This is a genomic window from Candidatus Clostridium helianthi (genome assembly GCF_045310795.1).
Taxonomy (GTDB): Bacteria; Bacillota; Clostridia; order Clostridiales; family Clostridiaceae; genus Clostridium; species Clostridium helianthi.
This window is the reverse complement of record NZ_JBJIAB010000046.1, coordinates 1-41,513: the sequence shown is the minus strand read 5'-3', so window position 1 is coordinate 41,513 and position 41,513 is coordinate 1. Positions and strand designations below refer to the sequence as shown.

Genomic DNA, 41,513 nt, shown 5'->3' with positions numbered 1-41,513 from the left:
AGCATTGAACCATGTCCTGCTGATAATACAAATCTATCTCTGTTATCCCATTCAGGGTTCTTTCCATTATGATTCATATTTGCCCATAATGTATAAGCCATTGTAGCTGATCCAAGTGGTAACCCTGGATGTCCTGATTTTGATTTTTCAATAGCATCTGCTGATAATACTCTTATTGCATTAATAGATAATTTATCTAATTCTCTACTCATCTTTATCCTCATTTCATAGACATATTTTTTTATAAGTTCTTAGTTGTGCTAATTAAGTCCCATGCTGCGCTTCGAATTCATTTCAAAACGGACTATTTTCCAAACGCTGCTGCCCAGTCTGCTTTGAATCTTTCTAATCCTTGATCTGTTAATGGGTGTTTTAACATTTGCATTACTAAGCTATAAGGCACTGTTGATATATCTGCGCCTGCTTTTGCTGCTTCTATTACATGAATTGGATTTCTTACGCTTGCTGCTATTATTTCTGTTTCTATTCCATGTACTGCAAATATTTCTGCTATATCTCTAACTAAATCCATACCTATCATTGAGATGTCATCTACTCTTCCAAGGAATGGGCTTACATATGTTGCTCCTGCATTTGCTGCAAGTAATGCTTGTGTTGCTGAGAATATTAATGTTACATTTGTTTTAATTCCTTCACTAGCTAATACTTTAGTTGCCTTTAAGCCTTCAGCTGTCATTGGAATCTTTACTATCATATTCTTATGAATTGCTGCAATTTCTCTTCCTTCTTTTATCATTCCTTCAGCATCTTCACTTACAACTTCTCCACTTATTGGACCATCAACTATTTCTGTTATTTCTTTAATAACTTCATTGAAGTCTCTTCCTTCTTTTGCTATTAATGATGGATTTGTTGTTACACCACATATTACTCCCATTTCATTTGCTTCTTTAATGTGTTCCACATTTGCTGTGTCTAAAAAAAATCTCATTTCCCTAACATCTCCTCTTTATATATTTTGTTTGTTATTTAGCAACAAACTATTATTTGCATATTTACCTTCCATTTAATATTTATGTTTCATAATATTAAATTTAGACATTTTCTTTTTTAACTTCAATTTTATACGTTACTTTTTAATTCATACTTATTAAGGAGAATTCACAAAGGAGTTCCAATTGCTGACTAAAAATTCTCCTTAAAAATATGTTGGTTTATACTATGATATCTTATTGTCCATAATATGCATTCGCACCATGTTTTCTAAGATAATGTTTATCTAAAAGGTGCTGTTTGACACCCTTTACATCTTTGTTTAAAGTCATTGTCTTATATGCCATTTCAGCAACTTTATCTAATACTACTGCATTGTAAACTGCTGAATTAGCATCTTTTCCCCAAGCGAAAGGACCATGGTTTTTAACTACAATAGCTGGAACTTCTAATGGATTTTTATCTCCAATAGTTTCAACTATTACATTTCCTGTTTCCTTTTCATATTCTCCACTAATTTCTTCATCTGTTAGATCGCGAGTACAAGGAATATCCCCATAAAAATAATCTGCATGTGTTGTCCCAAAAGCTGGTATACACATTCCTGCCTGAGCAAAAGTTGTTGCCCAATCTGAATGAGTATGAACAACGCCTCCAACACTCGGATAAGTCTTATACATAACTAAGTGAGTTGGAGTATCTGTTGATGGTTTATACTTTCCTTCTACAACATTTCCTTCTAAGTCCACAACTACCATATCTTCTGGTTTCATAGTATCATAATCAACACCACTTGGTTTTATAACTACTAATCCAGTTTCTCTATCGATTTCACTAACATTTCCCCAAGTGTAGATTACAAGACCTTTTCTTTGAAGTTCCATATTAGCTTCATAAACTTTTTCCTTTAATTTCTCTAACATTTAAACACCCCTATCTGCTTGTTGTATGTATGTACGTACAAGCGTACATAAAAAATAATATCTAATATATATATCATTAAAGTTTATCTTTGCTCCAGTAACTCAAAATCAAGTCATCTAAAGCAAAGATAAATTTTAAACTCTAGAACAAGAATCTCTAACAATAAGTTCAGCATTGTATGTGTATTGAGGCTTGTCTATTCTTCCCTCAATCATATCTATAATGCATTTGGCTGCTCTTATTCCCATTTCTTCTTTCGGATGCTTTATTGTTGTAAGTTTAACACCTGATGAAACTGCTAAACTAGAATCATCAAAACTTACTATTGATAAATCTTTTGGTATTTCTATATTTTCTTTTCTACAATTATCTATTACCTTCAAAGCAACCTTATCATTATAGCAAACAATTGCGGTTGGTTTTTCTTCAAGATTTAAAATCTTCTTTATAAACTGGTCTATATACATCTCTTGATTATCAGTTATATATTCTCCTACTATACTTTTGTTAAAACTCAAGTCATATTCGTTTAGGGCCTTTATGTAACCCCTTCTTCTTTTTTCACCTTGTAAATCATCCGCTTTAAATAATGCAGCTATATTTCTATGACCAAGTTCTAATAAATAATTAGTAAGCTTGTACCCTCCCTGTTCATCATCTACTACAATATATGCAGAATTTTCTTCATCACAATTAGCATTTATTGCAATATATTTTATATTGTTCTTTTCTAACTTTTTAATGCTATCATGATGCAGGTTATTTATTGTACTTTGTGCTGGTTCAACTATTAGTCCTGATATATCTTGGTTTATGATATCCTCAAAACATCTTCTTTCATTCTCAATGTCGTTGTTACTATTAAACAATAATAAATTATATCCCTTGCGTCTTAATTCTTCCTCTATACCTGATATAATTTTAGGAAAAATATAATCTGATATATATGTTGTAAGAACAGCAACATTTTTTTTAACTTCATTAGTCTTTTTGTTAGAGTAAAAGCTTCCTTTTCCTCTTTCTTTATATATCCAGCCTTCTTGTACTAAATAAGTAAGAGCTTGTCTTACTGTATGCCTACTTACATTGAATAAGTTGGCTATTTCATTTTCAGAAGGTAATTGGTCTCCTGCTGAAACCTTGTTTTCTTCTATTAGGCTGATATAGTAATTTTCAATTAATTCGTGCTTTGTTTCAGCTTCTTTCATCTTTATTCAACTACTTTCATCAAATAACTATGCAATAACTTTTTAAAATATAAATCGATTTCTTTGAAATTATATTCTAAAAAGTTGTACGCACTTGATGATTTGATTATATCTCTATTCCCTATATATATCAATAGTTTTTTCTAAAATTTATTTAAACACCAAGGTTAACCATACATCATCTACTTAAATAATTTTTATCGTAATCTCAAATATAAATTTCACTGCAAGGCTGTCTTTACCTAATTTAAACCATAATAATGTTTATCTGGAAAGTTAATATTTTTTATTTTTTTCATTTTACATCTTGTATGTACAACATTATTGTATTATAATAAGCTTGTACATACATCAAAAACTTGTTTGTACTCATGAAAAGGTATACTAAATTTAGATAAGCATTTTTATTTATCCAATAGCTAGCCCCCGTAGTCCTCCATCTTCTTAAGTGAGAGATAACGGCCGCAAGCTCCTGGACTAGGTGCCCCTTGAGGGTATAAATTCAACTAAATTAAAGGTGGGGCTAAAACTCCACTCGAAAAGTTTTAATTTATATATTAGGAGGAATGTTAAATGTTAAAAGTAAAAAATTATGAATTTTGGTTTGTTACAGGAAGTCAACCTCTATATGGTCCTGAAGTAATAGATCAAGTATCTGATAATTCAAAGATAATAGTAGAGGGATTAAATAAAAAAGATTTACCTTATAAAATAGTTTTTAAGACAGTTGCTACTGATTCTCCTTCAATTAGAAAAGTATGCAATGATGCTAATAACGATGAAAACTGTGCTGGTATAATTACTTGGATGCATACATTCTCACCAGCTAAAATGTGGATTCATGGTTTAACCGAACTAAGAAAACCATTACTTCATCTCCATACTCAATTTAATAAAGAAATTCCTTGGGGAACAATTGATATGGACTTCATGAACTTAAACCAAGCAGCTCATGGAGATAGAGAATTTGGATATATTGGAGCTAGACTTGACATAGCTCGTAAAATAGTAGTTGGTCATTGGACAGATGCTTCTGTTTCTGCTGATATAGCTAAATGGATGGCCCCTGCTGTTGCATTTACTGAAGGACGCAGCATTAAGGTTGCTCGTTTCGGAGACAACATGAGAGATGTTGCCGTTACTGATGGCGATAGAATTGAAGCTCAAATTAAATTTGGTTGGACAGTTGATTACTATGGAGTTGGTGACCTAGTTGAATCAATGGATAAAGTTACAGAAGATCAAATCGATGAGCTTATGGCTGAATACTCTAAATTATATGATATAGATCCTAAAGCTTCTATAGACTCTATTCGTGAACAAGCTAAAATTGAAATTGGTTTAAGAACTTTCTTAGATGCAAGAGGATATACAGCTTTCACAACTAACTTCCAAGCACTTCATGGGATGAAACAACTTCCAGGTCTTGCTGTTCAACATCTAATGGCTGAAGGTTATGGCTTTGGTGCCGAAGGAGATTGGAAGACTGCTGCACTTCTTAGAGCTATGAAAATCATGGCTGGTGGAAAAGGTACAGGCTTAATGGAAGATTACACTTATAACATGGATTCAGAAAATGGATTGATTCTTGGTGCACATATGCTTGAAATATGTCCAACACTTGCTGCAACTAAACCAGTTATTGAAGTGCACCCACTTGGAATTGGAGACAAAGAAGATCCAGCTCGTTTAGTATTTAAAGGTGCTTCTGGTCCAGCTGTTGCTGCTTCATTAATTGATATGGGTAACAGATTCCGTTTAATTGTTAATAGTGTTGATTGTGTTGAAGTAACTGAAGATATGCCTAACTTACCAGTAGCAAGCGTTCTTTGGAAACCACAACCATCATTAAAAGAAGGTGCTAAAGCATGGATTATGGCTGGTGGTGCTCACCATACTAGCTTCTCATTCTATGTTGACGAAGAACAATTATTAGATTGGGCTGATATGGTTGGAGTTGAATGTGTAGTAATTAATAATGACACTAAACTTTCAACATTCAAAAACGAACTAAAATTTTCTAGTGCCGCTTGGAAATTCTAATTAATAGTGCTATAAATCTTATTTATATAAAAGTGGTAAATATTGATTGATGATTTTAGAATATATTTCGTTAACCTTCCAGAAAGAAATAATAGACTCTCTACAATCCTAATATTTACCACTCCCCTTATTTGATAAAATATAAATAGGTAAAATCCGATATTCGGATTTTACCTATTTTCATTTTGATCTAATATTATTCCGTCTCAATTATTGGATGTCTAAGCTCAACAATTGTCCCCTCTCCAAGAATACTTCTGTAGACTAACCCATACTCACTTCCATGTATAAGCTTTATTCTTTCATTTACATTGAAAATTCCATAGCCAATCTGATTCTTATTTCCATCGTTATTATTAAGCATATTATTTATTTTATTTAATGTTTCTTCATCCATACCTTTTCCATTATCAGCTACAGTAAAACATAATAAATTATTTTCAATTTTTCCTGTAATTAAAATCTTCCCATTGCCACGCTTTTCTTTTATTCCATGATAAATTGCATTTTCAACAAGGGGCTGTAATATTAATTTTATTAACTTATAATCAAGTATTTCTTTATCAAATTGAATTTCGTAGTCAAGCTTGTCTTCATATCTTATTTTCTGAATAATTAAATAGCTCTGTACATGGCTTAATTCTTCTTTGACACTTATTATTTCTTTTCCTTTACTTAAGCTTATTCTAAGCAAGTTAGTAAAGGCTTCTATTATCTCCACTATATCTTCTTCATTATGTTCTTCTGCCATCCACCTTATCGTATCTAAAGTGTTATACATAAAATGCGGCTTGATTTGAGCCTGTAAAACATTCATTTCAGCCAGCCTTTTATTTTTTTCTTCAATTTGTACTAATTTTATAAGATTATTTATTTCTTTTACCATGGTATTAAAAGAGCCGCCAAGTTCCCCTATTTCATCATTATACTTAGCATTGAATGACACTGTTAGTTCTCCTTCTTGAGCCTTTCTCATTAACCTTTTTAATTTTTGAATTGGATTTACAATAGATCTTGTAAAAATTATAACTAAAATTTCAGCTATTATTAATGCCAAAATAGCTACTACAAAAGAATAATATCTTATATATTTAATAACTCGTAAGCTCTCACTTTCAGGAAATACCCCAATTGTTTCCCATCCCGTATATTTTGAATCAATCTTTGTCAATTGATAATTTTCTCCGTTAATATTTTTTATTATTATATCGTTGTTAATATTCTCTATCCATTCATTTTTAATTCTATATACTATATCATTAACAGGAGTATAAACAATCTCTTTGTTCATATCCATAATATAAATAAAGCCCGCGGTTCCTGGTCTTGAATTCTCAATAATGTTCTTGATGGCATCTAATTTTATATCAATAAGTATTACACCTTTTATTTGGTTAGTAGATGAATCCACAACAGCCTTCGACATGGAGAAGACTTCATCAGCAGAATAGCGAAAAATATTATCAATGTTCCTACCTATTGGTTTAGTAAATAGGTGTATAGTTTCAGGCTTATTATAAGCCTTTGTATACCATTCTTCATTATATAAAGGATCTCTTGATACCCTGTTCATTACATCACTTATATAACCACCATTAGTGTTTACTACCATTATTCCAGCTATTTCCGGATTGAATTTAACAAAGTTATAAATAGATTTATACGCTTCGTCTTCAATATCAGTATCTTCAGATTTATTATCATTAAGGAATTTTATTATTCTAGGGTCGATTGACATATAATTTATAATGTTTTCAGTATTATTAACATAAGATTCAATATTGCTATTTATTTGTTTTATTATTTGGTTAGTGTTTTCATTTTGTGAAAAGTTAATTGAATCCTTATATAATAAATTTCCCAAAGTAGTAATAGTAATAGTAACAATGAGGATTACTCCAAAAAAATAAAATATAAGTTTATCCCCTATGCTCTTATTCATAAAATATGTTTTTAAACTATTCACCCTATACCTCCAAAACATTTGTATAAATCATATCTATCATCCACAAATTAGCACATCTATATTTAAAATTTTATTATTAACTATACTTATAATTAACAAGCCTATATATTAAATTATAGCTCAAACTACCAATACTTGGCATACCTATTTATTTAGATGTGATATATTCGTGCAAAAATAAAATGAGCATTTGTGTTTTCTTATCTTAAAAGATTATACAAATGCTCATTTTATTATATTAATTCCATATTATATTATTTAGTTTCATTAAGAAGATGAAGCATTTTTTCGCTTTTCATCTCTAATTACAATAATTCTCTGCAATACAATAAATATGAACAATAACATTCCAACCGCTATCTTAGTCCACCATGAATTTAGTGTTCCATCAAACATTATAAGACTTTGAATAATTCCTGTAGTTAGCACACCAAATAATGGTCCAATTATATTTCCATATCCACCTGTTAATAATATACCTCCGATTACACATGCTGCTATGGCATCCATTTCCATTCCATTACAATGAAGCCCATAACCTGAAAGAGTATATATTGTAAACAATAAACCACCTAAAGATGAACAGAAACCCGAAAATGTATATACAAGTATTTTTGTTCTTTCCACTGGTAATCCCATTAATTTAGCTGAATTTTCATTTCCACCAATTGCATAAACGGTTCTTCCGAACCTTGTAAACTTCATCATATAAAATGCAGCAGCTACAACTATCAGGCTAACGATAACATTAATTGATATAAAAGCATCTGGTAATATTGATATTCTATATGATGAAATTTCTGTAAAAACTGGATTATCAATTATAATTGTATCAATGCTTATAATATAACTTGCTCCTCTTGCAAAGAACATTCCTGCAAGTGTAACTATCCAAGGATGTAGTTTAAACTTTTGAATCAAGATACCCTGAACTGTTCCAAAAATAATTCCAACAATAAGAACTATTAGCATTACTAAAAAAGGATTTACTCCTTTTTGCAATAAACTTGCTGTAATCATACTTACAAAGGCTATCATTGATCCAACTGAAAGATCTATTCCACCAGTTAATATTGCAACTGCTTCCCCAATTGCCACCACTATTAAATATGCATTATCAATGAACAAGTTAGTAAATACTTGTGCTGACAAAAAACTTTTATATAATACTGATCCTATTAGAAACAATCCTATAAATAATGCGATTGTAGCATAAATCGCAATATAATCTTTGTTTATTTTGAATGTGTTCCTCTTTCCTATTAGCTTATTCATGCTTTAATCACCTCTTTTTCTTTTAGATTGATTTTTGTATTTTTCTTTATCTTAAGAATTTTTCTAAATTCAGGAGATTGAATTATGCATACAACTATAACTACTATTGCTTTAACAACTAATGTAATTTCAGGTGCAACACCTAAGCTATAAATTGTTGTAGTTAATGTTTGTATGAACAATGCCCCTACAACTGTCCCTGAAAGATAAAACCGTCCTCCTGCCATAGACGTCCCACCTATAACTGTCGCAAGGATTGCATCCAATTCTAACCACAAACCAACATTATTAGCATCAGCACTTTTTATATTAGCGCATAAGATTATTCCTGCTATTCCTGCTAACATTCCACATATAACATAAAGTGAAAATACAACTTTCCTAGATTGAATTCCTGCGAATTTACATGAATTATTATTAACTCCTATAGACTCAATAAATAATCCTAGAGCAGTTCTCCTTATTAAAAAATACATAATTAACGCTACGGCAATAGCTATAAATATTGCTATAGGAAGTAACATATAGCCTATCCCTATAAATATAAAATCCTTATTAGTGAAAGTTAATATTTGTCCTCCTGTTATAAGCTGAGCAACTCCTCTACCAACTATATATAAAATTAATGTTCCAACCATTGGTTGTACTCCTATATACGAAACTAAAAATCCATTCCATATTCCGCATACAAGTCCACTAATTATTCCTATTGCTACTGCTAATGGAACTGAACCTCCATCAACTATGACAGTTGCAGAAAGAGCTGCACTTATTGCAATTATTGATCCTACTGAAATATCAATTCCTTGAGTTGCAATTACGAGAGTCATTCCTAAAGATATCAATATTAATGGGGCTGCACGATTTAGTATATCTATAGTATTTCCAAATAAATGCCCGTCTTTCATGCTTATGCTTAAGAAGCTTGGTGTCATTATAAAATTAAACAAAAGTAATATAATTAAACTTGTTAATGGCCAAAATATTTTAGCATTATAAATTTTAAGGAAAAAAGTTTGTTTCTTATTATTTTCCATATTATCTAGCACCTCCTGCTATAGTTTTCATGATATTAGATTCCTCTATTTCATTTCCAACTAGTTCTCCGATAATATTTCTATCTCTAAGGACAATAACTCTGTCACAACATTTAACTACTTCTGGTAGCTCTGACGAAATAAACAAAATTGTCACTCCTTGTTTAGCTAATGCTAATATTAATTCTGTTATTTCACCTTTTGCTCCTATATCAATTCCCCTTGTTGGTTCATCTAAAATTAATAATTGCGGTTCTGTTGCGAGCCATCTGGCTAATATTACCTTTTGTTGGTTACCACCACTTAAGTTACTTATTTTTTGCTCCATACTTGGGGTTTTGATTCTAAGTAAATCTATATACTTTTGTGAAATTTCTTGTTGTTTTTTCATCGGCAAATATTTAAATATTCCTCTATTAGCTTGCAATGCTAATATTATATTTTCTCTTATTGTTAGATCACCAACTATTCCTTCAACTTTTCTGTCCTCTGGGCAAAACCCCAAACCTTCCTCAATTGCTTTTTGAGGATAAATATATGAATAGTTCTTTCCATTTATAGTTATATTTCCACTAGTAGATTTATCTATCCCAAATATTGTTCGTGCACATTCGCTTCTACCAGACCCAAGAAGCCCTGCAAATCCAAGAATTTCACCCTTCTTGATTTCTATATTAAATGGATTTATAGTTCCAGACCTTCCAAAATTATTTGTTGATATTAAATTCTCTCTCTGTTCATCATTAACTACTTTCTTTGTTCTTGTACTTTTTTCTATCTCGCTATAGTCTTTACCAATCATTTTAGAAACTAATTCTATCCTAGAAAGTTTGTCTGCATCATATGTCCCAACTAACTCACCATTTCTAAGCACTGTAAGTTTGTCCGAAACCTCATATGCTTGATCTAAAAAGTGAGTAACAAATATTATTGACATACCTTCTTCTTTAAATTTTTTCATAATTTTAAATAATTGCTTTACTTCCTTATCATCTAAACTTGATGTTGGTTCATCTAAGATTAATATACCTTGAGATATATCTACAGCACGTGCAATTGCTACCATTTGCTGTACTGCAACCGAATAATTATTTAAGGCCTTCTTTACATCTATCTTTAAATTAAGTCTTTCTTCTAATAATTTCTCTGCATTTCTATTCATTTTCTTCCAATCTATACTTCCATTTTTCTTAGGTTCACGTCCAATATATATGTTTTCTGCAACTGATAGATTTGGACATAGATTTACTTCTTGATAAACAGTACTAATTCCATGACTCTGAGCTTCCTGAGTAGATGATATTTTTATTTCTTTTCCCCTCAATATAATTGTTCCTTCATCTATCTTATAAACACCTGTAAGAACCTTTATCAATGTCGATTTCCCAGCACCATTTTCTCCCATTAGCGTATGAATTTCACCTTTTCTTAGTGTAAAATCAACATTTGAAAGTGCTCTAACACCCGGAAAGAACTTGCTAATATTTTTCATCTCTAAAACTATATTAGAATCACTCACTTATATCACTCCTCTTGTTTTAACACAATTACAAACATGTACGTACTACATCTTTTTTAACATAAGAGCATGGATTGAATTCCAGCTCTTATGCATATTATCATTAATATTTTCTGTTTGGTAATTCTGCTCCAGCATCCTTTTGTAAGAATTGACTTTCTTTTGAGTTTATAGTTCTTTCAACTTCTTTACCATCTAATATGTTTTTAGCAACTTCAAGTAATTGAGGTCCAAGTAGCGGATTACATTCAACAGTTGCATTAGCTTTACCATCAACCATTGCTTGGAATATATCTTTAATACCATCAACTGAAACTATAAATATATCTTTTCCTGGTTTCTTTCCATATTCCTCTATAGCTTGAATAGCTCCCATTGCCATATCATCATTATGAGACCATAGTACATTTATTTTATCACCATCTGATTTTAGAAATGCTTCCATAACTTCTTTACCTTTTGCACGAGTAAAATCTCCAGTTTGTGATTTTATTATCTTATAATTAGGACAATCTTTTATTGCATCATTAAACCCTTGTTGTCTTCCAACCATTGCAGTAGATCCCACTGTTCCTTGAAGCTCTGCTATATTAAGTGTTGCGTCTTTACCGAATTGATCTATTAGTATTTGTGCAGCCTTTTTCCCCTCTGCAACCATGTCTGAACCTAAGAAACATTTATAAAGTGAATCATCTGAAACTGTAACTTTTCTATCAACAATTACTACTGGAATTTTTGCATCCTTAGCCTCTTTAAGTACTGTATCCCAGCCAGTTTCAACAACTGGATCTAAAGCAATTAAATCTACCTTTTGTGCAATAAATGATCTTATGGCTTTTATTTGATTTTCTTGTTTTTGTTGTCCATCAGAAAATTTCAAGTCAAAGTTAGGATCTAATGTTGGAATTGATTTTATAGAATCAGTTTCCGCTGTTCTCCAACCACTTTCTGCACCAACCTGTGCAAATCCAATTATTTTTTTACTAGATGAATTCGCCGCTGATGTCTTTGCTGCATCGCCTCCACCGGCTCCAGATCCACCGCAGCCTGAAAGCATGCCAATACACAATACAGCACTCGCCATTAATGCCATCATCTTTTTTAACTTCATAATTAATTCCCCCTATATTCATGATTTCGTTTTCATGAATTAATTATATATTTATACTTACAAATTGTATTTGCATTAATCAGCACTTTTGTATACTTTTACGGAATATGGAAATCCATATATTCAATTGCTTAAAATATCTTTAGTTATTTTATTGCACTTTAGCAATACTTTTTTAGGAATATCAGCTTTCTTGTTCAGTATTTTTATTGCATAATCTACTGCTTCTTTTCCTCCAGTCTTGCATGTAAATGTTCCTTGCAATATGCCATTTCTAACAAGGTCTATACCTCCTTGAGGTCCTTCTAATCCATCAACACCAATTATTTTAATATTTTTTGAATTAGTACTTACCGTAGCGTAATATGCTCCAAGTGCCATATAATCACTATGAGCAAAAATTATATTAACGTCCTTATCATCTTTCAATATTTCCTCTAATTTATCTTCTGTTTCATTCTTCTGCCAATTCCCTACAATGGTTCTATCTATAGCAATATTTTTATAATTACTAATCGCTTCTTTAAATCCATCAGTTATTTCTTTATCTGTACTTGAATCTAATATTCCTTGGACCTCTATAACATTAGCCTTGTTATTACCAGCTAAATTAGCAATTAACTCTCCTGCCTGCACTCCTATAGATCTTGTATCAGCCCCTATATATAAAGTATAATCGTATCCATCAACAGCTCTATCCAATAATATAACCGGTAAAGATTCATACGCTTTTCTTACAGTTGGTGTTAGTTCTTTGGAGTTATTAATTGAAACAATCAGTAAATCTGCGCCAAAGTTCATCAAATCTTCTATATCCTCTTTTTGCTTTTCAACATCTCCACCTGCATCCTTAAAAATTATTTTTATATTGCTATGTTTCTTGGCTTCTTCCTGTATTTCTTTATTCATACTTATTCTCCATGGTTCATATAGGTTTGCTTGAGACATACCGATTATAAATGTATCCTTTTTTTGAGAGTTTGTCCTATATAAATAGATTGCAAAAATCATTAGTCCACATATACAAACTATAATTATAGATAAATAAATAATTTTTCTTTTATTATTCACTCTATTTTCCCCTCTTATATTCCGTTGGTGAAACTCCAACTACTTTTTTAAAAGCTCTACAAAAATAATGTTGATTACTATAACCGACTAGTTCTGCCACATCATAAATTTTAACAGCTGGATCCTCCATGATATACATTGCTTTTTCTATTCTTATTTTAGTAAGGTAATCAATAAAGGATAATCCCGTTTCTTTTTTTAATAATTTACTTAAATATGAGGATGTTACTTCTAATTTATTTGATATATAATTTATACTTAACTCATTTGAATAATAGTTATCTTCTATATACTTGATTGCTAGTAAAACCATAGAACTGCACTTCTTTTTTTCATTAACGCTATTCATTATTTTCATGTATTCATCTTTTATCTTAAATACATCATTAAAAACACTTGCCTGCTCAATTAATACATTGCACTTTAAATATTTATATATCTCCTTCTGTATTTTTTTTGCAATAGAAATCCACCACCCCATATCATTTATCTTACTTACTAATATTATATTTTTCTTATCATCATTAAAAATATACTTTAACTCTAAATCTTTAAATCCATCATTTAAAATATTAGCTATTGCAAACTCTAATAATTCAACACTCCAATTCCTTACACTTACTTCAACATTAAGTTTTTCTACAATCTTTATAACCATAATTCCAATATTTCTTCCAAACTCGATATCAAAAAAACTCATCTCCTTTAAAACTTGTTCATCACTTAATTTATTGTTAAACCATTCACTAAAAAAAGTTTTTTGTAATACTTCCTTATTTTCAGCTAATTGTCTTTTTACCCATTCTAAGTAATTGTTTTCTTTTCCCTTTTCAATAAGTTTATTGGTTGCTTTAATTATTATCTCCTCTATGTTCTTTTTACTCACAGGTTTTAAAATATAATCGAAAACATTATACTGTAATGCTTTTTGAGCATATGAAAAATCATCATATCCACTTATTATAATAACAATTCCATTATTACCAATCTCTTTTAGCTTCTGTAATAGGTCTAAACCGTTTAAGAATGGCATATTTATATCCAATAATATAATATCTGGTCTGTTTTCTTTAATAATTTCTAATGCAATTTCTCCATCCTCTGCTTGCCCTACTATCTCAATACCTAACTCACTCCAATTTAAAATATTCTCAATACCCCTTCTAATTTTAGGCTCGTCATCAGCGATAACTAGTTTCCACATAACTCCTCCATTTATAATATATATTACAATAATAAATTTATATTTAATATTCTCGAGCTAAGGCTGAATTAATATTAAAATATAGAAAATTAATTGCAAGATATATTTTTTATTTTGTTACTATAATAATTTTTATTGTTTTAATACTCCATTAATGTAATTATTAAGCATATATTTATATTATTTTAATATATTTCCAAAATAATTTCTAGAAATAATTGTATGTACAATTTTAATGTAATATAATATACTTGTACATACATGAAACCGATATCTTTAATTATGTAAATGTATACTAAAAAATATGTAGTAATTTATTAAATACGGAGGTGTTATCATGGCAATAGAAAAAAATGTTTTCGGAACAATGCCTGATGGAAAAGATGTTTATATTTATACTTTAACAAACTCTAACAAAATGAAAGTTGAGATTTCTACTTACGGTGGTACAATAGTTTCATCTTTAGTTCCGAATAAGGATGGTAAATTAATTGATGTAATGCTAGGATATGATAATTTAGATGGTTATTTAAAAGGAGATAAATTTTTCGGTGCCTTAATAGGACGTTTTGGAAATAGAATTCAATATGGAAAGTTCATCCTTAATGATCAAGAATACACTTTAGCTCAAAATGATGGGGAAAATCATTTACACGGCGGCTTAAAAGGCTTTGACAAAGTGGTATGGGATTCAAAAATAGTTGAAGATTCTCCTAATACATTAGAGCTTTCTTATTTTAGCCCAGACGGTGAAGAGGGATATCCTGGTAACCTTAATGTTAAAGTTACTTATATCCTTACTGAAGATAATGCTCTAGAGATAAATTATATTGCAACTTCTGATAAAGATACAGTCGTAAATCTTACAAATCATGCTTATTTTAATTTATCTGGTCATTCATCTGGTGACGTTCTTAATCAAAAATTGATGATAAACGCAGATAAGTTTACAGTAAACGATAAATATTCAATTCCTACAGGCGAAATAAAAGAGGTAGCCGGAACTCCTATGGACTTTAGATCATTAACTCCTATCGGCAAAAATATAACTAGTGATTATGAACAAATTGATTTTGGAAAAGGATACGATCATAACTGGGTATTAAATACCGATGGATGTGATAGCTCAAAAGCTGCTCAAGCTGTTGATGAAAATTCTGGAATAGTATTGGATGTTTATACAACCACTCCTGGAATTCAATTTTACAGCGGGAACTTTCTTGATGGTTCAGATGTAGGTAAAAATAAATCTGTTTATAATCGTAGAAATGGATTTTGTTTAGAAACTCAATATTTTCCTAACTCTATAAACTGTAGTAAATTTAAATCTCCAATACTTAGAGCTGGAGAAGTATATAAAGATAAAACCATTTATAAATTCTCTACATTATAAATTTTAAATTTCTTATTATTCATATATAGATAACCTAGCTAAGACCTGAACTTATGCATATAGCTCGCCGAAATGAATAATATACTTTTGTTCCAGTTTCTAGGTAATTCTGATGGGTGATTCTAAGTCTATAAAGTTGCACCCAAAGTGCTAGCCTCAAAGAACAAGCGCTCACAGAGAAAGTTCGAAGAGCGAAATGTGAAATTTCGATTCTCACTTTTTGAACTAGCACATTTGGAACAACTTATAGCCAAAGAATCACATCCATCAAAATTACCAATGAAACATTCCACAAAAGTATATTACCCATTTCTAGTTGGGATATATTTCATAGTATAAATCTAACTTATAATTGGCTTATCTATATAGATATCCAAATTTAAAACTAGATTTGTGTAGTAACTTACCGAAATCATAAATATTTTGTTCCGAAAAGCTATGAAAATATCGCTGAAAGTTCTAAGCAGCAGGTTGTATCCAATTTAGCATGCTCCAACTTTCAGTTTGACAAGCTAAATTGGAACAACCTACAGCTAAGACCCTTTAACAGCTCATTTTCAAATGTTTTCTTCATATTATGACCCTTGTGGTTACAAATATATTTATGATTTCTAGTGAAGATATGAACTTAAAGTTTTAGCAACTTTTTAAATACATTAATCTAATAAGTCGAATTTTTAAAATCTATATATGTTTCAATAATAAACTTACATTTAAAATTCTAATAAGATAAGTTATCAATTAAAATAATAATCTAGAAATTAAATTGCGACATATGTAATTTACTGCTAAAAAAGTGCTTAGCTAAAAAATATCCATAGTGGATAATTATGTTTTATGGTTTAATCGTTAAACAAGAACCCACATAAAATATAACCACTATGGATTATACAAATAATATAAAGAGAACTAAATAAAAAATAAACACTTTATTTTCCATGGTTGTATGCTCATCCAACTTTGTCTTAAATATTGCTTTCTGACCTAAGTCGCCTAATAAATACTATTCTAAATGAAATACGTTACCATACAATCATTGAAATAAATTAATGAAAATCCCTGTCTACAATGGCGACGCTATCTATTTATAAAGTTGATAGTATAAAAAAACATGCTCAGTCCTAAAATTAACATTTCTTATTAAAGTATATTAACCTCAAAAGATATTCATCACGCTGAGTATACTCAATACGATAAAGTTGCTTGAATTTATGCATTACTAAATTTATTTTAAAATACAACTTTTAGAATGTTTTTTGTAATCTATGCAAATACATTTCAATATTTATACATATTTTAAAATTAATGCTTATTATAACTTTATACTTAGACTTATTAAATACCTTACGCTTATATTTTTAATGTCATTTTTGTTAAAGGAGAATTTATATGTATAATAAATTAAAAAAAGTTATTAGTAACTATCCTATTAATACAAAATTTAAAATAACTTTTTCAGCAATTTTAGGACTTACTTCTTTTCTTATGGCAGTCGTGATATGCATAATATTGTTTATTTCATCACAAACAAATTCACTATATAATGGACCGTACAAAGTTTCTGAAACTATTTCTAATATTAGAGTAAACTTGCAAACAATAAAAATGGACATGTTTAGATCAATCACAGAAACAGATACAGGAATAAAGAACTTTTATCTAGAGCAAGCTGATACAGAATCCATAGCTCTTGCAAAAAATATAGAAATTTTAAAAGAAATACATAAGGGAGATCCATCATTATTAAATGAATTTTTATCAAATGTAAAGGATTTAGATGATAAGAGAGAAAAATTAAGTGACTTACTAAAATCAAAAACCAATCAGGCTGTAATGAAAGTCAGCCAAGATGCTTACTCTTCACAAATTAAAGAGTCTGAAGAATGTATACTTAAGCTTTTTAAGTCGTCCCAAGAAGATGCTAATTCTTTTGTTACTAATTCAAATACTTATAGAAATATATCTCTAATTTCTATTACGTTTATTATGATAATATTAATTGTAATATCATTATTATTAATTAGAGTATTGAACGATGTATTACTTGAAGGTATTAATCATATTAAGGATATTGCCAAAAACTTAGCTCGTGGAAATCTTAAAATAAATACTGAATATAATGCAAAAGATGAAATGGGTGAAATGTCTCGCGATTTATCTAATTCCATCGGGATGTTACTTTCTTATATTAATGACATAACAAGCACTTTGGAAAGATTAGCAGATGGAGACTTAAATATACATTTAGATAATTCAATAGAATATATAGGCGATTTTAATCCTATACAAAAGTCAATAAAAAATATTATTGATTCTTTAAATATTATATTTCAGAATATGGATCAATCAATCTCATCAATTTCTAATGGTTCTGATCAATTATCTTCAACCACCCAAATACTCTCTGAAGGTTCTATTAACCAGGCTGGCGCTGTTGAAGAGCTATTTACTAGTTTTAAGAAAATACTGCAAAAGGTTAATAATACTACTAACAATGCAGATAAAGCTAAAAGTTTTTCCATTAATGTAAAACATATTGTAGAAGAAGGAAACGAAAAGATGCAAATATTGATGGAATCTATGAAAGAAATAACTATCTGCTCAAAACAAATTGCTGAGATTATAAAAGCAATAGAAGAAATTGCTTCTCAAACTAATCTTTTAGCATTAAACGCTGCTATTGAAGCAGCTAGAGCCGGTGAAGCTGGAAAAGGTTTTGCTGTAGTTGCAGACGAAGTCAGAAATCTTGCTGAACAATCTGCTGAAGCAGTAAACAATACTTCTAAGATTATAAAGAATTCATTACATGTAGTAGCTAATGGAGAAAAGCTGGCTACAGAGACTGCTGCTGCACTAGATATAATAGTTAAAAATGTCGATGATACTACTAATTTAGTGAAAGAAATAGCTGTAGCCTCTGAAGACCAAACTGAAGCTATAACCGAAATGACTAGTAAGGTTGATCAAATTTCTCAAGTAGTTCAAACTAATTCTGCAACAGCAGAAGAACTAGCAGCATCTACACAAGAGCTAGCTTCTCAATCTCAGATAATAAAAACTGAAATATTAAAATATACACTAAAAAATAAATAACAACTTTTGATCTTTTAAATCTCAATATTTATTTGAAGTCAAAGAATTAGAATGTAAAAATTCTTTGACTTCAATATAAAAAGCTATATTATATCTCTTCCATTGGCATAACGCCATGATAAAACTGCTTTATTTAAACGTTAAAGCGCAATCATATAATTTCTTTTTATTTCTGTTCTTCTAAAACTCTATATATTGCTTTTGCTACCCCTAAATTGTCATTTGTATCAGTTATATATTTTGCTATTTCTTTTATTTCAGGAATAGCATTTCCCATAGCAACTGATTCTTTGAATTCTGTAAACATAGAATAATCGTTAAAACTATCTCCTAGTACCAAAACTTCATCTCTTTCAAATCCCATTTTTTCAGCTACTTTTGCAAGTATAATACCCTTTTGAGCAGTTATATCTGTAATCTCTATATTATCCCTGAATGAAGATGAAACGGCAATTCCTTTCAATTCTCCAATAACTTTTTTCATTTTATTTATAAGCTCTATATCTTTATGGAAAGCTACAAACTTTCTAATTTCTATACCACTGCTTAAAAATTTATCCAAATCAGAAATGTAATTAAGTTGAACAAAATATGGTTGAACTTTGGCAAGTTCCAAGGCTTCTTCTGGAGTGAACTCGGGATTAAAGGATAACGTTCTATATGCCATTTCCTTTAAAGCTTCCTCTTTAGTGTCTGTAGTATATATTCCTTTATTAGTAAATATTCTTGCAGATACTTTTTCTCTTTGAAGTATATTTATAATTTTAGTTGCAGTTTCTAGTTCTATATTTATCTCTTCTAGAATATTTCCATCCTCATCTCTATACTCTGCTCCATTCATAAGTACACATTGACATCTTATATTATTTTCCATCAAAAGAGGTTTAACAGTATCATATTCCCTTCCTGTTGAAATTGCAAATATAATTCCTGCCTTCTCAGCGCTCTTAATAGCAGATACGGTCTCTTTATCTATTTTATGTTTTGTATTCAACAGTGTCCCATCCATATCTGATGCAATAAGTTTTATCATTTGGGATCATCTCCTCGCTATTTTATTAAATTTCTCATACCTTAATATTATAACAAAGTTTATTCAATTGTAAAAATAAGCAACATGATTTCACTTTTATCAATATCTACTTAAAAATAGGTTTTATTGATTCCTAACTTTTATTTGGCATCTTTTCTATTTATCAAACTTATAACAAAAAGCCTACCCTTTATATAATACAAAGTGCAAGCTTTTTTATTCACACAAAATAATTGAAATTATTAACTATATAAATTGCTAATTCATACAAAGAAATATGATCTCTATATTAATTTAAGCTTATTTAAATACTTGATTTATTACAATTTTAAATATATGTTTTATATAATAAATCTACTTTTAAAGCCCCATCAAGCCAAGTATTCAATTAAGATAATAATATAGACACTTATTTGCAACATCTATATAAATTTACTAGTAAAACATATAACATTAAATTATTTAGTTAATACTGGTCAAGCTTATCAATTTCATATTTTTATAGTTAAATTTCTCTACAGAAATATCAAATACTATTCCACTACTTAAAAATATAGTATTATTTAAAACTAAAGCTGGGTCATCTTTTTCCAAGTTCAAAAAACTTGCTTCTTCTTCAGTTAATTTTTCAGAAGTTATTATCCTATCCGCAAATCCTATTTTTAATTTTAAGTCATTTGTAATGTAATCAAATATAGACTTACTACATATTTCTTCATTCAAATAAGGAATAATATCTTTATTATAGTAAGATTCCTCTATTTCAATTGGATCTCCATTTAAATATCTTACTCTTTTAACATAATATATCTTTGTGCCAATATCACATTTCATTCTATCTGATAATTTTTCATCTGCATTAATTAACGAAAATTCAGCAACCTTACTTTCAAACTTTTCCTTAGAATATTGTTTTGATAAACCATTTATATCTCTTATTTGAGCGCAGCCATTTTTTGCAAACTCCCTTAAAAATATCCCACTGCCTTGTACTCTATAAACATAACCTTTACTCACTAATATTTCTATAGCTTTTCTTATAGTATTTTTACTAACATTAAATTTTTTTATCAGTTCCTCTTCTGTAGGAAGTTTTTTACTCAAACTATATTTATCTTCCAACATTTCTTTTTCTAAAATATTAACAACCATTTCATACTTTGTTTGCATCTCTGTAATTCCTCGCTTTATTTTAAATAAGTATTTTTACTAATATCTTCTTCTAATTCGTAAAACGTTAATCCTAATCTATAAAATTTCTAAAAACAATAAAAACTGTTATATCAAATATTAAACCCAATATTTCCTTTTTCATTTTCACTCGAAATATTGGGTTTAATACTTGATAATTCCCTTTAATGAATATCATTATCACATAAATTCACTTTTCTCTTCTTAATAATTTATTTATATATTACATCTTTTACTTCTTAGTATTTAAACTTTATATCTATTGATTCCTCCACCTCGCAGGATAATTTAACTATTCTTATAATTCGTTGGCATGATTTATTATATAATATAAGGCACCCTTTGTAAAGGTTTAAACAACTTGTTTTAAGCGCACAAAATAATAATTCAAATAGTATATAAGTTGAATAATAATCTTATATTAATACTAATTATATACGCTTAGCCGTTAATAATATAGATAAATCTTTAACTCAACTTATATAGAACTGCTAATTATTTTGTATAATCAGCAGTTCCTACTCAACTTATGTACTATGTATATTTATATTAACAATATACTATTCAAAATATTAATTTGAAAAAGTCTGAGTTCCCATATATTTATCATTACCACTAATTACACCTATACCAACCTTAGTGTAAGAAGGATTCATCATATTTGCCTTATGCCCCGGCGAATTCCACCACTGATTGAATAATTCAACTGGTTCATAATTATTATATGCTATGTTTTCTCCCGTTGTAGTATATTCATAATTAATTGCTTTCAGCCAGCTTGTCCAATTATTGCCCTCTGGAGTAGTATGGTCAAAATAATTGTATTGTATCATATGATTGCTTTTATATCTAGCTATTTGAACCAATTCATTATCTATGACTAATGGGTTTAAACCTGCCTCAGTTCTTTTTTCATTCATTAACTCAAAAATTTTATTTTCTGCCATTGCTTGTATACTTATAGAATAGCTTTTTGGTAATTGAGGAAGTCCATTTATATCAACAGTATCATTATCTGCTGAATTATAGGCATTAGCTTGTCCGCTATATCCCGAATTACTAAAAAGTTGGCTTGAGCCATTTGATGATTCTATTAATTTGCCTGATTCATCTAAGTAATAAATCTTCCCCGCAATATTTTGAATACCTGTTTGCATTGCTCCATTGCTATTCATATAATACCACTTATTATTATCCTGGATCCAACCTATTTGCATCTCTCCACTATTGTTAAAATAATACCAGATTCCATTGATATTATTCCAACCTTCTTGCATTACTCCTGAATTATTTAAGTAATACCAGTTTCCTTTGTCATAAGTCCAATCTGTTTTCATTCTTCCGCTTTCATTAAAATAATACCATTCATTTGAAATATTCTTCCATCCTTTAGCTACCTTGTTTCCTTCTTTATAGCTCCATGTTCTATCATCATTCTGAGTCCATTCCGCAGATGCTTTTAACGGTGATAGTGTAGCAATTGTTGCAGCCACAATAACTGCACTTGTCATTTTTGTAAAAAAAGTTTTCTTCATTAGTTTTCCTCTTTTCTTTTGTTATTCTGTTATCTTACATATCGTTAGTATAACTCCTTATAAAATCGTTTTCAGAACCACATATAAAAGTTTTTCCATATAATTATTCTACCATAAATTCGACATTTTTCAACCCATTTTATTCTAAAATATTTTATAATAGCTAAACAGACTATATAATTGTCTTTTTTCCTTCTGATTTATTGTTAATTTATTATAAAATAGTTATATTCATATATATATTTTATTTAAGTACTTATGTCTTTAAAAATTCAAATGCAAATTTATTGTTGCATTATATATAATAAGAAACTTACGTTAACACAATTTTTTAATTAAGTTAATTTTCATGTAAATATAACAATTAATCATTTTAACACCTGATTAATAAACTCATATATTGAAAATAGATAATATTTTAGGGGAGTTATAATGTATAAAAAAGGTGATTTCCATATCCACTCAACTTTCTCAGATGGAAAGTGTACCCCAAGGGAAATTGTCATTCTTTCTAAAAAAAGAGAAGTGGATATTATTTCTATAACAGATCATAATAGCACATCTGGTTTAGATGAAGCTATCATAGCTGGTGAAGATCTTGGTGTAAGAGTTATTCCTGGCGTTGAACTTTCAACTAAATACAATTCTTCCAGAGTTCATATTTTAGGTTATTTTAAAGATGATAGCTATAAAAACGAACTTTTAATTGAAATATTAAAAAATGTAAAAAGTCATAAGGTTTCCAATATAAAAAAATTATTAGGAAAAAAACTAGACTTTTGTAATACTAAAGATAAACTTTCCGTAGAAGCCGGCATAAAAATTCTAAAGTTTTTTGGAGCTACAGTAGTTTTAGCACATCCTGTACTTTTGAGAAGATCTGATTTTGAAAAAATTATAGAAATGGACTTTGATGGACTTGAAGCTAAATACTTCAGTAATACAGAAAATGATACTGAATACTTCTTAAAAGTAGCCAGTGATAGAAACTTACTTTACACAGCCGGGTCAGATTTCCACAGTTGCAAAGAATTTTATAGAATTCATGGGATAATAGGTGACGTTTATCTAAATGAATCTGAAATATATAATTTTTTGGTACGTGGTAAGTTGCCATACTTGTAAATACTTTACTAGAATTATTTAATATTAAAAATTAGATATATGTTTAATTGAATTATTACTATACTACATATATCTAATTTCCTACTTCATAAACTATATTTCTTCTAGCTTTTTTCTTCTTTTATATATTTTGTTAGCTACCAAGCATACTGTCACAGTAGTTCCCAAAACACATATAGCAGTTGGAGCCACTGCTATAAATCCAGCCAAAAGCAACCCTTTTCCTGAAACCTTAATATCAACACTTCTATCTTTAGACTTAATATTTACATTAATACTTCCTGCCTCTTTATCTGCCTTACTAACTTTGTTAAAAGATCCATTCATTATCTCTTTTTTAAAATCTAACATTCAATCACCCCTCATATAATTTGCAATTTATATTTCTGCTTTATTTATATCATATTAATTTAAATCTATTATATACAAAAAACTTCCAGCCTCAAATAAAATTTTAAACAAAAAAAAATTGTAACTATATTATAGAAAAAATCTATACATAGTTACAATCCTAATTATAAAGTTCATTAACTATTTTATTCCAATTGTTGAGCATGCATTCAGCTATTTTAGAATCATACATTATTCCTTTATTCTTCTTTATTTCATCTTTGCATAACTCATCACTTATGGATTTTCTATACGGCCTATCACTTTTCATTGCATCTATAGAATCACAAACTGCTAATACCCTTGATGCAAACGGTATTTCTTCTTCCTTTAATCCTTTAGGATATCCTTTTCCATCCCATCTCTCGTGATGATATAAGACTATCCTAGAAATATATTCAAACGTACTTGTTTTACTTAGTATATTATATCCAATATACGGATGATTCTTCATTAATTCCCATTCATCTACTTCCAGACTATCTGGTTTATTTAGAATGTTATCAGGTACTCCAATTTTACCAATATCATGCAGATCTCCTGCTATATGTATTAATTCGAGCTCTTCCGTTGTCATTCCCAAGACTTCTCCTAATTTATATGCCATATCTGCTACTCTAGTCGAATGACCATATGTATAAAAGTCTTTTGCTTCCAAGGTTGCAACCATACTTCTTACAACACCATGATACATATCATCATTATATTGATCCAATATTTCTCACCGCCTTACTAATTTTGCTATACTTACTAAATATAATATCATAAAATCTACTGTGTTTGAATATAATTATTTAATTCAATTAAGATAATTAAAATACTTTTCAAATATTTATAGAAACTTGGCGATTAAATTACAATATAGAATTCATTATTAGGATCATATTCTTGTGTAATTTCGCCCCAATTTTCAATGGTGCAATTTACTATTTCAGGATCATACATTATACCCTTATTTTTAATTATTTCATTCTTACATTCTTCATCGCTTATTAATTTTCTATAAGGTCTATTACTTTTCATAGCATCAATAGAATCACAAATTGCTATTATTCTAGATCCTAATGGTATCTCTTTCTTACATAATCCATTTGGATATCCTCTTCCATCCCATCTTTCATGATGATGTAGTACTATTTTTGAAATATTATCCAAGCTTTTTACTTTGCTTAATATTTTATACCCTATCTCTGGATGCTTCTTCATAATCTCCCACTCTTGTAGATCAAGTTTGCCTCTCTTATTTAGAACACTGTCAGGAACCCCAATCTTACCTATATCATGCAAATGACCTGCAATGTGCAAAATCTCTAACTCTTCACTCTGTATCCCTAAATATATACCAAGCTTATTTGCCATATTTCCAACTCTAGTAGAGTGTCCAGCGGTGTAAATATCTTTTGCATCCAATGCTGCAACCATACTTTCTATTATATCGTGGTAAACTTCACTACTAAATAACATACTCATAATCATACCTCCCTAAATCAAATTAAAACACATTTATATTATATTAAACTCTAAATCATATTTAATTTACTTAAATTATCTCTCATTGAAAATTATTATCAATTATATTATATCCTATTTTACTTATTAATCAATATTTAACTTTTATCATAACTTTATGATAAATATGAATATAATCACTATATATCCTATTAAATTCTTACTTTTATCACTGCTATTTTTTAAGAACAAAAGTGTATAAAAATAAGGGGAGTTAAATTAACTTCCCTTATCTTTTAAATAACACTATTTAATTACTTTCTAAACATTCTTATAATAAATTTTATAACTTCATTTACTACTATAACCATAAAGGCTAACCCTAAAACTTTACTCCACATTATCACCGATAAAGCAACTGAACTAAAGAAAGTAGTAAATACTTGAGTAAATATTATTTGAGCTAATCCAGTTATAAATATTACTTGAATAGCTATCTTATTCTTAAAAAAGTTAGGAAATATGCTTTCTGCCCCAAATTCTCTGCAGTTAAATGCATTAAATAGTGCACTAAATGCAAATAATCCAAATAAAACAGTTTCCATCTCACTTGCAAATCCGTTTTTTTCTGTAGATGCTCCTAAGATATTGTACTTCATCTGTATAAGTAAAATTGATGTAACATATATTGCATTTAATATTATTGAAGTAATCATACCTTTTGTAATTATACTTGAATTTCTATTTACAGGTTTTCTATTAAAAACATTCTTTCTAATTGGTTCTAACCCTAGAACTAGTGCTGGGGGGCCATCCATTATTATGTTAATCCACAATAATTGAATCGTAGTAAATGGCATTTCAAAATTTAATATTTGCGAAATTATTGCAACTAAAAATGCTATTATGTTTACAGTAATCTGAAATTGTATGAATCTTTGAAAATTTTCATACACGCCTCTTCCCCACTTTATTCCATCAATGATAGTAGTAAAATTATCATCTGTTAATATTATATCTGCAGCATTTTTAGAAACTTCTGATCCTGAAATACCCATAGCTATTCCAACGTCTGCCTTTGTTAATGCTGGCGCATCATTTATACCATCACCAGTTACTCCAACTACTTCCCCATTGCTTTGAAGAGCTTCAACAATTCTCATTTTTGTCTCCGGCTTACTTCTAGCTACAATAGCTATATTTTCAATCTCATTTCTTAATTCTTTATCATTTAAAGTATCAATATATGTAGCTTCTACTGCTTTTTTCCCACCTTTAAGCATTCCAAGCTCATTTCCTATTGCTATGGCTGTATTTATATTATCCCCAGTCAGCATCTTAGTTTCAATACCAGCTCTTTTAGCTGCTTCTATAGCTTTAGCTACATCTTCCCTTAGTGGATCCCTTATGGCAACAAAACCACTGAATATTAGTCCGTTGTTTCCATCTAATAGTTTAGGTTTTAAAATACTTATCTCACTTGTAATTGCAGCCTCTGCTTCTACATCTTCAATAATCCTAAATCCAAACCCTAGAATTCTCATAGATTTAGCCTGTAGTTTCTGTATTTCTTTTATTATTTCATTTTTTCTCTCTTGTGTAAGATCTATAAATTTATTATTTATAACTTCATTAGTAGAATTTGATAACAGTATTTCAGGCGCTCCTTTTACGAGTACTACATTCATTCCTTTAATCTTCATAACAGTAGCCATGAATTTATTTTCAGAGTTAAATGGTATTTGATGAATCACTTCACTTTCTTTTCTTTCCTGTTTATAATCATATTCCTCTAGATATGAAAGTAGTGCACATTCTGTTGAATTACCTAAGTAATTTAACTTATCTCCCTCAAAACTTATATCTGCCGTTGAGTTTACAAGGCAATTCTTCACAAAATAATCATCTATATCATTTTTATCATCAAAGAACTTTCCATTTAAATAAAGATTCTCTACAGTCATCCTATTCTCAGTTAAAGTACCTGTTTTATCTGAACAAATAACACTAACAGAGCCTATAGTTTCACAAGCTTCTTTTTTTGTTACTAACGCATTAATCTTAGCCATCTTTTGCATTGTTATTGCTAGCGTCATATTAATCATAGTTGGCAACCCTTCTGGCACCGCTGCGACTATTAAAGCAATACATACAACAAAAGCTGTTTTAATAGGATCTATAGAATTTAAAAACGATATTACTCCTGATGTATTTATATTCAAATCACCAGATAGAATCATTTTGGTAACCATAAATATAAATAGTAAACCTGCTATAACGCTTGATATTTTAGTGATTGTCTTACCCAAATCCCCCAATTTTCTTTGAAGAGGTGTTTCTTCTTCATCTATTTGAAGAGTTTGAGCTATTTTACCCATTTCAGTATTATCACCAGTTGAAGTTACAACCATTGTCGCTCTACCATAAGCAATTAGAGTTCCGCCAAATCCCATATTAATTTGCTTTGCTGGAATTGGATCCCGTATTTCTTTATTTTCTTTTACTTGTATTTCCTCCATATTAATAATTACTTGAGCATTTTTTGTAACATCTTCTGATTCACCAGTCAACATATCTTCCCTAACCTTTAAATCTATTGTCTCAATAAATCTTCCGTCTGCTGGTATCATGTCTCCTGTTTCAAGATATATGATATCTCCTGGAACTAAGTCATTTTTTCCTACTTGAGTTACTTTGCCGTTTCTCAACACCTTTACAACAATATCTTCTGTCATTTTGGCCAAAGCTTCTGCTGCCTTTTTTGATTTTCCTTCTGTAATTATTCCAATAGTTATTCCAATTGCAACAGCACATACTATTCCAACTGAATCATAATATTCTCCAATAATTGCACTAACTAAAGCCGCTATCAAAAGAATAAGCATCATGGGTTCCAGTAACGCATTTTTTATTTCTTCAAATATATTTCCTTCTTTTTTATGAGTAAATTCGTTTTTCCCATACTTCTCAGCTCTTTCTCTTATGGATGAATCATTTAGACCAGCCTCTAAATTGACATCTAGCTCTTTTAAAACTGATTCTATATCTTTATTAAAATATTTCATTAACTAAACTCCTCTTATTAACATATAGCCCTTCAAATATGATTCTAAAATCTTTCAATATATTTTAACATAAAACATAATCAATATTAAGTTAACTTATAATATCGACTTGACTACTAGTTTATATTATTCATTATAACCCATTTTACCACAGCAGTATCAATTTTTAGATACTTTTGTTAATTAGCTTCTTTTTGCGCAAACATTCTTATTATATTTAATAACTCTCCCCCATAAGCTTCAATTTTTTTTGTTCCAACTCCTCTGATCTCCAACAATTCATCTAATGTTCTAGGTCTACTATTAGATATTGCAATCAAGCTTGTATCTGAGAATATTATATAAGGCTTTATTTTATCCTTATATGCCCTATCTTTTCTCCAAGATTTTAAAGCTTCAAATAACTCTTTATTTATTATAGGCTCCCTGCTATCTAATATCTTAAATACAACTGATTCCTTGCTTTTTAAAACCCTAATTGATCTAGAATTAAGTTTTAACATTGAATATGTGCCTTCTTTTAAATCAACGTATCCATCATCTAGTAATTTTTTTATTAACTCTTTTATAAAGGTACTTCCATATTCCTTCATTATTCCGTATGTTGTAACTTTATCTAAATTATTTTGTATTATTTTGGGTCCCTTAAAACCTTTCAATATATCCACAAGAACCGATATTCCATACTGTTCTTTTGTTCTAAAAACTGTGGACAAAATCATCTGACTTTCTTTTGTAAAATCTTTTAATTCATCATCGTTTAAGCAGTTACTGCATTTATTACAGTAATTTAGCTTCCGATCATTTCCAAAATAATTCAATATGTATTTTCTGTAGCATTCCTTTAAATTACAATAATCAATCATAAATTGGAACTTTCTAAGCTGAATTTCTCTTCTATTCATGGAAGAACTTCTATTTATAATATATTCCACTCTACTTATATCTTCTTCACAATAAAATAAGTAACAGTCACAGTTCTCTCCATCTCTTCCTCCTCTTCCTATCTCTTGATAATACGATTCTAAGTTTTGAGGAAAAGTAAAATGTACTATGAATCTAATATTTGACTTATCTATTCCCATTCCAAATGCATTAGTCGCAATAATTACATCTAAATTCTCATATAAAAACTCTTCTTGAAATCTTTCTTTCTCTTCATCTTTGAGTCCACCATGATACTTACCAACATTAAATCCTAGATCCCTTAAATAATAATATAAATTATCTACTTCATTTCTTGACGCGCAGTATACAATACCAGATTCACCTTCATTTTTTCTAATTATATCCTTAACAGTTTCAATCTTATCTACCTCCTTAAGTATATTAAGACTAAGATTTTCCCTATTAATATCGCCTTTATATATATAAGGTTTCTCTAACCCCAATAATTTGATTGAGTCTTCTCTAACTTCACTTGTTGCTGTTGCAGTGAACGCTGATATTCTAGGTTTAACTTTAAGACTTTTATAAAAATCTGATATTCCTAAATAACTCTGCCTAAAATCATGCCCCCACTGAGATACACAATGTGCTTCATCTATAGCAATTTGGCATATATGAAGATCTTTAATCAATTCTCTAAATATTTTGGATTCTAATCTTTCTGGTGATATATATATTATCTTGTACTCCCCCATAGATGCTTCAATTAATATACTTCTTATAGTGTCCATATTCTGAGTACTATTTATATATGCGGCTTTAATCCCAGCCCCAACTAGATTGTCCACTTGGTCCTTCATAAGCGATATTAAAGGAGATATAACTATAGTTACACCTTGCATAATTATAGCTGGAATCTGGTAACAAATAGATTTCCCTGCCCCTGTAGGCATAAGACAAAAAGTATCCACACCATTTAAAATACTATTTATAATCTCGAACTGCCCTCTTCTTAGAGTATCAAATCCGTAGTATTTTTTTAAAGCATAAAATATCTTTTGTTTACTATCCATCTTTGCTTCCCTTTCTATTATATATAATAAATTCTACTTGCAAATTTCTTTTTAATATTAGTATATACCAAGTTATTAAATTCTTAAACACAAAACAGTGGTTAACTTTTTTTAATCTCAAATCTAACTATGATTATCTAATTAATTCTTCATTGTCCCAAAGCCCGTTAAATCAATACTTCAATTATTAAAGCCATATTCAAAAATAAAAATCGTCTAAACTAATTTAAACTTATTTGTAATTTCTCCAAATTTAACAAATTCCTTTGCTTGCTTTATTGCAAACAAATTATTTTATATAAATAATTTATCTCTACTAAATTTTGGCGTAGTTCAAAAATCATATTTTTGTTATTGATATTGCTATATTCAAATCATTAGATTTTATCAAATTTGAACTACGTCTAAATTTTTTATTGCAAATAAATTTAGTATAAGGTTATAGAATCCAATTCTATAACCTTATACTAAATAACTATAATATTTCTTAAACTATTTGTTTTAAATAAATTCTTATCCCTTTGATTCACAATACTCTTCTATAGTTTCTGCAACTACCTTTGCATGTGCTACTGCTTCAACAACAGTTTTAGCACCTGTAACAACGTCTCCTGAGCCAAATACTCCAGGTCTTGTAGTGTTACCTTCTTCATCTGCCACTATTAACCCTGCTGAATTTATCTTTAGTTTAGTAGTATTAGAAACTATATTATCCCTTGGCGATTGGCTGATTGCAACAATTGTAGAGTCACATTCAAAAAATTCTTCTATTGGATTGTTTTCATCCTCTTTATTAATTAACTTTACACCATCTTCTAATAACTCAATCGGAGTTCTGTATAGCTTAAATATAATTCCTTCTTCTTTTGCTTCCTCTATTTCTTTTTTAGTAGCACTCATATCATCAAAATTGCCTCTATAAAGAATTGTAACTTGGCTGCACCCATTCCTTTTTGCTGTTCGTGCAGCATCCATAGCAACATTACCTGCACCAATTATAGATACACTATCACCTAATCTATAGGTTTCTGGTGATCTAAGATAGTCTATAGCGAAATGCACATTTCCTAATGTTTCTCCCTTTATATTTAAAGTTTTTGGATTCCATACTCCTGTTCCAATAAATATAGCTTTATAGTCTTCTTTAAATAATCTATCTATACTTATAACTGGTCCTATAAGCGTATTAGGTCTAATCCTAACACCAAGTTCAATGAGTTTATCTTCTAATTTATCTATTAAACGATTAGGTAATCTGTATTCTGGAATTCCATATCTTAATACACCACCAATTTTATTTTTTGAATCAAAGATTGTTACTTTATACCCCTTTTTAGCTAATATAAAGGCAATTGTTAATCCCGCTGGTCCGCCCCCTATAATGGCAATTTTATCTTTTGTTTTTGGAACATTTTCAAATTTTACTTCATCTAAATATCTTTCTGATATCTCTTTTTCAATTTCGTAAAATTGTATTGGTTCACCTTTTATTCCTCTTACACAATTTCCTGCACATTGATTTTCATGGGGGCAGACAATTGAACATATTACTGAAAGAGGATTGTTACCAAATAGAATTTCTCCTGCTTCTTTTATTTTTCCATCTTTATAAAGAGCTATTACTTCGGGAATTGATGTATTAATGGGACAATTAGCACTACACCTCGGATTTTTACATAATAAACATCTATTTGCTTCATCTAATAAAAACATGTTATCTTACCCCTTTGTAAACATAATTTTTTCGTAAGTAATTTTTTACTATACTATATCTAACGACATTTTTTTGTTTGGCTTTTTAAATACTTTATCCAGTCTCTCAATATCTTCAGAAGATAATATAATTGAAGCTGCTTTAGCGTTTTCTATAACATGATCAATTTTTGATGCTTTTGGGATTGATATAACATCATTTTCACGAATTGTCCACGCAAGCGCTATCTGCAATGGCTTTACATTATATTCCTTTGCAATTTCATTTAAAGTTTCATTTCCCAGCATATTTCTTTCCAAAGAGCCCCCTTGTGCTAATGGGCAATATGCCATGGTTGGAATATTATTTTTTCTCTGCCATGGCAATAAATCAAATTCTATTCCTCTTGAAGCAATATGATATAATACTTCATTTACAGCACAGTTCTCACCATTTATGCTATGATATAATTCATCCATATCATCTGTATCAAAATTAGATACTCCCCATCTTAAAATCTTTCCTTGCTTCTTAAGTAATTCCATTCCTTCTATGGTCTCTTCTAAAGGTACTCTTCCTCTCCAATGAAGCAGATATAAATCTAAATAATCTGTTTTAAGTCTTCGTAAACTATTTTCACAAGCTTTAACAATCGAGTTCTTTCCTGCATTATGAGGATATACTTTTGAAACTAAAAATACATCTTTTCTGCGCCCTTCTATAACATTACTAATAAGTTCTTCTGATAAACCTTCGCCATACATTTCAGCTGTATCGATCAAATTCATTCCGAGTTCTAATCCTAATTTTAAAGTTTTTACTTCTTCATCTCTTTTTCTTGAGCTTTCCCCCATATACCAGGTTCCTTGTCCAAGTGCTGATACTTTTGTTCCATCTGGTAATATTACTTTTCTTTTTTCTACAGATTCTCTAATCTCCAATATTTCATTATTTGTCATTTTAACTTATCCTTTCATTCTTATCTTAGGCACAATCAAAAGATATTTAGGTTTTATTTACTTTGAAGTTCTATATCCCGTATGAAAATCAACTATATTCATGAGCTTTTCACCACTCGTAAATCTTCTTAAATTATCTGCACTAATTCCAACAATTCTTTCTAATGTTTCTGGAAGATGAAATCCACCAGAAATATGAGGTGTAATCATTATATTTTCAACATTCCATATTCTGTGATCCTTTGGAAGTGGTTCTGGATCAGTTACATCTAAACCTGCACCTAGCAAGTAATTGCTTTCAACTAAATCGCATAATGCATCTGTATCAAGCACATTTCCTCTACCAGCATTTAATAGCACTGCTCCTCTTTTCATTAACATGAGCTTATCTCTTGAAAACATTTTGTATGTTTCTTTTGTAGATGGCATAGAAAGCATTACAACATCTGCCTTTGGAAGCAACTCATCTATTTTATCCATTAAATACAATTCATCAATAAAATCAGGCTTTTCTGTATTTTTCCTTCTTACTCCTATAGTATATGCACCAAACGCCTTTACCCTCTTTGCAAATTCTTCTCCTATGTCTCCAAGGCCTATTATCAAAATTTTAGAATTATAAATTGATTTAACTTTTCCTTCGTCTTTCCATAAATGAAGTTTTTGATTATTTCTATATAAATGAAGCTTTTTAAATATTTGAAGGAGAACTCCCATCATGTGTTCAGATATTGCGAGTCCATATGCCCCTGATGCATTAGTAAGTAATACTTCTTTTTTTAATATTCCTTCCTTTATATATGCATCACTTCCAGCACTATTTAATTGTAACCATTTTAAATTTGAAGAATCTATAAGCATTTCTGCTGGAGGGTTTCCAATTATTACATCTGCATTTTGAACTGTTGCCTTATCTACATTGTCATATGTTTTATATACGTAGTTAGAATTAGGTGATGCACTTTCTATTAAATTCTTTTGTCTTTCGTTTATAGGTAATAGAACTAATATATTGTTAGCATTCATAAATTCACCATCCTCGGATTTTTGGTATAATAAAAACATGAACTTATTTTTATATAATAATTTCATGTTCCTAAATGATTAATAATATTTGTTAACTACTATCTTATTCAACTTCATCTTAAAAAACTATTTAGTTTTATTAAGATGAAGCTTTTTTGTAGTTTATGGTTTATATTATGCTACAAAGTATACTTTGTAAGCAGGAATTCTTTATTTTACGTTATTATCTAACTAAACAAGGTTTTTTGTTATCAAATTTCCAACCTGGGATTAAGAATTGCATTCCTTCTGAATCATCTCTGCTTCCAAGATTCTTATCAATATATAATTGATGTGCTTTCATAATTTGTTCTCTATCAATTTCAACTCCAAGACCTGGTTTCTTAGGTACTTCTACATATCCATCCTTAATTTGTAATGGTTCTTTTGTTAATCTGTCATATCCTTCTTGCCAGATCCAGTGAGTATCAATTGCTGTTATGTTTCCTGGAGCTGCTGCTGCTGTATGAGTAATCATAGCTAAAGATATATCAAAGTGATTATTTGAGTGTGATCCCCAAGTTAATCCCCATTCATTACATAATTGGGCTACACGTACAGTTCCTTCCATAGTCCAGAAATGACAATCTGCGAGTGGTATATCTACTGAATTTAATACTACAGAATGACCCATTTCTCTCCAATCAGTATTAATCATATTAGTAGCTGTTGGAAGTCCTGTTGCTTTTTTGAATTCAGCCATAATTTCACGACCTGAATATCCTTTTTCAGCTCCACATGGATCTTCACAGTAAGTTAAAATTCCGTGCATATCTTTACAAAGACTAATTGCTTCTTTTAATGACCATGCTCCATTTGGATCAAGAGTGATTCTAGCATTTGGGAAACGTTCTTTTAAAGCTTTTATTGCCTTAATTTCTTCCTTTCCTTCTAATACTCCACCTTTTAATTTGAAATCAGTAAATCCATATTTTGCATGTGAAGCTTCAGCTAATTTTACAATAGCTTCTGGTGTCATAGCTTCTTCACGACGTAATCTGTACCATTCTTCAGAAGCTTCTTCTTCACTAACATATGGTAAATCTGTCTTTTTTCTATCACCAACATAGAAAAGATATCCTAGCATTTTAACTTTATCTCTTTGTTGTCCATCTCCAAGTAATGCACAAACTGGAACTTCTAAGTGCTTTCCTAACAAATCAAGTAAAGCTGTTTCTACTGCTGTAACTACATGAATAGTTGTTCTTAAATCAAACGTTTGCAATCCTCTTACGTCTGAATCATCATTAAATTCATCTCTTATTTTCTTTAGAGTATTTCTATAATCACCAATTGATGATCCTACAACAAATTTTTCTGAATCCTTTAATACTTTATATATTTTTTCTCCGCCTGGAACTTCTCCAACGCCTTCATTTCCACTATCATCTGTTAATATAACAATATTTCTAGTAAAATATGCTCCATGTGCTCCACTTAAATTTAATAGCATACTATCATGTCCTGCTACTTGATAAGCTTCCATTTTAACAATCTTTGGTGTTGCCATTTCATTCACTCCATCCGTATTATTTTTAAGTTATTATCAGGTTTAATTAAGGTAATTGAGTAATCTCAAGGTAATTTGCATACTGATGAAATTCATTATTATAAATGCAGTTAATAATTTATTTTCAACCAGTATGCAATTATATTTAAATTGTAGTATACGGGCCCTTTTATAGTTTATTATCCTAATTCTATAATAAAATAGGATTGTAATTAGCAATTTTTTAGAGATAGGATATTACAAAAACGATTATTACAATCCCATTATAATCTGAGGTAATTTGTTTGAGTTTTAATTATCAATTTTTAATTCTGTAGTAAACTTCTTTTATCTATGAACTTCAGTATTAGCTAATTTTTCATAGTATTTTAATAAACTTGAGTGATCTTCCATTTCATGTCCATCAACCTTTAAGAATTCCATCATTTCACGTACAGCTGATGTTAATGGTAATGGAGCACCTACTCCGTGAGAAGTTTCTAATACATTGTTTAAGTCTTTAATATGAAGATTTATTCTGAATCCTGGATCAAATTTTCTATCCATCATTAAAGGTGCTTTTGCATCTAAAACTGTACTTCCAGCAAGACCACCTCTTATTGCATTGTAAACAAGTTCTGGACTAACTCCAGCTTTTTGAGCTAATACTAAAGCTTCTGATACAGCTGCAATATTTATAGCTACTATAGTTTGGTTACAAAGTTTTGCTATGTTTCCAGCACCAATTTCTCCAACTCTTACTACAGAACCAGCCATAGCCATTAGTACATCATAGTATTTATCAAATAATTCTTGCTTTCCTCCAACCATAACTGAAATTGTTCCATCTATAGCTTTTGGTTCTCCTCCACTTACTGGAGCATCTAACATTTCAACACCTTTTTCAGCTAATTTTTCTGCTATTTCTCTCGATGCAAGTGGTGCAATTGAACTCATATCCATTAATGTTAATCCAGGGTGAGCTCCTTCAATTAATCCACCTTCTCCAAGTGCTACTTCCTTAACATGTGGTGAGTTTGGTAGCATTGTTATAACTACATCAACTTTTTCTGCTATTTCTTTATTACTTGAGCAAACTTCTGCACCAAGTTCTGTTAGTTCTTCTACTGCTGATTTATTATAATCATTAACTAATAAATCATAACCGGCTTTCACTAAGTTTTTAGCCATAGGTTTTCCCATAATTCCTAATCCTATAAATCCTATTTTCATTTCAAATCACTCCTATTTCTTTGTCATCTATTATTATTATCAAAATTTTATAATTTAATTACTTAAATTACTTAATGTTATATACTTCTAATTCTTTTAAAACTCGAGCTAATTCTTCACGGTTTTTATCACTCATTGGCCCTACTGGTTTTAATGCTACTCCTACATCAATTCCCACCATTCCTAATGCTTCCTTTATAACTCCTGGGAAAGTCCCAAGGGCATATGCATCTCTAAGTGGTTGTAACTTATTTTGAAGTTCTTGAGCTTTTTCTAAATCACCATTCATAAATGCATTGTAAATCCCTACAGATATCTTTGGTGCAACATTAGCACTTGATGCTATAGCTCCTTTAGTTCCATTGCATAAACCATGATAAATAAATGTATCTATACCACATAATACTGAGAAGTCTTCTTTGTCTTTTGTAAGCTCTAGATATTTATCCATTCTTTCAGAACTTCCACTACTATCTTTTATGCCAATTATATTTTCTACTTCTGATAATTTTAAAGCAGTTTCTGGCATTATTGAGTTATGAGCCCTACCATCACATCCATATAAAATTATTGGCATTTTTACTGAATTTGCTACAGCCTTATAATGTTCTATTAACTCATCTTGTGTTGGTGATACAAAATAAGGAGTTATTACTGAAAGAGCTGAAACTCCTCCAATCTTTTCTGCCATTTGTGCAGTTTTTATAGTATTATTAGTTGTAATTTCACCAGCTCCTGCATAAACTGGTACTCTTCCATTTACATGTTCAACAGTAACTTCAATAACTCTTTGCTTTTGTTTATCTGTTAATCCATATATTTCTCCAGTACTTCCTAAAACAAATACTCCATGAACACCTGCTTCTAAAGTATAATCAATAACTTTCTTTAATGAATTTTCCATTAAATTTCCTTGCTCATCTAGAGGTGTTACTAAAGCAGGGATAATTCCGTTAGGCTTAAACATATCAATTACTCCCATCTATTATTTTTTTCTTTCATGACTCATATACAAATTTATTATTCTAAATGCAGCTTCTTTTACAAGTACTGAACAGTTCTTAATCGATTCATCTAATGTCATAGGTTTATCCACTATACTAAATATTCCATCAAATCCTAGTTCATATAATGTATCAGTTCCTTCACCAATTCCTCCTGCAAGTGCAATTACCGGAATGTTCTTCTTGTTAGCTTCACTTGCTACACCAAAAGGTGTCTTACCAAACTTTGTTTGATAATCTATTCTACCTTCACCTGTAAAAACTAAATCTGCCTCTTCTAATTTTTCACTTAGTTTACTTTCTCTAATAATGATATCTATGCCTCGTTGCAATTTAGCTTTAACTACTGCTATTAATGCTGCACCCATGCCTCCTGCTGCTCCAGCTCCTGGAACATTAATCACTTCAAGGTTAAAAGTATTTTCTAAAATCTTTCCATAGTGACACAAATTATCATCTAGAACCTTCATCATTGCCTCATCTGCACCTTTTTGAGGTCCAAAGATAAATGAAGCTCCATTCTCTCCACAAAGTGGATTTTGAACATCACAAGCAACTTTTATATCACATTCAAAAATTCTTTCATCAAAATTTGTCATATCAATTTTATATAATTGGTTCAACTCTGCTGCTCCATCGCTAATTTCCTTGTTATCCTTATTTAGGAATTTAGCTCCTAATGCTTTTAGCATACCAGTTCCACCATCATTTGTGGCGCTTCCACCTATCCCAATTATGAAATTCTTACATCCCCTATCTAATGCATCCCTTATTAATTGTCCTGTCCCATATGAAGATGTTACAAGTGGATTTTTTTCACTTTCCTTTAATAGAGGTAATCCTGAAGCCGCTGCCATCTCTATCACAGCTGTTTCTTTATCACCTAGCATCCCATAAAATCCTTTTATTTCTCTTAGAAGTGGATCTTTTACCTCTACAGTTATTATCTCCCCATTTGTAAGTGAAACCAAGGACTCAACTGTTCCTTCTCCTCCATCTGCCATAGGTATTTTTTCAATTATAAAATCTTTGTTATACTTTAGCAAACCTTCCTCAATAGAATTTGCTACTTCAAGCGCTGTTAAACTCCCTTTAAACGAATCAGGCGCTATAACTATTTTCATAATTCACCTCCAGTCATAACAATTAAATGTCAATCTGACTCCATTTTAATATTTTATAACTTTCATTTTCAATATTTTGTAGATTCAATTATCACCAACTACTTAATCATTGCTTTAGTCTAACTAGAAGTGATAACTTTTACATGAGTCAATTATACTCAAAATTAAAACTACATACAATGTGCATCAAGCATAAATAATGTATCTTTTTCTCTTCTTTTTTTGTTCAAATATTATATAAACTCACAATATTTAATTTATATGTTTTTTTATATAAATTTTTAGGAAGCTAAATATTAATATTATTTACTTCAATTCGTAATTTAAAATTTATATAAAAAATTCGGCGTAATTCAAATTTAGTGAAATTTAATGCTTTGAATCAAGTAATACCAATAGTAGAAATATAATTTTTGAACTACGCCCAAAAATCTATGTATATTTAGTGGATAAATTGTATATTACGAATTGAATATGAACATTAACTCTTAATATAATATAGACAAAAAAGCTAAAAATAATGTATTTAAAATTAACTATAATAATTTAAAGAAAACTATTTAATATTAGTACACCTATCAAACCTAATACTGATAAAATACATGTATAAGGAGTTCTTACTTTTATAGCATCAGCAACAGATAGGTTAAAATATTCTTTAAACATCCAAAAACCTGGATCATTAACATGTGATGCAAACATACTTCCGCATGATGTAGCTAAAACCATTAGTTCTACATTAGCCCCTGATGTTCCTATCATTGGCAATATAATACCAGCAGCTGTAGTTATAGCCACTGTTGCTGACCCAACTGCAGTTCTTACCGCTGCTGCGATAACCCAAGCTAATATTAAAGGTGAAATGTTTAAACCACTTGTTAATCTATTAACTGTATCTCCTATACCCGCATCAACTATTACTTGTTTAAATGCACCACCAGCACCAATTACTAAAATTATCATAGCAATAGCTTTTACTGAACCACCTAAAGTTTTCATCACTTCTTCCATTTTTTTGCCACGTGCAATACCTAAAGTATAAGTTGCAAATAAAACAGTAATTAATAATGCAACTGGAGCATCACCAACGAAATTTATATATTTCATTACTATTGATTTCTTATCTAAGAAAAGCTCACCAAAGGTTGAAGCTGCAATTAAAAATATAGGAACCAATGCAGTAAATACACTTACACCAAAGCCTGGTAATTCTTCTTCCTTAAATTTTTTAGTAGACACTAAACCTTCAGGAATTGAAGCCTTTGTATTTAATACCCATTTGGATTTATTATAAAATAACTCTAAAATTATTATAGATGGTATAGCAATAATAAGACCAAAAAGTAATGTTTTTCCCATGCTTGCTCCATATGTTGTAACAACTAATGCTGGCCCTGGATGCGGTGGCAAAAATGTATGCGTAACTGACAACCCAGTAACCACCGGTAAACCTGCAGCCATTAATGGAATATCCATCTCAACAACTACAGTATAAACAATAGGAACTAATACTATAAATCCCGCTTCATAAAACATTGTAATACCAACGATAAGTGCAGTTAACAGCATTGCCCATCGAGCATTTTTCTTTCCGAATTTGTTAATAAGAGTTATAGCAATACGGTTAGCCGCCCCTGAATCAGATAATAGCTTACCAAGCATTGCTCCAAATGCAAGAATAAATATCAAGCTTTGCAACTGACTACCAACACCCTTATACATAGATGCTGTAACTTTCTCTAACGGCATTCCTAACATAAGTCCAACAACTAACGAAACTAATACCAATGAAATAAATCCATCAACTTTAAGTCCCATCATTAATATTAATAATAATAATACACCAAAAGCAACTGTGACTAGTGCCATATTTATCTCTCCTTTTAATTTTACATTTCCTATTGTGATTCTTTTAACAATCAAAGTATAATTCTACTATAATATAAAATTTTAATTTTTTAATGCTACACCTCTTTTCTTTTTCTATGCTTTCTGTAACATACATCCCAATTCTAATAATTCTATAATTTCTGTGTCATCGTTTTCCATAAACATATACTCACACTGAAATTTCTAAAATTAAAACTATTCGTCAAAAAAAGTCAACTTTCTCTTAAATAATCTATATATATTATCATATTTTTAACAATCTAATACAATATTCAACTGCACAAATACTAATCGTTTTCGCTGCTCATTTTTATTTAATATGCATATTTTTTAGTCAACTTATTCCCAAAAACATAAAAATATTTCTAACAGATACTATATTTATTCCATATGAAAATAGGCCATATTAAAAATAAAAATCAATTTTTTATTTAAAATGGTTCCTATGTCAAGGACATTTTGAAAAAGGCTAGGCAGCTATGAGCTGGTTTCTGTATTGTACAGGAGCC

The 41,513-nt window shown here is 29.8% G+C and carries 30 protein-coding genes and 1 pseudogene; 4 read left to right on the top strand and 27 right to left on the bottom strand.

Going from position 1 to position 41,513, the window contains the following annotated elements:
• From ACJDTP_RS23785 to ACJDTP_RS23770, 4 genes and pseudogenes are all read right to left on the bottom strand, one after another.
• Positions 1–212: pseudogene (locus ACJDTP_RS23785) on the bottom strand (transketolase); the annotation flags it as partial.
• A 92-nt stretch (positions 213–304) separates the two neighbouring features.
• A complete protein-coding gene (gene fsa / locus ACJDTP_RS23780) occupies positions 305–952 on the bottom strand; it encodes a fructose-6-phosphate aldolase (protein WP_012058602.1) in 648 nt (215 codons plus the stop codon).
• Positions 953–1,190: 238 nt separating this feature from the next.
• A complete protein-coding gene (locus ACJDTP_RS23775; RefSeq protein ID WP_406762640.1) occupies positions 1,191–1,877 on the bottom strand; it encodes an L-ribulose-5-phosphate 4-epimerase in 687 nt (228 codons plus the stop codon).
• Positions 1,878–2,012: 135 nt separating this feature from the next.
• Entirely contained in the window at positions 2,013–3,086 is a 1,074-nt protein-coding gene (locus ACJDTP_RS23770) for a GntR family transcriptional regulator (RefSeq protein WP_026885953.1), read from the bottom strand.
• A gap of 573 nt (positions 3,087–3,659) precedes the next feature.
• Between ACJDTP_RS23770 and araA the strand changes: the two genes are divergently transcribed.
• Positions 3,660–5,129, top strand: coding sequence for an L-arabinose isomerase (araA, locus tag ACJDTP_RS23765; RefSeq protein ID WP_406762639.1), 1,470 nt, complete (start codon positions 3,660–3,662; stop codon positions 5,127–5,129).
• Between the two features lie 196 nt (positions 5,130–5,325).
• Here araA and ACJDTP_RS23760 read toward each other — a convergent pair whose 3' ends face one another.
• The 7 genes from ACJDTP_RS23760 to ACJDTP_RS23730 form a co-directional block, all read right to left on the bottom strand.
• A complete protein-coding gene (locus tag ACJDTP_RS23760; protein ID WP_406762638.1) occupies positions 5,326–7,095 on the bottom strand; it encodes a sensor histidine kinase in 1,770 nt (589 codons plus the stop codon).
• A gap of 267 nt (positions 7,096–7,362) precedes the next feature.
• Positions 7,363–8,370, bottom strand: a complete 1,008-nt coding sequence (yjfF, locus tag ACJDTP_RS23755; protein WP_171772642.1) for a galactofuranose ABC transporter, permease protein YjfF — start codon at positions 8,368–8,370, stop codon at positions 7,363–7,365.
• Positions 8,367–9,407 (bottom strand): ABC transporter permease, encoded by a 1,041-nt coding sequence (locus ACJDTP_RS23750; protein ID WP_406762637.1) that lies wholly within the window; start codon positions 9,405–9,407, stop codon positions 8,367–8,369. Before ACJDTP_RS23750 ends, yjfF begins: the two co-directional genes overlap by 4 nt.
• A gap of 1 nt (position 9,408) precedes the next feature.
• Positions 9,409–10,926 (bottom strand): sugar ABC transporter ATP-binding protein, encoded by a 1,518-nt coding sequence (locus tag ACJDTP_RS23745; protein ID WP_406762636.1) that lies wholly within the window; start codon positions 10,924–10,926, stop codon positions 9,409–9,411.
• A 103-nt stretch (positions 10,927–11,029) separates the two neighbouring features.
• Positions 11,030–12,037, bottom strand: coding sequence for an ABC transporter substrate-binding protein (locus ACJDTP_RS23740; protein ID WP_406762635.1), 1,008 nt, complete (start codon positions 12,035–12,037; stop codon positions 11,030–11,032).
• Between the two features lie 123 nt (positions 12,038–12,160).
• Positions 12,161–13,108, bottom strand: coding sequence for a substrate-binding domain-containing protein (locus tag ACJDTP_RS23735; RefSeq protein WP_406762634.1), 948 nt, complete (start codon positions 13,106–13,108; stop codon positions 12,161–12,163).
• 1 nt (position 13,109) lies between these two features.
• Positions 13,110–14,312: a response regulator transcription factor gene (locus ACJDTP_RS23730; protein ID WP_406762633.1), complete on the bottom strand. Its 1,203-nt coding sequence runs from the start codon at positions 14,310–14,312 to the stop codon at positions 13,110–13,112.
• A 337-nt stretch (positions 14,313–14,649) separates the two neighbouring features.
• Here ACJDTP_RS23730 and ACJDTP_RS23725 point away from each other — a divergent pair, with 337 nt between their 5' ends.
• Positions 14,650–15,705, top strand: a complete 1,056-nt coding sequence (locus ACJDTP_RS23725; RefSeq protein ID WP_406762632.1) for an aldose epimerase family protein — start codon at positions 14,650–14,652, stop codon at positions 15,703–15,705.
• 1,389 nt (positions 15,706–17,094) lie between these two features.
• A complete protein-coding gene (locus ACJDTP_RS23720) occupies positions 17,095–18,798 on the top strand; it encodes a methyl-accepting chemotaxis protein (protein WP_406762631.1) in 1,704 nt (567 codons plus the stop codon).
• 166 nt (positions 18,799–18,964) lie between these two features.
• Here ACJDTP_RS23720 and ACJDTP_RS23715 read toward each other — a convergent pair whose 3' ends face one another.
• From ACJDTP_RS23715 to ACJDTP_RS23705, 3 genes are all read right to left on the bottom strand, one after another.
• Positions 18,965–19,831, bottom strand: coding sequence for a Cof-type HAD-IIB family hydrolase (locus tag ACJDTP_RS23715; protein WP_171772648.1), 867 nt, complete (start codon positions 19,829–19,831; stop codon positions 18,965–18,967).
• Positions 19,832–20,293: 462 nt separating this feature from the next.
• On the bottom strand, positions 20,294–21,001 hold the full coding sequence (locus ACJDTP_RS23710; RefSeq protein ID WP_103697947.1) for a GntR family transcriptional regulator: 708 nt from the start codon (positions 20,999–21,001) through the stop codon (positions 20,294–20,296).
• 593 nt (positions 21,002–21,594) lie between these two features.
• Positions 21,595–22,557 (bottom strand): CAP domain-containing protein, encoded by a 963-nt coding sequence (locus ACJDTP_RS23705; protein ID WP_271811219.1) that lies wholly within the window; start codon positions 22,555–22,557, stop codon positions 21,595–21,597.
• A 432-nt stretch (positions 22,558–22,989) separates the two neighbouring features.
• Here ACJDTP_RS23705 and ACJDTP_RS23700 point away from each other — a divergent pair, with 432 nt between their 5' ends.
• Complete coding sequence (locus ACJDTP_RS23700; protein ID WP_406762630.1) at positions 22,990–23,682, top strand: PHP domain-containing protein; 693 nt, start codon at positions 22,990–22,992, stop codon at positions 23,680–23,682.
• A gap of 93 nt (positions 23,683–23,775) precedes the next feature.
• Here the strand turns inward: ACJDTP_RS23700 and ACJDTP_RS23695 are convergent, their stop codons facing one another.
• From ACJDTP_RS23695 to ACJDTP_RS23635, 13 genes are all read right to left on the bottom strand, one after another.
• Positions 23,776–24,033: a hypothetical protein gene (locus ACJDTP_RS23695; RefSeq protein ID WP_406762629.1), complete on the bottom strand. Its 258-nt coding sequence runs from the start codon at positions 24,031–24,033 to the stop codon at positions 23,776–23,778.
• Positions 24,034–24,193: 160 nt separating this feature from the next.
• On the bottom strand, positions 24,194–24,787 hold the full coding sequence (locus ACJDTP_RS23690; protein WP_406762628.1) for an HD-GYP domain-containing protein: 594 nt from the start codon (positions 24,785–24,787) through the stop codon (positions 24,194–24,196).
• Positions 24,788–24,921: 134 nt separating this feature from the next.
• The gene (locus ACJDTP_RS23685; RefSeq protein WP_406762641.1) at positions 24,922–25,536 is read right to left on the bottom strand and encodes an HD-GYP domain-containing protein; all 615 of its coding nucleotides are present in this window, start codon (positions 25,534–25,536) and stop codon (positions 24,922–24,924) included.
• Positions 25,537–25,835: 299 nt separating this feature from the next.
• On the bottom strand, positions 25,836–28,586 hold the full coding sequence (locus tag ACJDTP_RS23680; protein WP_406762627.1) for a calcium-translocating P-type ATPase, PMCA-type: 2,751 nt from the start codon (positions 28,584–28,586) through the stop codon (positions 25,836–25,838).
• A gap of 179 nt (positions 28,587–28,765) precedes the next feature.
• Entirely contained in the window at positions 28,766–30,547 is a 1,782-nt protein-coding gene (gene recQ, locus ACJDTP_RS23675) for a DNA helicase RecQ (protein ID WP_406762626.1), read from the bottom strand.
• Between the two features lie 513 nt (positions 30,548–31,060).
• On the bottom strand, positions 31,061–32,260 hold the full coding sequence (locus ACJDTP_RS23670; protein ID WP_406762625.1) for an NAD(P)-dependent oxidoreductase: 1,200 nt from the start codon (positions 32,258–32,260) through the stop codon (positions 31,061–31,063).
• A 48-nt stretch (positions 32,261–32,308) separates the two neighbouring features.
• A complete protein-coding gene (locus ACJDTP_RS23665) occupies positions 32,309–33,199 on the bottom strand; it encodes an aldo/keto reductase (protein ID WP_406762624.1) in 891 nt (296 codons plus the stop codon).
• 57 nt (positions 33,200–33,256) lie between these two features.
• On the bottom strand, positions 33,257–34,225 hold the full coding sequence (locus ACJDTP_RS23660; protein ID WP_406762623.1) for a D-2-hydroxyacid dehydrogenase: 969 nt from the start codon (positions 34,223–34,225) through the stop codon (positions 33,257–33,259).
• A 223-nt stretch (positions 34,226–34,448) separates the two neighbouring features.
• Positions 34,449–35,774 (bottom strand): enolase C-terminal domain-like protein, encoded by a 1,326-nt coding sequence (locus ACJDTP_RS23655; protein ID WP_406762622.1) that lies wholly within the window; start codon positions 35,772–35,774, stop codon positions 34,449–34,451.
• A gap of 327 nt (positions 35,775–36,101) precedes the next feature.
• A complete protein-coding gene (gene garR, locus ACJDTP_RS23650; protein ID WP_406762621.1) occupies positions 36,102–36,986 on the bottom strand; it encodes a 2-hydroxy-3-oxopropionate reductase in 885 nt (294 codons plus the stop codon).
• 67 nt (positions 36,987–37,053) lie between these two features.
• On the bottom strand, positions 37,054–37,953 hold the full coding sequence (gene dapA, locus ACJDTP_RS23645) for a 4-hydroxy-tetrahydrodipicolinate synthase (protein ID WP_406762620.1): 900 nt from the start codon (positions 37,951–37,953) through the stop codon (positions 37,054–37,056).
• An 18-nt stretch (positions 37,954–37,971) separates the two neighbouring features.
• Positions 37,972–39,114, bottom strand: a complete 1,143-nt coding sequence (locus ACJDTP_RS23640; RefSeq protein WP_406762619.1) for a glycerate kinase — start codon at positions 39,112–39,114, stop codon at positions 37,972–37,974.
• A 546-nt stretch (positions 39,115–39,660) separates the two neighbouring features.
• Entirely contained in the window at positions 39,661–40,983 is a 1,323-nt protein-coding gene (locus tag ACJDTP_RS23635; protein ID WP_406762618.1) for a gluconate:H+ symporter, read from the bottom strand.
• Between the last annotated feature and the right edge of the window lie 530 nt (positions 40,984–41,513).

Bases quoted from the DNA above. Each gene is read 5' to 3' on its own strand.
- fsa (WP_012058602.1), bottom strand. From the start codon at position 952: ATGAGATTTTTTTTAGACACAGCAAATGTGGAACACATTAAAGAAGCA.
- ACJDTP_RS23775 (WP_406762640.1), bottom strand. From the start codon at position 1,877: ATGTTAGAGAAATTAAAGGAAAAAGTTTATGAAGCTAATATGGAACTT.
- ACJDTP_RS23770 (WP_026885953.1), bottom strand. From the start codon at position 3,086: ATGAAAGAAGCTGAAACAAAGCACGAATTAATTGAAAATTACTATATC.
- araA (WP_406762639.1), top strand. From the start codon at position 3,660: ATGTTAAAAGTAAAAAATTATGAATTTTGGTTTGTTACAGGAAGTCAA.
- yjfF (WP_171772642.1), bottom strand. From the start codon at position 8,370: ATGAATAAGCTAATAGGAAAGAGGAACACATTCAAAATAAACAAAGAT.
- ACJDTP_RS23750 (WP_406762637.1), bottom strand. From the start codon at position 9,407: ATGGAAAATAATAAGAAACAAACTTTTTTCCTTAAAATTTATAATGCT.
- ACJDTP_RS23740 (WP_406762635.1), bottom strand. From the start codon at position 12,037: ATGAAGTTAAAAAAGATGATGGCATTAATGGCGAGTGCTGTATTGTGT.
- ACJDTP_RS23730 (WP_406762633.1), bottom strand. From the start codon at position 14,312: ATGTGGAAACTAGTTATCGCTGATGACGAGCCTAAAATTAGAAGGGGT.
- ACJDTP_RS23725 (WP_406762632.1), top strand. From the start codon at position 14,650: ATGGCAATAGAAAAAAATGTTTTCGGAACAATGCCTGATGGAAAAGAT.
- ACJDTP_RS23720 (WP_406762631.1), top strand. From the start codon at position 17,095: ATGTATAATAAATTAAAAAAAGTTATTAGTAACTATCCTATTAATACA.
- ACJDTP_RS23715 (WP_171772648.1), bottom strand. From the start codon at position 19,831: ATGATAAAACTTATTGCATCAGATATGGATGGGACACTGTTGAATACA.
- ACJDTP_RS23710 (WP_103697947.1), bottom strand. From the start codon at position 21,001: ATGCAAACAAAGTATGAAATGGTTGTTAATATTTTAGAAAAAGAAATG.
- ACJDTP_RS23705 (WP_271811219.1), bottom strand. From the start codon at position 22,557: ATGAAGAAAACTTTTTTTACAAAAATGACAAGTGCAGTTATTGTGGCT.
- ACJDTP_RS23700 (WP_406762630.1), top strand. From the start codon at position 22,990: ATGTATAAAAAAGGTGATTTCCATATCCACTCAACTTTCTCAGATGGA.
- ACJDTP_RS23695 (WP_406762629.1), bottom strand. From the start codon at position 24,033: ATGTTAGATTTTAAAAAAGAGATAATGAATGGATCTTTTAACAAAGTT.
- ACJDTP_RS23685 (WP_406762641.1), bottom strand. From the start codon at position 25,536: ATGTTATTTAGTAGTGAAGTTTACCACGATATAATAGAAAGTATGGTT.
- ACJDTP_RS23680 (WP_406762627.1), bottom strand. From the start codon at position 28,586: ATGAAATATTTTAATAAAGATATAGAATCAGTTTTAAAAGAGCTAGAT.
- recQ (WP_406762626.1), bottom strand. From the start codon at position 30,547: ATGGATAGTAAACAAAAGATATTTTATGCTTTAAAAAAATACTACGGA.
- ACJDTP_RS23670 (WP_406762625.1), bottom strand. From the start codon at position 32,260: ATGTTTTTATTAGATGAAGCAAATAGATGTTTATTATGTAAAAATCCG.
- ACJDTP_RS23665 (WP_406762624.1), bottom strand. From the start codon at position 33,199: ATGACAAATAATGAAATATTGGAGATTAGAGAATCTGTAGAAAAAAGA.
- ACJDTP_RS23660 (WP_406762623.1), bottom strand. From the start codon at position 34,225: ATGAATGCTAACAATATATTAGTTCTATTACCTATAAACGAAAGACAA.
- ACJDTP_RS23655 (WP_406762622.1), bottom strand. From the start codon at position 35,774: ATGGCAACACCAAAGATTGTTAAAATGGAAGCTTATCAAGTAGCAGGA.
- garR (WP_406762621.1), bottom strand. From the start codon at position 36,986: ATGAAAATAGGATTTATAGGATTAGGAATTATGGGAAAACCTATGGCT.
- dapA (WP_406762620.1), bottom strand. From the start codon at position 37,953: ATGTTTAAGCCTAACGGAATTATCCCTGCTTTAGTAACACCTCTAGAT.
- ACJDTP_RS23640 (WP_406762619.1), bottom strand. From the start codon at position 39,114: ATGAAAATAGTTATAGCGCCTGATTCGTTTAAAGGGAGTTTAACAGCG.
- ACJDTP_RS23635 (WP_406762618.1), bottom strand. From the start codon at position 40,983: ATGGCACTAGTCACAGTTGCTTTTGGTGTATTATTATTATTAATATTA.